The organism is Aliiroseovarius crassostreae (genome assembly GCF_001307765.1).
GTDB classification, from domain to species: Bacteria; Pseudomonadota; Alphaproteobacteria; order Rhodobacterales; family Rhodobacteraceae; genus Aliiroseovarius; species Aliiroseovarius crassostreae.
On sequence record NZ_LKBA01000001.1, the window covers coordinates 56454 to 112166 of the forward strand.

Genomic DNA, 55713 nt, shown 5'->3' on the forward strand with positions numbered 1-55713 from the left:
CTGCTGCGGTCTGAAGCCCTGGCGGATCACCAACCCCTGACAGATGCCCTTATGAAGCGTCTTGAGCTTGAGGCTGCAGCCCTTGGGGCGCAGCTTGTGACCACTGAAAAGGACGCAGTGCGGCTGCCGCCTTCGTTCCGGCGGCGCGTCCTGACGGTGCCGGTTCGTCTTGAGCTTGCAGATTGGGCGCCGTTTGATGCCGCGTTCAAGTCCTGCGCAAGGTGATGTGGTCTGACCTCGAGACCGGAAAGCCGGTCAGCTGCCCATGAGCAGCGTCCACCAGATCTTGCCGCCTGGCTCCTGGTGCCAGGCAAAACCCAGATTTTGCGCGGCAGGTGCCAGAATGACGTCCCGTGTCCCCGGTTCATCCATCCAGGCGGACAGGGTTTCCAGCTCGGTTTCATAGGTTTCCGAAATGGCTTCACCCAGCATCAGCCCCGGATACCCGGTGCGTGCCACCCGATCAATCGGAGAGGAGCCGTCAGATCCGAAATGCCACGGGCGGTTCTGGACCGACATGTCTCGGGAATGGGTGGCGGCCGCTGCGTTCAGCTGGGCATTCAGGGTCACAGGGCCGAGGCCAGCCGCCTGACGCAATGTGTTGACAGAATCCAGCATGCCGTACTGGATCTTCGAATGCTGCTTTTCGCTGATTCGATAGATCTTGGCGATGGCTCCGTCCGCGCGCGAATAGGTGCCATCCGTTGTCGAGCAAGCTGCCACTAGAAGGGTGAGGGCCAAGCTTATGAAAATCCGAGGTGTCATGCGGTTCTTCCGAAATCGTGAATAGTCCCCCTGTATATAGGAATGTTGCCGGGATCAAACGCTACCGGGGGAATTGTGCGGGATAACGCCTGTTTGATTTGCGACTGCGGCTTAAGCGCCATATATAAGGCCAGAACTGCTTGCATGTGTTGGAGATTGATGATGGCTGACTGGATGAAAAATGGGTTCAGCAGGCGTGCGTTTCTTGGGTCGTCCGTGGCTGCTGCCTCTGCCGTGGCTATGCCTGCTTTTGCGCAGACCGGGGAAGAGACCACCGAGGTGGAAGCGGATATCAGCACGCGCGTGCGACGCAACATCTCGTCCTTCCGGTCGCTGGACTGGCGCCCCTATTTTTCGAATACGAAAAACGGTGTGATCCTTGTCGATATCACGTCGCGCGCGCTGCATTACTGGTCTGAGGATCAGTCGGAATACAAGCTCTACCCCTCGTCCGTGCCGCTGACCGAGGATCTGACCCGCAAAGGCCGCACCAAGATTGTGCGCAAGGTCGAAGGCCCCAGCTGGCGCCCGACCCCGTCGATGAAATTGCGCAACCCCGAATGGCCCGATTACATTGGCCCTGGTCCGGAAAATCCGCTGGGCACACATGCGCTTTATCTGAGCTGGACCTATTACCGCATTCACGGCACCCACGATACGCGCAAGATCGGTCGCCGTTCGTCCAATGGCTGTATTGGGCTTTACAATGAACATATTGCCGACCTGTTTGCACGCGCCAAGGTCGGCGCGCAGGTCTTGATTATCTGACGGATCAGACCACGACATGTTGAAGGCCCCGCCGGTTTCGGCGGGGTTTTTTGTTTGGAAAATCGGACATTTCACAGCGAAACAAACCGTATTTTGCTTAACAATTGTCAAGATTCCGTGAGGTCTGCCCGACTATTTTGATCAGGAGAAGCTGAGTTTGGAGACTAAAATGCGGGAAGTCATGACAAAGACCATGGCGCGCAATGTGTTCTATGGCGGCTCTCTGTTCTTTATCGCCGTGTTCTTGATCCTGTCGGCCCAGTCCGTCAGCTATATCAAGAACAAGTCGACCGTTCATTCGGAGCTGACAGAGAGTGTAGCCAAGGGCAAGCGTGTCTGGGAAGAAAACGCGTGCATCAACTGTCATACGTTGATGGGCGAAGGGGCGTATTTCGCGCCAGAACTGCAAAATGTGATGGCACGTTGGGGCGTCGAAGACGATCCTGAAGGTGCGTTCGACACGCTGCAGGGTTGGATGGAAGCGATGCCGACAGGCATCGAAGGCCGTCGCCAGATGCCACAGTTCAACCTGACCGAAGAACAGATTCGCGACCTTGCGAATTTCTTCCTCTGGGTGAACAAGATCGATGCCCAGGGCTGGCCGCCCAATGAGGCAGGCTGAGGCACGGAGGAAAGATCATGAAATATCAAACACAGAAAATTGCCTACTGGTATTTCCTGGCTGCGATGATTCTCTTCGCAGTACAGGTGTCCGGCGGGCTTATCGCCGGTTGGATTTACGTCCAGCCGAATTTCCTTTCGGAAATCCTGCCATTCAACATTATCCGGATGCTGCACACCAACTCGTTGATCGTGTGGCTCTTGCTTGGGTTCTTCGGGGCAGCCTACTTCTTGGTTCCGGAGGAGGCTGAGCGCGAGATCCATTCGCCGATGATTGCTTATCTGCAGCTGATCCTGCTGCTGGTGGGGACGCTGGGCGTGGTTGTGACCTATGTGTTCAACCTGTTCCACGGCAACTGGTTCCTGGGTATGGAAGGCCGCGAGTTCATTGAACAGCCGGTCTGGGTCAAGCTGGGCATTGTCGTTGCGGCGCTGATGTTCCTTTACAACATCACCATGACGGTTCTGAAAGGTCGTAAGACTGCGATCACGAACGTGCTGCTTCTGGGCCTCTGGGGTCTGGCGCTGCTGTTCCTGTTCTCCTTCTACAACCCGACCAACCTGGCGCTGGACAAAATGTTCTGGTGGTACATCGTACACCTGTGGGTGGAAGGCACCTGGGAACTGGTGATGGCCTCGATCTTGGCCTACCTGATGCTGAAAATGACCGGTGTTGACCGTGAGATCATTGAAAAATGGCTCTATATCATCGTGGCCACCGCCCTGTTCTCGGGTATCCTTGGCACGGGTCACCACTACTACTGGATCGGGACCCCCGGTTACTGGCAGTGGATCGGTTCGATCTTCTCGTCGCTCGAAGTCATTCCGTTCTTTGCAATGATGGCGTTCAGCTTCGTGATGGTCTGGAAAGGCAAGCGTGATCACCCGAACAAAGCAGCTCTGCTTTGGGCGCTGGGCGCTTCGACCGTGGCCTTCTTCGGTGCTGGTGTGTGGGGCTTCCTGCATACGCTGCACGGGGTGAACTACTATACCCACGGGACCCAGATCACCGCAGCCCACGGCCACCTGGCCTTCTACGGTGCCTATGTTTCGATGAACCTGGCCATCTTCACCTATGCGATGCCGATCCTGCGTGGTCGTGACCCGTATAACCAGGTGCTGAATATGGTGAGCTTCTGGCTGATGACCGGTGGCATGGCATTCATGACCTTCGTCCTGACCTTTGCTGGTACGATTCAAACCCACCTGCAACGTGTCATGGGTGAAAACTTCATGGACGTGCAAGAAAGTCTGGGCCTGTTCTACCTCATGCGCTGGGGATCTGGTGTGGCTGTGGTGCTGGGTGCGCTCCTGTTCATCTATGCCCAACTGGCCCCGCGCCGCGAGGTGATTGAGAAAGGCACGACTGAAGAAGCCTAAGAAATCGGCTCGGCCCTTTCCCTCGACAGGAGGGGGCCGACCCTTACGAAAGCTGAAAAGCTCCAAGCGTTGTAGGATGAACAAGTTCAAGAATATCCCGAAACTTGCCCTGACACGCTTATATCTGCAAAGGACTTAGATATGTCTTCCGTTCCACAAGAAAAAACGGAAGGGGCTGACGTCCCTTTCTATGCCCCGGTCGGCTCCGAATGTGAGCTGTTCGAAACCGCATTCAAAAACGATCTTCCGGTTTTGCTGAAAGGCCCAACCGGCTGCGGTAAAACCCGATTTGTTGCCCATATGGCCGCCCGTCTGGGGCGCCCGCTTTATACTGTTGCCTGCCATGATGACCTGTCGGCCGCGGACCTTGTTGGCCGCTTCCTTCTGAAAGGCGGGGAAACGGTTTGGGTTGACGGCCCCCTGACGCGCGCCGTGCGCGAAGGGGCCATCTGTTACCTTGATGAGGTGGTCGAAGCCCGCAAGGACGTGACCGTTGTCCTGCACCCACTCACGGATGACCGCCGTATTCTGCCGCTGGACAAGACCGGAGAAGAGATCGAAGCCCCCCCCGGCTTCATGCTCGTGGCAAGCTACAACCCCGGCTACCAGAACATCCTGAAGACGCTGAAACCGTCGACCCGGCAACGTTTCCTCTCGCTTGATTTCGACTTCCCGCTGCCTGAGCGTGAAGTGGATATCGTGATGCGCGAGAGTGGCCTTGACGCGGATCGCACCAAAAACCTCGTGCGTCTGGCTGGCAAGCTGCGTGGCCTCAAGGGGCAGGATCTGGAAGAGGGCGTCTCAACCCGTCTGATCATCTATTGTGCCACGCTGATCATGGCAGGCACACCGATTGAACAGGCGATTGAAGCGGCCATGATTGAACCTCTGTCCGATGATCAGGACGTAAAGCAAGGCTTGCTCGACCTGGTCACGGCAATTTTTGGATAATGGCCCATGTCAAAATCGGGGCCTCACCCAGAAATCGATCTGTTCGAACCGGAAGAAACAATCGGCAAAATCTGGCATGCCTATGCCAGCCGGTTGCAGGAACCTGAGACACATGACGCTGCCGCGGTCACGCTGGCCGAGGTCGAAAACCGTCTGGGGGTCTTTTTCCGTGGTCTTGGCGGCGGGCTCGCCGTCGAGATCAAAACCGCAAGCCCCATGGCCTCGGATCACCGCCTGTCGGTGAAACGGGCGCTGGGCACCTGGCGCGAGCGTGTTGCCCGCCCCAGTTTTGATGGCGAGGCGCTGCGCCTGCCGGAGAAAATCAACGACTTCCCGGCACGTGAGGCAAATGCCGCACTTTATTTCTGGCTTGCGGCCTCGGTGGCCCATGCGCCGGAACCTGTGCACGAAGAGGATGCGCTGCGGATGGATATCCTGATGCTGCGCGCCTCGGTCGATATGACCCGCGAAACCCTGCGCGACTGTCCCGGCCTCAAGGGGTTTTATGAAACCCTGATTGATGCCTGCCGGACGATGCGCCCCTCTGTCACGCTTCCGCGTTACGAAGAGGCGTTGGAGCAGGTGATTTTGCATCTTCTGGGGGGACCGGAGCCGAAAAGCAAAACCGGACGGGACCTTCTGACCCGAGTGCGTCAGCCCGATGCAGATCTGTCCGATCTTGCGGCCCCGCATGGATATCGCCCCTACCGCCCGGTGCCGCTCTGGCCTGACCTGCGCCCGCTGGCGCAACGTGGGACATCTGAGCGTCTTCCCGAAGCGGAAGAGCAGGGCAGCGGTTCGGATGCAAGCCAGGGCATGAAAAAGGCCCGCCGGTCCGAGAGTGACCTGGCCGAGCGCAAAGACAGCCTGATTCTGCATAAGTTCGAGGCCATCTTCTCATGGGTTGAGAACATGAACATGAACCGTCGCATTGAAGACGACGAGGATGACAATGCGAAACGCGCCGCCGATGATCAGGATGAACTGGCGTTGGGGCAGGTGTCGAAGAAAACCGCCACGCGGTTGAAGTTTCACCTCGACCTGTCGCCGGAAGATGCCGATCGTGAGCGGATCTCGGGTGAGCATATGTATCACGAATGGGATCACCGCAAATGCTGCTATCTGCCCGATCATTGCCGGGTTCTGTCCAGCCAGGCGGATATCAGTGAGGAACCTGCCGAGTTTTCGACCGATCCCGCAGCCCAGCGTCGTATCCGCGCGGTGAAACGCCAGTTTGAGGCGCTGCGCCCAAAACGCGTGATCTTGCCGCGCCAACTGGAAGGGGATGAGCTGGATCTGGAAGCTGCGATTGCCGCGCAGGTAGAGCTGCGCGCGACTGGTCATGCCTCGGATCGGGTGTATCGTGCGGCCCGCACGCAGGACCGGGATCTGGCGATTTCGGTGCTGATTGACGTGTCGCGTTCAACCGAGGCCGCAATTGGCGACCGGTCGGTGATCGAGGTGGAGCGAGAGGCGCTTGCCGCCCTTGCCTGGGGTCTGGATGCCTGCGGTGATGATTTTGCGATCCACACCTTCTCGTCGCTGAAACGTGGCCGGGTCTATGTGCAAAGCTGTAAAGACTTTGACGACAAAATGGGCACGGTGGTGGAGCAACGCATTGCGGGGGTAAACCCGGCCTTCTACACCCGCCTTGGGGCTGCGATGCGCCATGCGTCAAAAGGGTTGGATGCACGTCCGAACAGCCGCAAACTTCTGTTGGTCATCACCGATGGCAAGCCCAATGACCTTGATCATTACGAAGGGCGTCACGGGATTGAAGACAGCCGGATGGCGGTGCGCGAGGCGCGTCGCCTGGGGCAGGCTGTGCACGGGGTTGTGGTGGACCAGAAAGGCCAGGCTTGGGTGAACCGGATCTTTGGCTCCAACGGGTTTTCGATCGTGCCGGATGCCAATCGCCTGACCGCCGCCCTGCCCGAGATCTATCGGCAGATCACCGGGGGTGTGGCATGAGCCAAAACCCTGCTTCGACGCCAGTGGGGGTGGAAATCGAACATCCGCTTGAGAAACTGCCGGGGGATCTGATGATCTGGGTCCTGATCGTCAGCGAGCTTCTGGTGTTCGGGGCCGGGCTGTTGGCCTTTCTGGGCGTGCGGATCATGGATCCCGTGGGTTTTGCACAGGATCAGGATAACCTGAACCGGGTCGCAGGAGCGGTGAACACAATCGTGCTGATCAGCAGCGGGTTTTGTGCAGCACGCGCGGTGGCCAGCCCCGATCGAATGCGCCTCTGGCTCTCTGGGGCCATGCTGCTTGGTGTGGTGTTCCTGGTGGTCAAATATCTGGAATATTCAGCAAAGGCGGCCTTGGGTATTGGTATTGAAACCAGCCAGTTCTTTACGTTTTACTACCTGCTGACCGGGTTTCACGCGATGCATGTGGTGGCGGGGCTGGTGATCTTTGCCCTTGTGATGCGCTGGCCGCATCCCCGCAACCTGGAAGGGGCCGCCATGTTCTGGCACATGGTGGATCTGGTCTGGGTGCTGTTGTTCCCGATCATTTATCTGGTGAGGTGACATGACCCATTCCGCATTGAACCGCGCTTATCTGATCTTGCTGGGCCTATCGGCTCTCACCGTGTTGCTGACCGAAATCCGCCCGCAGGCGGGGATGGGGTTTGTGGCAATGGTTCTGTCACTGTCCGGGCTGAAAGCGCGGATCATTCTGCTGGATTACCTTGGCCTTCGCGGTGCAGGAAGCTGGCAACGCGGGTTCAACGCGTTTTTGATCCTGTTCCTGCTGGTGGCGTTCGGGCTTTACCTGGCCGCATAAAGTGGTCCGTCAGGCGCGACGCCCCCGGACCGGCATGTCTTCGTCGTCTGATACGAAGGTCTTGAGCTGCATGATCTCGTTCACGCGAACCGCTTCGCGTTGCACCTCGACCCCGTGGGCACGCAGGTTTGCAAAGGACCGGGACAGGCTTTCCGGTTTCATGCCCAACCGCTTGGCAATCAGGATCTTGTCGTAAGGCAGGACAAAGGAACACGGCCCCTCGTCCACCGGGGCCAGAGAGATCAGGAAGGTGGCCAGACGCTGCGCACCGGTCAGCGCCTTCAGGTTCTCAATCTCCATCACCAGTTCGTGCAGGTGGCTGAAGGTCGAGCTGAGCATGGCGACCGCCAGTTCGGGTTCGGTGCGCAGGGTTTCAAATACGATGCGGGTCTCGACCTGCAACAGAACACTGTCCTGAACCGCCTCGACCGTGACCGGGTATTTTCCACCTTTCAGCGCGATGGCTTCGCCAAAACTGTTGCCTTCGGGATAAACCGCCACGACAACTTCGTCCCCACCCGGGGTGATCCGGGTCAGTTTCACACACCCTTTCAGAACCACATACATGTAGTTGGCCGGGTCGCCCTGCACAAACAGTGTGTTGCCGCGCGGACAGGATGTCTTGTGGCACTTCTTCAAAAGGCCCTGCAACATATCGTCCGGCACATTCGCGAACAGCACGGATCGCTTGGTCATTTTGAGTTCGGCTTGGCTGAGCAAAAACTTGCCTCCTGGCGGGTTGGGTCAAAACGTCTCACCTGACGCTCACTACAACTTAGCTTATTTTCTCCGCTTTGACGAAGATCAAGCCGTATTTTTCGGTCGTTGGGTAAACTGCAGGGAAAGTATGACGGAGGAAAGTCATGAAATTCGCGCGAATACCCCTTGTTTTTTTGGCCCTTTCTGGACCAGCAATGGCGCACCATGATAAAACCCCCCTGCGTGAAGCGGTGATTGATGGTCACTCGCATGCTGTGGGCGGGGCAACCATTTGGCTTGCGGTGGCGGCTGTGGCCATGATCGTGTCGCTCTTCGCTGTGCAGAAAGTGGTTTTCCGCAAGCGCAAGGAGTGATCATGGAGAGCTCTGGAAACGGAGACGGTCGCTGGCCGGTCTGGCTGCTGTCGCTGGTCAGCTATCCGTTCATGGTCGGGGCCGTGGCAACCAATGTCTTTTTTGCCAGCCTGATCGGTCAATCCGCAGGCTGGGAAACCGTTATTGCACCAATCCCGTCGATCCTGATTTCACTTGTGCTGGGCATCCCTGCGGCTTGGATCACGGGCCGCTGGTTCCGCGAGAAAATTGACGAGGCCGAAGGCTATTCCGACGACGAGGGCTGACCCATAAGCATCGCCAAGAAAGCGCGGGCTCAAAGCCTGAATGAGTTGCGTAAAACCTTCGGAGATCAAGAGGTTGCGGAAGAGGGGCGGCGCGATGCGGTGACCTCTCTTTTTGATCGAATCGCCCCGCGATACGATCTGATGAATGACCTGATGAGCTTTGGCACCCATCGGATGTGGAAAGCTGTGATGGTGCGCGTGGTGCTGCGCAAACTTGCCGGGACAAGCGGGCCCTTGGTCGATTTGGCGGGGGGCACCGGGGATATTGCAATCGCGGTCAAAAACGCCTCGCCCGATCGCGAAGTGATCGTGGCCGATGCCAGTTCCGGAATGCTCGAACAGGCCCGTGCGCGGGCTGCGGACCGGCTGGGATATCTGCATGCGCCAGCCGAGAACCTGCCATTCGAAGATCATTCCATAGCAGGCATCACCCTGGCGTTCGGGTTGCGCAACATGACCCATCCCCGTCAGGCTCTGGAAGAATGCGCCCGCGTGTTACAGCCGGGTGGCAGTCTGGTGTTGCTGGAGTTTTCCAAACCGGCAGGATGGTTCGCCCCGCTTTATGGCATCCATTCCCGTTACGTCATTCCCGCCCTTGGCAGTCTGGTGGCGCGCGACAAAGGTGCGTATTCCTATCTTGTTGAATCGATCCGCCGCTTTCCGGAAGGGGGGGCGATCACCCGCGAGTTGCAGGCGGCAGGTTTTGCGGTTACCGAATTGCGCTCGTTCATGTTTGGCGTGGCGCGCATGCATGTGGCAGAGGTGAGATGAGCAGCGTTTCCCCCATTGCAGACCCAGTTGTCGCGCGGCTTCAGACCCTGCCGCGCCCGCTGTTATGGGTCATCGCTGCGCGGGTGAAAACCCTGAGCCTGTCTTTGGTGCCGGTCTTGGCCGGTAGCTGGATGGCGGCCGGTTCCGGGGCCTGGCGCCCGGATGTGGCGCTGGCTGCCGGTGGGGCGTCCGCGGCGATCCAGATTGGAACCAACCTGTGGAATGATGCGGCCGATGCGGCAAGCGGTGTGGATGGGCCCAATCGTCTGGGGCCGCCGAGATTGACGTCGATGGGTCTGCTGGAGGCCGTGCAGGTGCGCCGGGCTGCGGCCGGAGCTTTCGGGATCGCGGGGCTGCTGGGGCTTTACCTCGCGCTATTAGGGGGCTGGCCGATTGTGGTGATCGGTGTGATGTCGCTTGCGCTGGGCTTTTTCTACTCGATGGGCCCGCGCCCCTTGTCCGGCACCCCGCTGGGAGAGCTGTTGGTGGTGGCCTTCTTTGGCGTTGTTGCTGTGGCTGGGACCACCTATCTGCATGGTCAGCCGGTCACGGGGGACGTGCTGTTTCTGGGGGCGGTGGTTGGGCTTCCCGCTGCGGCGATCTTGCTGATCAATAATCATCGGGATCGCGAAACAGATTACCTTGCCGGACGGCGGACGCTGGCGATTCTGATCGGACCGGCCCTGTCGCGTGCGACTTATGTGGTGCTCTTGGCGTTGACCGTGCTTGGTGCCTTTGCCTTTGCCCCCTGCGCGATTGCGCTTGTGCCGGTGGTGGTGTTGGCCGGGATCTTGTCATTTCTGATGATGAAAACGCCGGTGTCTTCGGCTTTGAACCGGTTGATTCCCGGCACCGCCCTGTTTCAGCTTCTGGTGCTGCTGGCGGTTGTCGCGGGGCGGGTATTTTGCGGATAATCCCGCCCGCGTGTGGTGTTCAGAGAACTGCTCCGGTCACTGTGCCATCATGGTGCGGGACCTTTGATCGGCAGTTTGCCCACGACATCCCCAGCCGTTTCGAAGCTCGGGGTCGCTTCCAGCATCTCGCCTTCCACCAGTTGACCGTTCAGGTCGATACACATCAGGTGAAAGCTGCCCGGTTCAAGCTTGACCGACCCGCCGGCGGGCACGTCGATTGCTTCGACCTAACGCATACGCATGACGCCATTGTCGTGAATACCGGCCGCCCTTGCCGACAATGCGGTGCGGCATAGTCTGAATGCTTCGCCGCATCCGAGGTCCGCGCCGAAGCCCATCTTACGTTTTCGTCAGGGTGCAACAAATGTCCGGCCTGCAGATCGATCATTGTCCGAAGCGTTCGGCGCGTTGATCAACGCGACCCCGGCTATTGCCGGGCAAAGTCCGGCCACGCCCGGCAAAGTGAACGTCTCCCCGAGGAGCACGATGCCCAGATCGCCGCACCGGCATAAAGCGCAGCTCCGATGAGGCAGGTGACCTGCTCGGCGACCTGATCGCCCAGACCGCGCAAGATATCCACACCGACGATCAACGCCCCCCCAACAGTCCGAGAATCGCCCCGGCCAATTTTTGGCCGTTGAGCGCTTCGTGGCGCGGGTGCATTGAGCGGCGCAGGCATATACCTCACATGCCCACAAAGGGTTCCGCGTAGGTTTGGGGCGGGGTGTTGTCCCTGTTGACCTGAGCCCCTGAAACTCCTCCAGTTTTGTGTAGAGTCCGCCCAACTTAAAGCGTTTCGGGATTGACTTGAGACACAAGTTGATTTCGAAACGCCCGCAACATCAGTAGGTTTCGAGCGTTTCGCCTCATCATTGTGTCTCAATAGTAAGTCGAAACACTTTCGGGCCGGACAAATGAAGACGGGTTTCACTTACGAACAGATCATTCAGACGCTCAAGGAGCAGGAAACTGGCGAGCGGAAGGTGGTGGCGCATCTGGTGGAGGTCCATCAGGTGAGCCAGCGTCGGGCATGTTCTGCGCTGAATGTGGATCGCTCGACGGGGCGATACCAGTCTTGTCGGGCCCATGATGGTGAGCTACGCGATGCCATGAAAGCGGTCGCCAAGGAACGTCGCCGGTTTGGTTATCGGCGGCTTCAGGTGATGATCGAACGACAAGGCAGGCCAAGTGAACCACAAGAAGTTTCGGCGGATTTATCGCGAGGAGAAGCTTCAGCTGCGCCGCAGGGGTGATCGGAAACGGGCCCTGGGCACGCGAAGGCCAATGGTCGCCGCTTCCGCATCTTGACCGTTGTTGACGACACCACCCAAAGACCACACTCGGCGCTCGGAAACATGACGCCGAGGGAATTTGCAGAGAAAATGAACATGGACAAACTGGCCGCGTAACCCCATCAAACCAAAACCAAGCTCTCTCCGTGAAATGGTGGAAACTTGGGGCTCAGGTCAGAAGGATCGACGTGATGCGCTTTGCAAGATTGGCTTGCCCCAAGCCTGAGAGTAACAGGTTAAACAGCTTTGGCGGGAGTAAGTTGGTCTTTTTTCATCATGAGCAGAGGCATGTCTATAGCGAGTCATTGGAGAACTTGAGAAAAATCAAGTCCTGTGAAATTTTTCGGTGCTAATAAAGCACAAATGAAACGTTCTGCCGCCATATTTTTCAGCTGGCTATTAGCTGTGAGCCTTACTTTGTATGGCCCAATAGGTGTGGCCGCCGCGAGCGAATTGGGTATATCGTTTTCTATGGAAATCTGCGCAGATGGTGTTTCAAAAACCATCTTTGTTGACTCCGAAGGCACGCCTGTAGAGCCATTACACGATTGCTACGACTGCCTCCAATGCAGCCACGCAATGACAGCCACACTCGATTTCAAAAGCGGGTTAAACTTCACCTACATCCCGCTTGTTTCGGTAGTTGCGCTGACAGATTTCGACACACCTTGCATTCACATCAACAACATACGTCCGATGCCACGTGCCCCCCCTGTAGGGCACAGAGTAGTGGGGACCATGTCACAGCTGATCTGTGCTGATCAGCTTCGCCATGGCCACAAAACACATGACGATGGGCGACCACTTTTGAGGGGTGCCAGCGCATGAGACTTCTCCGTTTCTTCCCGAAAACCATCGTCTTTGCCGCGACGTTTCTCCTTTGCGGGCTTCCTGCAGCAGCAGAGACTGTGCTTTCCAAGCTCCTGCCCGACGTTGTCGTCAGTGAGCTTGTAGACGGGGCCGATGCGTTTGGCCCGGTTGATGAAACCATACCAGCAGTTCAGATCCTCAAAGGCGGTAAGCGCATAGGCTGGGCCTTTGTAACCTCCGACTTCGTTTCGACTACCGGCTATTCGGGCAAGCCCATTCACACTATGGTTGCGGTTGACGATGCGGCTAAGGTTATCGGTGTTAATCTGGTTAAACACTCCGAACCGATTGTTCTGATCGGTATTCCGGACTCCAAAATCAAAGCTCTGGTCGCGGGCTACACCGGACTTGATTTGGTTGCCGAAGCCGAATCTGGCGGCACAGCGCATGACCTCGATATTATTTCAGGCGCGACCGTAACGATCATGGTGATCGACGATTCTATCATTCGCGCCAGCCTCAAAGTTGCCCGTCAGCTTGGGCTTGGCGGGCTTGCCGTCGAAGAAAAAAGCACCGGGCCGCAGCTCGAGATTAACCCCGAGGCAGAAGCCGCCAGTGACTGGATGACACTGGAAGGCGATGGCACACTTCGCCGTCTGTCGCTTGACGTTGGACAAGTCAACGCAGCCTTCGCGGCGATGGGCGACGAGCGCACTGCCAAACGTGCCCTGGCGCAAGCCCCTGAAACCACATTCATCGAGATGCAGGTATCCCTTGTCTCGCACCCAGCAATTGCCAAGGCGTTGCTGGGGGATGCGGTGGCGCAAAACCTTGAGGACTGGCTGGACGAAGGTGACCAGGCCCTGGCCATTGTTGGTCGCGGGCTTTATTCCTTTAAGGGATCTGGCTATGTGCGTGGCGGTATTTTCGATCGGATCGTCTTGATCCAAAATGATGTTTCTGTGCGATTTCGGGATCGGATGCACAAACGCATCAACACCATCATTGCCGAGGGGGCGCCGGCCTTTGCCGAGGCTGACCTGTTCAAAATCCCTGCCGACAGCGGCTTTGATCCAACACAGCCCTTCCGTATCCAGCTCTTGGTTCATCGTGATGTCGGCGCGATCGAAAAGGTTTTCACCACCTTTGATTTGGGCTATCAGCTGCCAGCGAAATATATCCGCGCAATTACGCCTGCGGTTTCCGCTGGGGTTCCAGCGGCCATCGAGCAAGTCGCAAGCCAATCCGAGTCGGACGCACAGCAAGCGCTTTGGAAACGTATCTGGGAGGGGAAAACCACCGAGATCATCGTGCTTGGTGTGATGCTGACAGTTCTGACAGCCGTGTTCTTTTTCCAGACGTTTGCGACCCGGAACGAACGTAGGTTCTTCTGGTTCCGCATGGCGTTCCTTACCGTGACGCTGGTTTACCTCGGGTGGTATGCCAACGCGCAGCTTTCTGTCGTCAATCTGATGGCGCTGTTCGACTCGTTTGTGTCGGGCTTTAGCTGGCATGCCTTCTTGCTTGATCCGCTGACCTTTATCCTTTGGTTCTCTGTTGCCGCTGCGCTGTTGTTCTGGGGCCGTGGGGCTTACTGTGGCTGGCTCTGTCCGTTTGGCGCGCTTCAAGAGCTGACCAACCGCATCGGTCGCGCGCTACATATCCCACAATGGACACTGCCCTGGGGTCTGCACGAGCGTCTCTGGCCGCTGAAATACATGATATTTCTTGGCCTCTTTGGTGTCTCTTTAACCAGCATTGAACAGGCCGAGCGTCTGGCCGAGATCGAGCCGTTCAAGACCGCGATTGTCCTCAACTTTGTGCGTGCATGGCCGTTCATCGCCTATGTTGCGGCGTTGTTGATCGCTGGTCTGTTCGTCGAGCGCTTCTTTTGCCGCTATATGTGTCCGCTTGGGGCCGCGCTGGCCATTCCGGCCCGGTTGCGGATGTTTGACTGGCTCAAGCGTTATCACGAGTGCGGCAACCCTTGCCAAACTTGCGCCCACCAATGCCCCGTTCAGGCGATTCACCCGACAGGTGAAATCAACCCGAACGAATGCATCAACTGCCTGCATTGTCAGGTGCTCTACCAATCCGAAACGACCTGCCCGGTTGTGATCAAAAAGCTGAAGCGCCGTGCAAAGGATGCCTCCGGCCCTGATCTTTCACGCTTTGTCGGGCACCCAAACCAAAAACAAACACCACCAAACCTTAGAAAGGGATGAAAATGTCTGAAGGTAAAAAACTTCCGATTTCTCGGAGAAGCCTGCTAGGTGCTACCGGAGGTGCTGCACTTGCTGGCGCATTCGGAAGCCGCGCGATGCTGGCGGGATCAGTTGCAGCCGGTGCGGCAACCCTTGCCAGCACAACAAGCGCACGCGCTGCTGCGGGTGCCGAAGTTGGCCCAGGCCAGCTTGACGAGTACTATGGCTTCTGGTCCTCGGGTCAGGCCGGTGAAATGCGTATTCTTGGCGTGCCCTCGATGCGCGAGCTGATGCGCGTTCCGGTGTTCAACATTTGCTCGGCAACTGGCTGGGGGATCACCAATGAATCCAAGAAGATCCTCACCGAGGGTCTGACTGAAAAGACCAAGGCGCAATTGGCTGCCAACGGTCATGAATTCCCGCCGAACGGTGATTTGCACCACCCACATATGTCCTTCACCGAAGGCACCTATGACGGCCGTTACCTGTTCATGAACGACAAGGCCAACACCCGCGTTGCGCGTGTGCGTTGCGATGTGATGAAATGCGACAAGATCATCGAGATCCCCAATGCCAAGGCGATCCACGGTCTGCGCCCGCAAAAGTGGCCACGCACCAACTATGTCTTCTGCAACGGTGAAGACGAAGTGCCGATGATCAACGACGGCAAGATCCTCGACGAGCCTGAGAAGTATGTAAACTTCTACACCGCTGTAAACGCTGATGAAATGACAGTGGCTTGGCAGGTGATGGTCTCGGGCAACCTTGACAATACCGACTGTGACTATGACGGCAAATACGCCTTCTCGACGTCGTATAACTCGGAAATGGGCATGACGCTTAGCGAAATGACAGCATCCGACATGGACCACGTTGTTGTCTTCAACATCAAAGAGATCGAAGCTGGCATCGCGGCGGGTGACTTTATCGAACTCAACGGTGTGAAGGTTCTGGATGGACGTAAAGGGCAAAATAAGAAATACACCCGCTACATTCCGATCCCCAACAACCCGCATGGCTGTAACATGGCGCCAGACAAGATTCACCTCTGCATTGCGGGCAAGCTCTCGCCGACTGTTTCGGTGATCGATGTGCGCAAGCTTGATGCTTTGTTTGAAGAGGATGCTGATCCGCGCAGTGCAGTTGTTGCTGAGCCTGAATTGGGCCTTGGGCCGCTTCACACAGCGTTTGACGGCAAGGGCAACGGCTACACCACACTCTTCCTTGATAGCCAGGTTGTTAAGTGGAACATCGAAGATGCGATCAAGCTTTACAACGGCGAAGATGTTGATCCGATCCGCGTTAAGAAAGACGTGCACTACCAGCCGGGTCACAACTCCACTGTTATGGGGGAAACGCTTGAGGCAACCGACAGATACTATCTGACGATGAATAAATTCTCGAAAGACCGGTTCCTTAATGTTGGCCCACTGAAGCCCGAGAACGAGCAGCTCTTTGCCATTGATGGTGACGACCTGACGCTGATCCACGATGGCCCGACGTTTGCCGAGCCACACGACAGTATCATCGTTGATCCAAGCAAGGTGAACCCAAACTCTATCTGGGATCGTAACGACCCGATGTGGGCAGATGCGCGCGCGCAGGCCGAAGCTGATGGCGTTGATCTTGATGACTGGCAGGACACGATTATTCGCGATGGCAACAAAGTTCGCGTTTACATGTCAAGCCAGGCGCCAAACTTTGCGCTCGAAAGCTTCACTGTGAAGCAGGGTGACGAAGTGACTGTCTATGTGACCAACCTTGATGACATCGACGATCTGACGCACGGCTTCACCATGAGCAATCACGGTGTCGCAATGGAGATCGGCCCGCAGGCGACATCATCGGTCACGTTTGTGGCGGCAACACCAGGCGTGTTCTGGTATTACTGCCAGTGGTTCTGCCACGCGCTGCACATGGAAATGCGCGGCCGGATGTTCGTTGAACCGAAGGACGCCTAAACATGCTTCGCGCCCTGGCATACTTGCTGGCTTTCACCGTAACTCTGCCCCTTTGGGCGGCAGAGTTACGTGTGCCGCCAACGTCAGGGAGCCTCGCTCAAGCCATCGCCGGGGCCACCCCCGGCGATGTGCTCATTCTTGAGGCTGGCAGACACGCTGGCCCCATCGTTATTGACCGCCCCCTGACACTGACTGGCGTACATGACGCCATCATTGATGGCTTGGGGCAAGGTACCGTTGTGACTATCGACGCCCCTGATGTGACGGTCAAAGGCCTCACCATCACTGGTTCGGGTCTGAGCGGCCAAGATCTGGACGCTGGCGTCAAGATCCTCAAGAAAGCCGACCGGGCGCTTGTTGAAGGCAACCGCATTTTGGGCAACTTGCACGGCGTTGATGTGCATGGCGGGCTGGACGCCGTGGTGCGCGGCAACACCATCGAGGGCACGCGCAACCCGCGGATGAATGACCGTGGCAATGGCATTTATGTCTGGAACTCGCCGGGTGCGATTATCGAGGGCAACTCGGTTCGCTGGGGCCGCGACGGCATTTTCTCGAACGCCTCGCGCCAGGGCATCTACCGCAACAACCTGTTTCGCGACCTGCGCTTTGCGGTGCACTACATGTATACCAACAATTCCGAAGTATCCGGCAATGTTTCGATCGGCAACCACCTTGGCTATGCGATCATGTTCTCCAACCGGATCATTCTGAAAGACAATCTCAGCCTGTCTGACCGGAACCATGGCATCATGCTCAACTTCGCCAACAACGCTGACGTGTCAGGCAACCTTGTGCGTGGCGGGCCTGATCGCTGCACCTTTATTTACAATGCCCACAAGAACATCATCACCGGAAACCGCTTTGAAGGCTGCAACATCGGCATTCATTTCACCGCAGGTTCCGAGCGCAATGTGCTGATGGGTAACGCTTTTATCGGCAACCGCACGCAGGTGAAATATGTCGGCACGCGCGACATCGAATGGAGCTATGAGGGCCGTGGCAATTACTGGTCTGATCACCCGGGGTTTGATTTAGGCGGTGACGGCATCGCCGACAGCCCGTTTCGCCCCAATGATCTGATGGATCAGATCCTCTGGTCGCAACCCGCCGCCTCCCTGCTCACAGGTGCGCCTGCGGTGCAACTTATCCGATGGGCGCAATCCAGCTTCCCTGCAACGCTCCCCGGCGGCGTTGTTGACAGTGCCCCGCTTATGGTCCCCCCTGTCATACCGGTCCCGCAAGACTACGCCACATTGGAGGCCCAGTCTGCGGCCGACCGCAATGAAAGACGAATAGATGACTTCGACATTAACGATCTCTCATCTCACTAAGGCGTTTGGCGGTGTTAAAGCCCTGACAGACGTTTCGCTAAGTGTCGCCCCCGGCGAGCGGGTGGCTTTGCTGGGTCACAACGGCGCGGGCAAGTCGACGCTGATGAAGGTCATCCTTGGCCTGATCCCAGCGGATAGTGGCGAAGTTTCCGTCTGTGGCACGGCGCCGGGCGGGGTTGCTGCGCGCGAGCATGTGGCATACCTGCCTGAAAATGCGGCCTTTCACTCTGCCCTCACAGGACTTGAGCAGATCAGCTACTACATGAGGCTGCGCAACCAAGCTGTGTCTGGCGCGATGGGCTTGCTTGACCGCGTCGGCCTCGCCCATGCCGCCAAGCGCCGCATTGGCACTTACTCGAAAGGCATGCGTCAGCGCGTTGGCCTCGCGCAGGCTCTCATCGGGCAACCTCGCCTTTTGGTGCTTGACGAGCCAACCAGCGGGCTTGATCCTGTATCGCGTCGCGACTTTTATGAACTGCTCGACGGTCTTGCTGCAGACGGGGCCGCGATCCTGTTGTCGAGCCACGCCTTGACCGAAGTAGAGGCGCGCACAGACAAGCTGTTGATCCTGTCTGGCGGCAAGATGGTTGCGGAAGGCACATTGCCCGAGTTGCGCCGCGAAGCCGCGCTGCCTGTGTCGATGCAGCTTCACGCGCTTAACGGTTATGATGCTGACATCATGGCGGCCTTCCCACAAGCGATCCGCGTCAATGATGCGCTGCACCTCACCTGCTCGCAAGACGAAAAGCTGGCCACGCTGGCCCGCATCTCGGCGCTTGAGGGCAAGCTTGCAGACGTTGAAGTGATCCCCCCGAGCCTTGAAAATATCTACAGTCATTTCAGCCGGAGGGACGGTCAATGATCGCGCGCATCCTCGCCACTGCCACTACAGAAATTCACATCGCGCGGCGCAACCGTTGGGTGCTGATCTCCGTGCTGCTCATGATGATATTTTCGCTGGTGTTGTCGGCAGCGGGATCAGCCCCGACAGGCGCGCTCGGCGCTGACCGCCTGTCAATTGTCGTAGCTTCGCTGACGTCGCTGTCGGTTTATCTCGTGCCTCTGGTCGCTTTGCTGATGTCGTTTGACGCCGTCGCAGGCGAGGTCGAGCGCGGCACTTTACCCTTGCTGCTCACCTATCCGGTGGCCCGGTGGGAAGTTCTGGCTGGCAAGCTTGTCGCACATACGGGCATTATGATCCTTGCAATCGTGGCGGGCTACGGCACTGCTGCTATCGTCACAATATTCGCTGACCCTACGGCCACATCAGGCCTGACCGCGCTCTGGCGGCTAACGTGGACATCCGTTCTCTTGGGCGCAACGTTTCTGGGGATAGGCTACACGCTATCCTCATGCATGCGCCGTGTTTCGGGTGCGGCAGGCTTGGCGATCGGGCTTTGGCTCGGCCTCGTCGTGCTCTATGACTTGGGGTTGCTGGCCGCGGTTGTGGCCGACGATGGCGGCGCATTCACCATGAAGATCTTCCCGCTGGCCCTGCTGGCCAACCCTGCTGATGCTTTCCGCCTGTTCAACCTGACGGCGTCACAAGCCGCTCAGGCTGCATCGGGCGTCGGCGGCGCTGCGAACGCCATTCCACAATGGCAATCACTGCTTTCTGTCACTGTCTGGCCGCTCGTATCGCTCACCTTAGCTGCGTTGGCTTTCCGCAAGGTCGAACCATGAAGCATCAGTTGCTCATATGCGCGCTTCTGGCGCTGGCGGCCTGCAAGGAAGAGGTCGTGCAGGATACGTCGCCGGTGCTGCTCAATGCCGATGCTGTCGGGCACTACTGCCAGATGAACCTGCTTGAACATGATGGCCCCAAAGCGCAGGCCCATCTGGCTGGCCTGCCCGCTGCGCCGTTGTTCTTCAGTCAGGTGCGCGATGCCATCGCCTATATGCGGATGCCCGAACAAAGCCACGCGATCCTGGCCGTCTGGGTCAACGACATGGGGGCCGCCGGTGCAACGTGGAATGCGCCTGGCGCAGACAACTGGATCACCGCCGAAGAGGCTATTTATGTTGTCGGTGCACGTGTCGTTGGTGGCATGGGCGCACCAGAGGTTGTCCCCTTCTCCAACGTGGCAAAAGCGACCGATTTTGCCACGAAAAATGGCGGCACTGTAATGCGCCTCGCAGATATACCAGATAGCGCTGTGCTGGCCCCGGTGGTCTTGGACGGGGAAGAAACAGATAGCGATTTTGAAGATCGCCTGCGCGCTCTTTCGCGCGGTAATGGAGAGTGAGACCATGATCAACAGACGCCGTTTTCTAGCAATAAGCGCCGCTGCCATCGCCATTCCCAAGGCCTCACATGCCAACGCTATCTATATCTGGCAAGGCACGGCCCTTGGCGCGCGCGCAACGCTGCGGCTGGCACATCCTGACGCCAAGGCCATCAGTGCCCGGGTCGCTGCTGAAATCTCGCGACTGGAAGACATTTTCAGCCTTTATCGGCCAGACAGCGCTTTGTCGCAGCTTAATCAAGCGGCCACATTGCAGGCCCCACCATTCGAGCTTTTGGAATGCCTTTCTCTGGCCAGCGCGGTTTACTCCGCCAGCGAAGGGCGGTTTGATCCGACTATTCAGCCACTTTGGGCCGCCTATGCGGAGGCATCCGCGATGGCCAAATTGCCAAGCGAGAGCACATTGAAAGAGGCTATGGCGTTGACGGGTTGGGAAGATGTCACATTCGATACATCAAACATCTCGATGCGCTCGGGGATGGCGCTTACGTTGAACGGCGTCGCACAGGGTTACATTGCTGACCGCGTGGCCGAGATGCTTGAAGCCGCAGGCCTCACGAACATACTTATCGATACCGGTGAATTCCGCGCACTTGGAACGCAACCGAACGGCGAAGCATGGCCTATCAAGCTCGCAGCAGGCGGCGAAATGTCCTTGGCCACACGTGCGCTTGCCACATCTGCCCCTCTGGGCACAACGTTTGATGAAGCTTCAAAGCTGGGCCATATTCTGGATCCGCGCTCAGGCTTGCCGTCCCACACGAACTGGAGGGAAATTACGGTTTCGGCAAATTCAGCGGCCCTCGCCGATGCACTGTCCACGTCTGCATGTTTGTTTGAGACACGTGATGAGATATTGGCTTGCCTGTCCCATTTCCAAGCCGCGCGACTTGAAGCAAGCCACAGTGTGTAGACCGCATCTGAACGGTAAATTGGGGACTGTTGCATTAGGCGGCGTCTGCATTTAGCCGATCCACGTCATTGCGCATGCGAGATCGACGAAGGCTTTGAATGAGCTGACGGTTTTCTCGCAACGCAGGGCGATGCGGCGTAAGCGTTTGATTCTATTAAAGAAACACTCAACGAGATGGCGTTCCTTGTAGAGTACCCAATCAATGAATCGCTCTTCCCGGCGTGTTGGATTTCGTTTGATATGCGCAGTTGCGCCCAGATCATCGGCGATGAAAGCGCGCAGGTGGTCGGCGTCGTAGGCGGCATCCATGATGACGTGTTGCGCGTCTGTCATCCCTTCGATCAGCCCAGGCGCTTGCGGGCTGCCCCCCCCATTGAGCGGGGGTGATGATGGTTCGGATTGGCAGTCCGAGGGCGTCGACCGCCGCATGGGTTTTCGTGGTCAGGCCACCTTTGGAACGGCCAATACCGGCAGCTTCAAGCCCCCTTTTTGAGAGGTCGCATCGGCATGTGTCTTGCAGATTGTCGCATCTACCAGCACATATTCAAAGTCGGGGTCTGCACTTAACGCTTTGAAAAGACTCTCCCAAACACCAGCAAGCGTCCACCTCCTGAACCGAGAATGCACCGTGCGCCAGTTGCCCAACTCGGGCGGTAGATCACGCCACGGCGACGCACCGCGCGCCAGCCAACGTATGGCATCCAGAAACAGTCGATTGTCCGTGCCAGTCCGGCCCCGATCTCCCTCCTTGCCCGGAACCAAAGGTGCGATGATGGCCCATTGCCGGTCTGTCAAAATACGCCTGCTCAAGGTCGCCTCCCGTGGTTTTGATCTTGAAAAAACAACCGGCGATTTGGGAACCCCCTAAATGCAGACGCCGCCTGGGATTAGTTGAAAATTTGTAGAAAAAAGCTACTTATTGGATAAAGCTACTAGCTTTTTGTGCTGGCTGAGTGGTTTTGGAGGATGAAGTTTGAATAATTCCTTAGAAAACTGGACATACTTAACAGGCTGCTGAAATAGTCCTGCCTCGACAGCGGTTTGAGAACATGATTCACCATCCGGGATGGTTACGGCGGGGGGGTATGATGCGCGGAACGGACGAGACGAGCGGGTCGCTGTTCAGCTATGTCGATCTTGAGGAGCGCATCCCGCCGCGACACCCGCTGCGCAAGATCCGGCAGGTGGTGAATGACGCGCTTGCCAGCCTCGATGGCGAATTCGAAGTGCTTTACACGGATTTCGGCCGCCCCTCGATCCCGCCGGAACGGCTGATCCGGGCGAGCTTGCTCCAGATCCTGTTCTCGATCCGCTCCGAACGGCAGTTGATGGAACAGATGGATTACAACCTGATGTTTCGCTGGTTTGTGGGCCTCGGGATCGACGATCCGGTATGGGTCCCCACGGTATTCACCAAGAACCGCGACCGGCTTCTGACCACGGAAATGTCGCGCAAGGTAATGGCGGCGATCCTGGCGCACCGCGAGGTCGCGCCGCTGCTGTCGGACGAACATTTCTCGGTCGATGGAACGCTCATCAAGGCTTGGGCATCGATGAAAAGTTTCCAGCCCAAGGCTGAAGCCGCTCCGCCTGACGATGAAGGACCCGATGATCCGCCCGCGCCTGTTGGCCCCCTTGAGACCGCGCCTTCCGAGACCCCAGCCGAGACAGACCCGATGCCCCGCAACAAACGCCACCACCGCAATGCCGAGGTCGACTTCAAGGGCGAGAAGCGCTCGAACGCGACGCATGCCTCGACCACCGATCCGGATGCGCGCCTTTACAAGAAATCCCCCGGCACGGGTGCCATGCTGTGCTTCATGGGGCATACTCTGATGGAGAACCGCAACGGGCTGGTCGTGCAGGGTGATCTGACCCAGGCCCCTCTCGGCAGATTGCTGCGCAATCGCCTGCCGGGCAATGGACGGTCATGCCGAGCGCAAGGCGGCACTGGACATGATCCATCGACATTCCCCCGGATCGACGCGGCAGCTGACGCTGGGTGCCGACAAGGGATATGACGCGGCCGGGTTCGTGTCCGACCTGCGCCAAGCCTGCGTCACGCCCCATGTCGCCCAGAAAACGAGATTTTCAGCAATCGATGGCCGAACCACCCGGCACGAGGGCTACGCTCTATCCCAGCAGCACCGAAAGAAGATCGAAGAGCCGTTCGGATGGGCCAAAACCGTCGGCGACATGGCGCAGACCATGTATCGGGGCGTCGAACGCATCCGATCCCGCTTCATCCTGACCATGGCCGCCAACAACCTTGCCCGGCTGCCGAGGTTGCTGGCGGTATGAAGGGAAAGATGGCCCCAGAAGCGAGCCGTGGGCGCGCCGACAGACATGACACTTCAGTCGAACCGGACCTGACGACGGGAAAGCGTTCCGGCTCAGCGACTATTTCAGCGACCTGCTAATGTTGTAGAGTTGTTGCAGAGCCTGCCAAAAACGACGAAGGCCGCCTTGATGGGCGGCCTTCCAACGTCTTGATCTCTTTCAAGTGTCGGGTGACAGCAAAGTTGTCCATTGGGAGTTTGGTAAGTCATTGAAAACCCTACATAGGGGCCTTCTCCAGTGACACCGTTTTGTCCATCGGTGACAATAGTTCTGTCCTTTCGGACCGACTGAGTTGGCGGAAAGCAAAAAAGGCACCGCCGGTGAAGCGGTGCCAGTCTGTTCTTTAAACCTGATGTGCTCGGACTACTGAGCGGAAAAAACTGGTAACGCCAACAGCGCAACAATGGCCCATAGCTGAAAGGCGAAAACAATCGAGATGAGTAGCATTGCCATTCCAAGTATGACACTTACCAACGCTCTTGACGCCCGGCCCTTCAGAGTCACACCGGGGATTAGCTTTCCAAAAATCCAACTTGCCAGGGCGACCAAACCAATTGTGGTAATAGCGACGCCAAAAATTAGGGCTTGGATGGAACCGGTGACGTCATAGGCCCGAAAGCCAAGTATTCCGATGCCAAACCAACGCCAGATCTTCCAAAGCTCATCGATAAAGTTCCGAGTTAACTGCGCGCCATTTTCCAAGGCTTTCCAGAATCTTTCACTCATCACCAAACATCCTCTGTGTGATTTCATTTGTCGGGAGGCGGTGGCGATGGCCTTCCAACATGATCAGCTGGCTGCACCATCTCCCGCAGGAAAACCTTGTTGAGATTTTGTGGGAAATCAATCGGAATGATCCCCTTTCGTTCCAACCGACGGGCGACATGATTGGCTTGGATACGCGCCTCGGCGGCAAGAGCGCCGAGGGAAACATACCGATCAGAAAATACGGCAAGATCCGCCTCTGCAATCAACCTGCTGTGCCGCCGTTGTCGCTGATTCCAGTGCGGCCGTGTTGGTAAATGCCCCTGGCGCATGAACCAGGCGATTGTCTCGGTGTTTAAGTGGAGCGCGACGCGCGACTGCTCTATGGTCAGCCAGCCCTTGGGTGGCCAAGCCGCGGGTCCGTAGACGAGATCACGAAGCTCTTCACGATTCACGTATAGATCGCAGATCCTGTGCGCGCCTTGTTCCCGCCCCACGAAACTGAGCTGTTTTTCCACGATCATCGAGATGATCTCCTCGGCTTTGATTGAGGCGGCGCTGGCCACTGCCGCGATCCGAGAACAACCCGGTGGTGGCCCTTGGACCAGAACCGTCTGACCAAGGACCGCGTTTCTCAGATCGTCAATATCGTGCTGGGAGTAGAGGTCTGCGACATTTTCAGTGCTGAACACGGGACGTACCAAACCAACAGATTTGAACCGGTCGAACATATCGGGTGTCACGCCAAGTCGCTTGGCCGCCTTCACCCGTGGTAGATGAGACGCAATCTTCGAGAGCAGTGGCTCCACCTCGTCCACCGACAAAATCCTGCCCTTCTCCGTCATCTTCTTGAGCAATCGAACGGTTCGAGACGTGTTCAAACCGAACGTTGCCGCGGCGCTGTTCACCGAATGATATCTGCGCTCCTTGCACTCTTGCCCCAGCAGAAATGTACCGGCAGGGATCGGTTGATGGTCAAAGACAAACTCTGCAACCTCCGACACAAGCGGTTCATAGCGCTGATCAGATTGTACTGTGACGAGCCAACGCCAGAGGTTACCGAAGCCGGAATAATAGCCGCCCCGCGAAGACGGGCAATTTTTCCATATTTCGCAGAGGAGCGGTTGGAACCCATCCACGGAAGAGATCAGACGCTCAAAGGCTTCCCCTGTCGCTGCCGCAAGCTGGTCTGCCTTCAACTGCCCCGGGGAAGCCTGTGCTCCGAAGCAAAGCGCTACCCCCGCCTTTTCACAGAACTGGGCAACGACACTTATCTCAAGGCGGTCGAACCAATGGCCTGGCTTCTGCCCTTCGAGGCGGGTCAGCAGCCAGGCCTCGAATTGGCTTGTTCGAAAAGTATCATTGTCAGCCTCCTGCCGGACGAATTCAAATTTGTTGTCAACGATTTGGGCAAAGTCCATCGCGTAGCGCTGCGACTTGGCGTGCGGCAGCGTGATGATCGGCGATCCATGAACCGGACAGGTTCGAAACTGGGAGAGCTGCCAGTGCGCTCTGCTGTGCCGTTCCAGTCGCCCACCTCGACCATCGTCACCCACAACGCATCGCGGACACAGGCGTACCGCGCGACGGTGGGCCATGGGGCGGTCCAGGAGGTGGCCGCGAAAACTGAAACGTCCTTCTGGTCGTGGCTGGAAACTTTCCCGCGCGAGCAGCCCAGAATCTGCGCCAACGATATCGGCAAACTCTTCTATGGCAGACTGCCGACCATTTTGGAAATGTGGCCAGCTCACGCCGAGATCACTCACGCAATCCGCGACGTGGGTGATGCCGTGTTTCATGGCGATACGGGAGGCTAGACCGATGGCTGGTTCACCCGAAAAGGCGGGCAGTGTCAGATGCAGGGTGGTCATTTGCGCCTCCGTTTCGCCCCGAGTTCAGCGACATTTTCCTCCGGCGTTCGGCCAGCCAAGAGCAGACGAGCGTTGATGCCCGTGTAGTCTTCCCGAAGAAATGGATTGAAATCCGCCGCGCAGCCGGAGCGGCGCGCAAAGGCGTGCGCGAAACAGGAAGCGTTCAGTTCGGATGCCCCTTCTCGCATCGCAATTTCTATGGCGTCGAGAAGCAGTTCGACCGTCAGCCCGAACTCTCCGGCAGCAGCATGGATCAACCGCCTGCCGAATGACTTTTCCTGCACATTAGTGTTCATCGCGAGTTGGGCCGCTTGGGCGTAGCTCGCGACCATTTTCAACACGGGTTGGGTGTCTTGGGCCGCATCGAGCTTTTCAAACTGGACCGGCGAGAAGCGCCGGGCCAGTTGCGGGTCTTCATTTATGAGCGCCGTCAGTTGCGGCATCCCGCTCAGGATAACGCTGACGGGCCAGACCGGGTGGTTCATTAACGCTTTCAATGTGTTGATCATCGCCTGCATCTCGCGCGCGTTCTGGTTGATGCAGAGATCCTGCGCCTCGTCAAAATGAAGCACTAAAGTCTGTCGCAGGCGCAGGTTGCTGTGAACCAGATCCCAAATGATCGCCGATGTTCGGTCGCGGCGGAGCGGGTATCCAAGCACGTTCAGGCAGGCAAGGCCGACAAACTTGACGCTTGCCGGGGAGGGGATGCTCATGCTGACCGCTTCAGCCATTTCGACGCCGGGTTCCTGTGTCTGGAGATCAGGATAGGTGGTGAATAGCCGCCGGACCGCCGTGGTTTTGCCCGAGCCGGAATCGCCGATCACGGCGATACCGTGCGCTTCTTTTTGACCACCAAGTTCCAGATCTGCCCGTCGACGCTTGATGAGCCGGGTGAACGCGCTTTGCAGCTCGTGATAGTTCCGGTGGGTGAAAAACCGGGTCCGGAGGCTGGCAAGTGTTCTGTCGATATCATCCAGACCACCTGATGCCTTTGTGAAGGTTTGATCATTCATCGTCGAATCCCCAGTCATTTCCGCCGGTTTCATCGGGGCTGAATTGTTCCTTTTCTGTCCCCGTGGGGGCTGGTATTGGCGTTGTGTCCTGAGGCAGCTCGAAATGTTCCTCTGGCAGGGTGATCCGTTGCCCGAAGAAATCATCAGCGGGTGTTTCAAGTATCGCGGGACCGGTTCTGAAGCTGGTGCCGTTGAACAGATTGGCCTGAATGGCTTGGATTTGCTTGTGAGATGGCTCCCCAGGAAGAACGCCTGCCCGGATGCGCGCGGCCTTGTCGATGGCGAAGATTTCTTCGACCGCTCGCGTTCGGATCGGCTCCGACAGTTCCGCCTCATGAGCATGGCGTTGTTTGATCGCCCGGAACTTTTCGGTCCATTCGCTCAGCGAAACTCCATACAGCGGCTTGGCGGAAACAGCCTCCGCTGTCTCCCATTTCCCATCGATCTCGATTGAGATTGCCCCGATGTCCGCTGGGTCGGCTTTGACACGAAGTGCTGCTTTGCGGCCTTTAGCCCAAAGATGACGCAATGCTTCGCAGGAATAGTGGTGCGAAAACAGTTCGATCCCCTTTTTCGAGGGGATGCGAGAGAATTCCACACCCAGGGCTGCGCGAAGGGTGTGAATGTCGGCTGGTTCACTTACTGCAAATTGCTCTTCCAGCTCGCGCCAGCGGCTGGCAGGCGTTTGGCCATTGAGGCTGCGGTGAGGGCGGTTGTGATAATAGTCAATGACATAGAGCGAAAGAACTCGGGTCAGATCTTCATCGTCCAGAGCTGTGCGTTCCTCGGTCGGATAGTCGCCGCGCGCGACCGGATTGTGAAAAGTGCGCCCGCTTAGGTGGGGCATCAGGTTTTGGCTCAAATTCCCGAAAAAGCGTTCGTTGTGCGCTCTCATCTCCGGAATCTTGACTGGCGGATGCAGCAGCGTTCCGTGTAGGCTATTCACGGCGCAACTAAAGTCAGTCGAGACAAACGCAGCGCCTGTGTCTGCGCAAACTATTGAGAAGCCTGCGCAAAAGGACCATAAGGACTGCGCACCAATGGCGCGTGCATAGTCGGTTTTGTCGACCGACGCCATCCGCAATGCCCGCATGGCCGCTTCTGCGCTTGGCCGATCAACCACCAGGAGCGCTAGAATACAGCGGGTTGCGCAGTCGATGATCGCATACAGCCAGCGTCGGCCCTGCGGAACCTGATCGCGCAACTCGCGCGGTAGCTTTCGCAAAAGACCAATCCGCGAAAAGTACGTCCGAAGATCGACCTCCCATTCGTCGATCTCTATGCGTTCTCCGGGAAACTGTGTCATTTCCTGAATGCCAAGCCCACTTGATGCGAATTTTTTCCGGGCGGCATCAATACCCTCGCGCAGCGCTGTCATTTCAAAGGGATCGAGCTTGGCAATGCGGCGCTCGATGGTTCGAAGGCTGGGAATAGTCAGCGCCGGAAGCCCGTTTGCCTCTCGCGCAGCGTTGGTCTTCTTGATCATACCTCTGGTGTTGGTCGCGACGGTGCGAGCGTCGCTTCCGCCCTGCTTGCCGAACTCGCGGATGCCCTCCTGAATGAGCTCCTCGACTTCTGGATCGAAATAGCGCGTGCAGCATTCAAACTGCCGTTTTCGCGCGAGAACACGAAGGTCCAATCCAGATCGAACGAATTTTCGATAGTGCCGCCTGATGGATCTTGTGGAGGGGGGCTGCGGACAGACGACATGATCGCCGAACCTTGGATGACGACCGGGGAACTGCTGATTTGCAATTCCTTTTGTAAGTTTTGGAACAATTTCGCCCAGAGCCTTGGCCAGTCCCGCATCCGTCAATGTGACCCTGCCTTGGCATTCAAGATCATGGATCGCAGTCAGGATGCGCCCCATGAAGGCAATCCGACTCCGCTCGGAGGGCGCCAAGAGAGTGAGGTCGATGCTGGTTGCAGCCGGTGTGTTGTTGTGTGCAGGTGGCGGCGTGTATCGCCACCGCCCGTTTGCGCGGAGCAAAGCAATGTCCTCCCATGTGAAATATTCAACCACCGTGGGTTCGTCGAGCCTGCGTAGCGTGGTTCCGCTGTGGTCGGATGCTTCCGCCGCATATGAGGTTGAGCCGATTGTCACCGTGGACCCAGGACGAAGCGCCCGCACAATGGGACGAGTTTTTGGAAGCGGGAAAATTGTCATGCCGCCCTCGCTTTCACGAGGCTGTGCTCGCCGATCAGGCCTTCGCTCAAGACCTGAATTTTCCCTTGAAATGCGGCTCGAAATGCCGCGCGATAACCGCGCCCGGCAAGCCCCGCCAGAGTGGCAAGGTCGCCCATGCTCACTATCCCCTTGCGCTTCTCCAGCGCGGCTGTGAGGGCCTGATCTGCCACCGGGTCAGCATGTTTCGAGAACTCGAAATATCGAAGCGCATTTAGCGCTTGCGCGCGGGTGAAGTTCTGGTCAGTGACGAGGATCAGGTCATCGGCTAGTTCGCGAGGCAGATGCCGCTTTATGGCCCCAAGCTCTTCGCGAAGTTCGTTCGTAACTTTAGCCGCAGGTTTCACAGCGACTGCCAGCCTGCGTCCGTCCGTCAGAACGACCAAGAGGTCGATATGGTGGTGGCCTTTCTTGCCCGATGCGTCGATGAACGAAACTTCGAACGGTTGTTCGATCAGATCGGCGAAATTCGGGCGGGTTGCCGCCATGTGGATCGTCAAGAGTTCGAGCAGGCTCTCGAACTGGACCCGGAAGCGGTGACCGTCATGCGTTCTGGCTACCGTTGTCCAACCGCGACAGCTGAACCTAGACCGCATTGCGACGTTACGCGTGGCTCGCGACATGAAGGGAAGGGTGACGCCGGAGGTGTTCTCCGCGCCTTGAATGACACTCATCGGTGTTTTCCTTAGATATGTGAAACGGGTCGCGGGCAGTTGCCTGCACGCGTTTTTTCTTGACATTCGCTCGGGAAAAGACGACCAATGGCCTAGATTAAGAGGGTCATTGATCTTCACAAAGGGCTCGGAAGTTTCCACCTTCCGGGCCTTTGCCTTTTCTGGGTATCTGCTGATTTTTCTAGGTCATGATTGCCTACCTTCCTGAAGTGGCACTCCGGCCTCGCCCCAGATTTCGTCGATGTCTTTGCCGAGATGAGCCGCGATTGCAGTTTCAATTCGCTTTGAGACGTGCCGTCTCTTTGCGGCGTGCGTAACGGCAGAACGCCCGACGCCCAGTTCACGTGCAATCTTTGAGAAAGATGAGCCGCGTTCCCGCAGCGCAGCCTTCATTCGATTATGGTAGTCGTCGGTCATCGACATAAAGCACCTCAACAACGAATCACCTATCGAATCGCATCTAGCGAGTCGGAAATCAACAATTCAATTCGTTGAAAATAAAAGGTTTTGTTTATCAGGTGTCGCTGTCTGTTTTTTTGTGAGCGGCAAAATAAAACAGACAATGATAGTAGACATTTTCTACCTGGAGCGCAGGATAAATTCCCTAGGCTGACCGAGAAATCACTCTTGATTGAATAAGTCTGAAGGAGGCACGTTCAATGCCTCCGCAATCCGAAGGATCGTCTTGAGGCCAGGATTGCGCTCTCCACGTTCGATGCCACCGATGTAGGTTCGGTCAAGCTCCACGGTCAGCGCAAATCCTTCCTGCGAATAGCCCTGTGCCTTGCGCAGTTCGCGCAAGCGCTTCCCGAAATCCTCGACTGTAAACGTGCGCTCCATACCGCTGTAGCGCAAAAAAGGTGTTTAATCGTCCACGGACTAATCGTATCACTTTGGATGACAGAGGAGATTTCGATGACTTTGGTACGATTTGCCCACCAGTTGTTTATGGTTTCGCTGATTTCTTGCATCGCTGTTGCCGCCCAGGCCCAAGACAGCCTGACCGAAACGCTGACGCCGGAGCCGCGCCCTTACCCCTATGCGATCCTCGACATTCAGCCGGGAGCGGAGGCGATGGAGGCGAGCAGCATGTTCGGGGAGCGGATGATGCTGATCCTCATGCCTGAGCAGGTCGCGCTGCGGGTCGAAAATGGCGAAGGGCGCGCCTTCGCGCTGACCTTCGACCAGAAGCTGGTGACGCAAGGGGTGGGGTTGCACACCCGCATGGGCCGCGATCCCTATGCCGAGATCAACGCCACGCTGGCGACCGAGGCCATGGGCGGGCGGGTGCTGCAAATCCGGCGCACGATCCGCGAGCCGAACGAGAACCTGCCAGAGCCAGCAGCGCTAATCGCGCGATTGGAAGAGCGTTATGGTCCGCCCTCAAAGCGCGACGGGAGCAGCGCAACATGGGCTTGGGGCGAAGAGGGTTTCATCCCCGATCTCGACGGCCAGCCGCTGCATGAGATCACCGCCGTCAGCCAATTCGGGTCGCGCAAGACGATCCAGTACCGGCCTTGTTCGACTGGCTTTAGTGCCGAAGCCGAGTACCGTTTCCGCCAGCACCGCGAAACGCCGATCATGCCCGGTTGCACGGCACTTTTCACGGTGGGGGTTAGCGGCGGCGCGCAGCTCTCGACGGTCAGCTTTTCGCTGACCGATTTCGACCTGATCCGCCAGCATGTGGCCGAGGTGGATCGTCAGATACTCGAAGCCTTGACCAGCGACGCGCCGGGCGCGCCCGCCGATATGGACCTGTGACACCATGACCGGCACAGCGGAAACGCAGACCTGCCCGTTCTGCTACTCCGAGCTGGACGCCCGCGCGACCGTCTGCGGGCAATGTGGCGCTGTCAAAGACCTCACCCCCGCATGGATGAGCCGCCTGAAGTTCTATGGCTTGAGTATGGGCCTTGTTTTGGTTGGGCTGTTCCTCGCCGTCGTCGACGGCAAGGGGATTAATTGGTGGGCGGTGCCTTTCGTCGTGATCGGAGCCGCCTTTCTAGCGATGGGCCGCAAGGTCGACCTGTCTGACCAGCTTTGGCATCGAAAGGAATGAATGATTTTATTGAACGAGCGCACTTATCTAGACGCGGTCAAGCACCAATTTGGCCGCACGGAGTCGACAAGCCTCAGCGAGCGCGCCTGCAAACTTACAGACGGCGTGAGGCGCGCAGTGCGGGGGGCGCGAGGGGGCAGGATTCAAACAAGTCGCAAGGACTCTTTGATTAGCGCACGATCGACAGCTGGTAAAAGCGACCTAAATCGGCTACGAGGCCCACATGATCAAAGTACGCGCACATATCACCCTGATTTAGCGCCCGCAGAATGGCGGGCGGCTTTGAGCTGTTCGCCGACAGATGTTCCCCATCACTGCAACGCCTCTGACGCCGCCGCAGCCATCTGGTATGACGGAGGCAAGGACATGACCAACTGGTATACGGCAGACACCCATTTCGGGCATGAGAACGTCATCGCGCTGTGCGGACGGCCCTTTCGCAATGCCGGTCACATGGACACTGTGCTGATCGAGAACCTGTGGACCAAGGTCCGCCCCGAGGATGATCTCTGGATCATCGGTGACTTTGCCTTCGGGCCGAAGGCCAAAGAGGCCAGCTACCTGGAAACCCTTTTCGGGCAGCTACCGGGCGCGCGCAAACATCTGGTCGTTGGAAATCATGATCTGGAACCGACACTGGCCTTGCCTTGGGACAGCATTTCGCACCTAGCGGAGGTCAAGGATGGCCCGGACGACCAGGCGCATACCCTGTGCCACTATCCCATGATTACGTGGAACCGTGCCCGACGCGGTGCGCTTCAAATCTTCGGTCACGTCCACAACAATTGGAAAGGGTCGCGCAACAGCGTCAACGTGGGCGTCGATGTCTGGGATTTCATGCCGGTTCGGTTTGAGGATATTGCCCGACGCGCCAAAACCCTGCCCGTGAACAGGCACTGGACGGATGTCGAGCACAAGGCGAAGGAATTCTGAGATGTCCCGCTCCTACCGGAAAACCCCGATCTGCGGGATGACCACCGCCGCGAGCGACAAGGTCTTCAAGAAAGCCGAGCACAAACGCGCCCGCCGCGCCGTGAACGCGCGAGACCTGACGCTGGATGATGCCCCGATGGGCAAAGCTTTTGGCAACCCATGGGGCGCACCCAAAGACGGGAAGCAATGGATCGACGCCAGTCGCTTCCCCGAGATCATGAGAAAGTAAACGCTATGGCTCGATTTCTGGTCTGGAGCGACCTGCATGATGAATTCTGGGACGGCTTCGACCTGCCCGACCTGTCCGCGCCAGTGGACGGGGTGCTGATTGCGGGCGACACGCATACCATGGGTCGCCATCTGGATATCCCAGCACGGGCGGCGCGCAAGTATGGCTGCCCAGTCGTGGTGATCTGGGGCAACCACGAACCCTACGGCTCGATCTGGTCGGAGCTTCTGACCGATGAGGAACGCCAACTTACCGAGCTGCGCGCCAATGGACTCGATATTCGCGTGCTGCACGGCGCGGCCACCGAGATCGCAGGGGTGCGCATTATTGGCGCGCCGCTGTGGACCGATCTGCAACTTTATCCCGAGTTCGACTATCTTGCCGAAATCATGGTCTCCAGCCAGATGATGGATTATCGCGCGATCCGAACTGCGCCGAAGGCCAAGTTTACGCTCGATCACATGCGAAGGCAGCACGCAAAAGACAAGAAGGCCATACTTGCTGAGCTGAGCAAGCCCCATGATGGCAAAACGGTCGTCATGACCCATCATATGCCCGTCCGTGAGTTGATCGCCCCGTGGCGAACTGTCGGCAGCAACATAAACCGCGCGCTGAACAACGCCTTTGCCAGCGATCTCTGGGATGAAATCCGAGGCTTCGACATCCACACGTGGGTTTGGGGCCATAGCCATGAGGGGGAGGCCTGGACCGGCGAGGGAGACCTTGGCCCGATCCGCTTTGTCACGAACCAGCGGGGGTATCCGGGGGAAGGGACTGAGTTCGACCCGGCCTGTGTGCTGGAGGTCTGATACGCCTAAGGACGCAACAGTGTGGAAACTGTTGGAAGCGTTTACTTCGCCCAGCCACATATACCCCCTAGAACGCGTTGCAGCGTCGGGTACAAACACAGAAATCAGCTCCTGCATTGTGCCTATCGGGAACGGCTAGATGCGGTACGGGCCATCTAAACAGCTGCTCAAGCACCAAACACCCCATAGACTTCCAGCCTGACTTCCACTAACTTCCATTCAGGAGGTGCCTATGGCAAACGAACTGACCTTTGAAGCGATCCGAGGTGTGCAGTCTCGCACTGCCTACTACACCGTCATGGTTCCGATGAAAATGGTTCCTCGCCTTTTCATCTTCGACGGAGACGATCTGCCGCCTGATCTACGCGCACAACGTGTATTGTCGAAAGCGAGGGTGCCGCAAATTGCGAACTATCTGGCGGAAAATTGGGACAATTATATTCTGTCCTCACTTTGCGCTTCTGTCGATGGAGATCTCACATTCACGCCCGCCAGCAGTGACGGTGCACTAAAAAATGTCGGGACTCTCAGTTTTGCTATGGATGCACGTATTATCCTAAACGACGGTCAGCATCGCCGGGCGGCTATCGAAGATGCCTTGAAGACACGGCCTGCTTTAGAGAACGAAACAATATCGGTCGTTATATTTGCGGATCGCGGCTTGGAACGAAGCCAGCAAATGTTTGCCGATTTAAATATGAACGCGGTGCGTCCCTCGAATTCACTCAACATTCTTTACGACAAGCGCGATCCGCTTGCAGGTCTCTCCGTTGAAGTGTTTCGCCAAGTCCCATTCTTTAACCGCTTTCTCGAGCTCGAAAAAAAATCTCTCTCAAACCGAACAACGAAACTCTACACCCTTTCAAGTTTGCAGCAAGCGCATGAGTGGATGGTCGGCCCTGCAGGTGATCGCTTTGGCACTTCTACGCTCGATAAGGTCGTGCGGTTCTGGAATTCGCTCTATGACATTATGGATGATTGGCAAAGGCTGGACGGCGGTAGCCTGAATGCACATGACCTTCGGCAGAATACAGTGCACTCCCATGGTGTTTTGCTGCAGTCCTTCGGTGTTCTCGGTGGGGCGCTGATCGATGCCTTTCCTGAAACATGGGCCGAGAAGCTACAATCTCTGTCATCCTTAGACTGGTCACGGCGCAATGCGGCCCTTTGGGAGGGTAAGGTAATGAACGACGCGCGTATGAATGGGCAACGCAGAAGCGTTCTACTTGGCGCCGCCGTCTTGTTTGAAACAGTCGGTTTGCCATTGGAGCCCAGAATGAAAGCTGCAATCGATGCACAGGGCCAGGTTGCCGCATGAGCCAAGGCAAAAACACCAATATGATTAACACCCCACTCACCTTCGACGCACTAGAGGAACGGATCAGAGTCGCCTATTGCAACGATAATCGACCCTGGGTCATTGGATATAGTGGCGGAAAAGACTCGACCTGCGCACTGCAGATGATCTGGCGGGCGTTACAAGCGCTACCAGCACCGGAGCGGCAGAAGCCGATTTACGTATTGAGCTCGGACACATTGGTGGAAACACCGGTGATTGTGGATTATATCGACGAGGCGCTCGCGAGGATAAATAGCTCCGCCAAGGCACAAGGAATGCCAATTACGGCACATAAGGTCCTACCAGATGTTGGCGATAGCTTTTGGGTCAATCTCATAGGACGTGGCTATCCCGCGCCCTCGCGGCGGTTTCGATGGTGTACTGAACGTCTGAAAATTGACCCCGCGAATGCCTTTATCAAGCAACGCGTCGCCGAGTTTGGCGAAGTTGTCATGGTCCTCGGCGTGCGAAGCGCAGAAAGCGCAACACGCGCGCAAGTCATTGCACTTCATAAATTGGAGGGGAGCCTGTTTTCAAGACACTCCTCGCTTCTTGGCGCTTTTGTTTTCACACCAATCGAAGCACTCTCGGTCGACGATGTGTGGGACTATATTCTCCAAACCCCTTCTCCTTGGGGTGCGGACAACCGCCAACTTCTGAAAATGTACCGCAACGCTCAAGCAGGCGAATGCCCGCTCGTGGTCGATAAAAATACAGAAAGTTGCGGCAATTCGCGATTTGGATGCTGGGTATGCACCGTCGTAACAAAAGATAAAGCTATGGAAGCGATGGTTGACAACGGCGAAGAGTGGCTTGAACCGCTGTTGGAAGTCCGCGACTTTCTGGCTGAAACGCTTGACCCGGAACGGAAGAAAGTTGTCCGTGATTATAGAAGGCGAACAGGACGGGTCACACTCAATCGTTCTGGCGATGGCTTAATACCAGGCCCGTACAAGTTTGAGTTCCGTCAGGAAGTTTTAAAGCGACTGCTGGAAGCCCAGAAAGAAGCCGCCAACCTAGTTGTGGACGAACCTGCGCCGACACTTATCCATGAAGTCGAAATCCATGAAATCCAACGCATTTGGCGCAGAGAATTGGGAGATTGGGGCAACACCGCATATCGGATCGTGAAGGAGAAACTAGGCAAAGATCTTTTCGCTCATAAAGTGGATGACTTTGAGTTTTCGTCGCGAGACGGTGACATCCTGCGGCAGGTTTGCGATGAGCACGAAATTCCATTGCAGCTACTGAGTGAGTTACTTGATGCTGAACGATCGGTTCAAGGGATGCGCCGCCGCACGTCGATCCACAGCAGGATCGCCAACATCCTCGAGAAAGAATGGCGCCCAGAAGAAGAAGTGCTCGCTGATTTGGCGATCGACACAGAAGAGGACGAACCTTCGGAAGAAGGACTAGTTTGATGAAGTTCAGCGAAATAACTCTCGAAAATATTGGCCTCTACGTCGGGAAGCATAGTTTCAATCTCGAGACCACGCCCGCAGACGGATCTAATGTCGTTGCTATTCTTGGGCACAATGGCGGCGGCAAGACCACCTTTCTGGACGCAATCCGGTTGGCTCTCTACGGCCGTAGAGCGCTCGGACCAAGGACCGCTCAGTCGACTTACGAAGATCATCTTCTAAGGAAAATCAGCGCAACAGCCTCTTCCCGTGACGCTGCGATCACGCTTTCATTTGAGAGAGTGGAGAATGGGCAGGACGTTTCTTACTCGGTCACCAGAGCATGGTCAGCCAGAGGCAGGTCGATTGTCGAAAGTCTGGACCTTGTGAGGGAAGGTCAACCAATCTTGGATTTGGACCGCACTGAATATGCTCAGTACGTCGAAGAACTGGTGCCCTTTGGTCTCTCCCAACTGTTCTTCTTCGACGGGGAGAAGATCCAGGAGATTGCGGACGAGGACGGCAGCGTCGGCCTGCGAGATGCCATTCGCTCTCTCCTCGGGTTGGACATTATCGATCAATTGCATACTGACTTGACGGTCTATACTAGCCGCCGAGCTGACCAAGACACATCAGGGAACATCGAGCGTTTGCTCGCGGAGCGTGAAACTCTACAAAAAGAGCTCGCGGCTCAACAAGATCTTCGCGCCGAACTACAGAGCAAGTGCGATCAAGCGGCCAGGCGCGTAGAGCGAGCAGAAGCCGCATTTCGTAGCGAAGGCGGCCGTCATGCACGTTCGCGCGAAGAAGTGCTTGCGAGACTTCGTTCAGCTGAAGAGGATCAGGCCGAGTTGAGCGCGCAGCTGAAGCGCGGAGCAAATGAGCTCTTGCCGCTGAGCCTGGCCCCAGTGTTGGTGCAAAAGCTACATCGTAAAGCCAGCGAGGTGCGACGGGTAAATTACTCGCACGCCATCAAGGATTTCATCGACGCGTTCGAAAAACACTGCCGCACCGGCCGTCCAACAATGGGCCTTTGGTCTGACGATCACTTTGACGACCTTCGATCAGATGTCAGCACAGAAGGTGGGGGGCGGAATGTGCACCTCTGGGCCGAGCCGGATTGGATTCTTCAACGACTTAGTCAGCTCAGTGATGGCCGCCAAGACCTAATGGCACAGCTTGCGGTTAAGCTCGACCGGAATCGAGAACTCAAAGCGAAGCTAAAGAGGGAGCTGGATGGTTTCGACACGGGACAAGCAGAACAGGCACTTGCAGAGCTAAAAGAGGCAGAGCGAACCCTCGGAGGGCTGGAGCGTGATCTGCATCTCCGTGATGAAGAAATCGAACGAAAGATGCGAGAACTGGACACGCTCGAGCGCCGTTTCACGCACGAGGAAACTGCGCTAAAGAAACTGGCGCAAGAAGAGAGAGGTTCCGATCTCGCTCTACGTGCTCAAGCCGCGCTTTCATCTTTCGGCAGTGCTTTGCTGAACGATCGGATCCACCGCCTGCAAACGGAATTCGTTGATTGTTTCAATCGCCTAATCCGCAAGAAGTCGTTGGTTTCCAACGTGGAAATCGACCCAAGCGACTTCAGCGTGATCCTGATCGGGGCTGACGGCGTTGCCATCGAGAAAAGCAGCCTGTCAGCAGGAGAACGTCAGATATATGCGATTTCCATGCTTTGGGCGCTAGGCAATACGAGCGGCCGTCAATTGCCGATCGTCATTGATACCCCCTTCTCGCGGCTCGACCAGACTCATCGGCTCTCCATTGTGAGAGACTATCTGCCGACGGCAAGTAGCCAAGTGATCTTGCTTTGCACCGATACAGAGATGACGCCATCTCTCGCCGAGTGCCTTACGCCACACATCGCCCGGACCTACAAACTTGAAGCGACTACGGAGGCCAGGAGAACCTCAATCTTCTCCGTCAGGGATCTGTATGAGGAGCTCGCCTGATGCATTTTACAAAACTCAAAGTGTCATCAGAAGCCACCGGTCGCCTAAGAATGTTGCGGCAACGCAGCGGCCTTACGCCAAACCTATTGTGCCGAATGGCGCTAACCTCATCGCTGGAGATGGGGCCTGTAGGCGAAATGGCTACGCCTGAGGAGAGCGGACAAGAATTCAACGCGTACACGTTGTTCGGATCTGATCAACCAATTTTCCTGTCCCTTCTCTCGCTTGTTGAGACAAGCGACGACGAAGAGCTAGACGACGAAGAGCTTTTACGCCGCCTGCGGTGCCACATAGACCGCGGCATAGGTTATATAGCCATACGCATCGACACACCTGCCGATGCAGCCAGGCTGCTATCCGGGGAGGCCGCATGACCCGAGCTCCAATCTATCTCGATCACAATGCCTCTACTCCCGTAGACGAAGAGGTCATCGCCAAGATCGTAGCGGCGATGCGCGAATTGCCAGCCAATCCATCTGCAGTGGATCATCGCGAAGGAGCTGCCGCCTCGGCTGCCGTTGAAAACGCCCGCGAGCGAGTAGCGAAGGGGATCAATGCGAGATCTGCCGACATCATCTTCGTGAGTGGCGCGACCGAGGCCAACAACCTGGCAATTGTCGGTGCGATGCAAGCCACGAACAAGACGGGCTGTAGCAAGATCGTGACCGTCGCAACAGAACATCCATCAGTACTCGAAGTAGCCAAACACGTTGGTGCCACTGACGAGATCGTCGTGCTCCCCGTTGACGAACAAGGACAGATCGACCTCGATTTACTTGAATCTGAGCTTAAAAGAGGCACAACGCTTGTTAGCTGCATGGCCGCGAATAATGAAACGGGAGTCTACCATCCCCTCTCGGAAATCGGGCAGCTTTGTGAAAAGTACGGCGCTCTCTTTCACTGCGACCTTACCCAACTGACTGCATACCACCCCATCGACGTCCAGTCGTCTAACATTCACCTCGCAAGTCTTTCCGGTCACAAAATGTATGGCCCCAAGGGAACGGGTGCACTCTATTGCCGTCGCCGGCGCCCTCATGTCGCGCTTGAACCAATCCTCCGAGGGGGTGGCCAAGAGCGCGGGCTGCGCTCTGGCACGCTCAATACGCCTGGGATCGTCGGGTTAGCGGCAGCTTTCGAGGTGAGAGAACCGCGGTTAAAAAATGCCGCCGGTATCGCTGATCTTCGCGACACCTTGGAGCGACGACTTGTCCAGGAAACAGGCGCCTTCGTAAATGGTGGCGAGTCTAATCGCCTACCCAATACCGTCAACCTATCCATTCCCGGCATTGAACCACTAGCGCTCATGAGGCGGCTAAGTAAGCAGATTACTTTCTCGAGCTCTAGCGCCTGTTCTACGCAGTCAGTACAAGACTCGCACGTTCTTGAAGCTATGTTCGGACCGAACACTGAGCGAACGAAATGCGCATTTCGCCTCGGTCTCGGCTTCGGAACGACGAAGGATCAAGTCGAGACTGCCGCTGAACTATTTATCGAAGCTGTTTCCGGCATTCGTCAGGGCCGCGTAGGGAGCGCCGCCTAGCTTCAGAAATGCAAATCGAAGATCCTCATTGCTTGCGCCGTCAAGGCCTCTTGGCGCGCGCTCGCTTGGTCGGCACCCCATTCCTCATTCTCGGCCAAGACTTGATTGATCTGCAGGCGGGACACCTGCAAAATCGCCCGCTTGTTATGGAAAGGTCTATTGCCCGCCCGGTTGTTTTCATCCTCGCTAAGCAATGTCAGATTTCCAATCTTGTGCAGATGAGGCAGCATCTCCACTCCCGCCTCTTCGGGATTTTGTGGGCTGACATGCTCCAAAGTCATGGCCCGAATGTCGATCGATACATTCGGGGCCATCACAGTTGGTCGGCCGTTTGCTTGGCCGTTGTACCAAGCCGACATGAACTCTGAAATGGCCAGAAGGTACTTTAGCTCTTTCTTGTTCTTGTCGTAGTTCAATCCATCAAGTTGGCGCTCCAGCGCTTCAGTGGTCGCATAGCGATCCAAAAGATCTCGCAAGATTGCCTCCAGATCTGCGAGGCGATACTCGTTTGGAGTATCTCTAATCTTTGTAATCATCGGGCCAATTTTTCTATCGTATTCAGCGATCCTAGCGCGCGCCAACACCCCATAGCGAAACGCAAACCGCTCAAGGACACACATCAAACGTTCTTGATGGTCAGCACGCAGACTTTGGGCTGCGTAGACAAGTGGGAGTATCCAAAGTTGCTTCAAATCACGAAGCGTATAAGCGAGCCGGTCTGACATAACCGGTGACAGATTCAACCCGCCACCGACGATGTTTCCTTCAGCGAGGGCGCTGATCTTCAGCATGTCCGTTTTGAGAGCTTCAACTCTCTGGACGAGAGCTCTGGCGTCTGCTGCCCCCAGCAGCTCACCGCTCGAGAGCTCCTCAAAGTGCATTGCCTCGAATTCAGTGGATGTGCGGGCGATATTGAATCGCCGCCCCGTCCGCGCTTGATAGGCAAGCACAAGGTATGCATCGGGATTAGGAGCGATGCCACCTATTTCTTTCCATGCAGCAGCCAGCTGGTCTCTCTCCGCCGCTTCCAGCCTTTGACCGGCCCGCTCCATTGTGGTTGCACGAAGAAGGTCACAGTCACTAACAGGCAAGCCTCTGTTGTTCAGAACCCTAAATATCAGACTCGCGTGTTCGGGGGCATTTGCCTCGATGTGCACCACCTCCCAGTCTTCTAGGGCACTCGCGTAGAACTGGTTCAGCGCATTGAACTCACGCTCAGGCGAACCCGTGGCATCCCGCCGTTCCTGAAGCATAGCGAAACATGCTTCATATGCTGCTTCAAGTCGCCTATGCGACGGAGCTGCTGCTTGCACATCGTCTCCTCTCAAAAGCCCTTTGAAAACAGCATCATCAGTATCATTCAAGGTTAACGGATAGACATCTTTGGTTTCCATGAACTCTAGGTCTTTGTTCATGATGAAGCGCGAAAAGAGTGTTTCCGCCATCGTCGACAACGCTGATGCGAGCTCCGGAGAGCCCTCGCGAAATAATTCAGAAGCCGAGAGGCAATGTTGGCGCAAGGACGCGACAAACAGCAGGAAGGTGGCAAAGCGCTGCTGTCCATCAATGACTTCTCTTCTGGGGCGGACCAAGCCGCCAGGGTCTTTTGGTGAAGTGACGACTGAGCCGAAGAAATGCCGTTCACGCTCGCCATTTATTCGTCGCTGCCAACAACGCCGCACATCGTCAATGAACGCATCGATTTGCTCATTTTCCCATTCGTAGGCCCGCTGGTAGGCGGGTACGCGAAAGAGTGTCATACCACCAAAAAGGGCGGACACCGTGGTCGGCGTGGCGCGCTGGCACAGCAGATCTGAAACTTTTTCCATTTTAATCGACGTTACCCAATTTCACTTCTAAGTATGTCCTGATAGCGGATCAGAAAATTCGATGGGTCCGATGGCTTTGGTCCCATCCTGCTTCGGAGCAGTTCAAATCCGCCGGCGGCATACAGATTCAAAATGTGCATGCCCTCCGCCGATAAACGCGTAGGGGAGGCAACCTGAAGAAGCTTCGCGATCGACCTCTCAAGCTGCTGTTCAGAATAGTCTTCAGAATGAAGGGCCGTTACTTCCGCATCTACCAACAATCCTGCGATATACTCACGGTATGGTTCGTACTCATTTGGATAACTCGCAAGGAAGTTTGCTCCGTCGAGCATTTCACTTGTGCCCGTCTTTCTGCAAGAAAGACCAAGCATTAGCCCCGCGTAATATGCGTCAAAAAGGATGAGTGACCCTCGAGCCGCATCTGATGACTTTGTTCGGCCAAACATTCGCTGGTCGACATAGTCGAAATATATGCGGGCCTCTTTGTGGAGCACAAATCCGCGCGCCCGAGCATTTTGATCAAGTGTCATGCCGATGTTCTCCCGCTTTGGAATTGGAAGAATGCGTTCTTGCTGTCATCTATCTTTACGGATCCGTCCGATTGATCGATTGAAGCTGTTATAAATTGGGTGTCCGCCCGCCCTTCGAAAGAATCGGCAAAACCCTCACGCTCACTCGAAATGACGAAAATGATAAGTTGGTCAAAGATCTTCGGGATCAATGCCCCAACGTTCTGCCGCAAAACCAGGTCTAAGGAGACTGCCGGAGAGTCGACAATAAAGGGAAGCCGTGCTGGCGCTTCCGCCAAGAGGGCGGTCAAGAAGGCATAACAAACCGCGAGCTTTTGCCCTTCACTCGCACTATCTTTCGGGAGATTTTCTTCGTTAACAAGATGAAGACGACCGTCGATCCTGGACACACGAATGACCTCATTGTCCAGAATTTTTTCCAGCTGAACGTTTGTTCGATCCTTGACGAACACCTGAAGTCGTTCTTTTGAGAGTTTCCGCGCGCGTCTCGCTGCAAGGATCAGCTTGTCCGCAGCTGTAAAGTAGCGATTATTCTCGCTGGCTGTTTCGTACGCCTTCCTCCGCTCCCTTTCCATTTCTCGGCAAGCGGGAAGGTTTCGCTTCCAGTCGGCCTCATCAAGCGAAATAGGTACATCCGTCAGAAAGCGGAGAGCCTGATCTTTTCTGGCCTTTTCCGCCGAAAGCTCCCCTTTTTCAGATGTGAGCCTCTCTACTTCCTCCATGCCAGCTTGCGCTTTCTCGATATCCAGGCGCGCTCGCTCTTGTCCGACCGAGGTCAGCCGATCTTCGGCATCGCTCAGGTCTTCGATCACCTCGGAGAAGGAGCGCCGATCGACACTGTCCGTAAGCTTGTAACGGATATCATTGATGACGCTTACTTGCTCGTCACCTAGATGGTCGTCAGCATGCGAAAGAATATGGCTCCGTTTCTCGTCATCCAATTCAACGCCGCAAACGCACCTATCCTGTACTGCAAGATCTTCGAAAAAGGATCTAGAGGATCTCGGCAACCTTTTTTCTTTTAACGTTTCACTTAAGGTGTTTAGTCTCGCGGCAACAAAAGTATGGAGACTTAGTGGGGACCGAAAGCTCGAAATCGCACTGCTGGAATATTTTGCGATATCACTACTCGCGGCTCGACTTCGATCATCAATATCCTTCTGCCTCTCCTGAAACTCCTCGTTTTCGTAACCCAACTCGCGGCAGCGGTCGTCGATTTCGTTTAATCTTCCGTCAATTCTTTCGAGAGCACGATCAAGCGACACCTTTTCCTGATTGAGCTTAGCAAGAACCTCCTTCGCCTCGGTGTACTCTCGTTCCAGTCGATTTACAGCCGCTTGTTCAGAAGCCGTGGTTACATCCCTGTTTCGCTTCTTTCGATTACCTTTAAGGGTCTCTATTCGGCCAACAAGATCGTCAAAAGAATCAGTTCTATATAGTGCCTCGATCGCCTTGTCCGCAGCAGCGGCGCCGTCTTTGAGCATATCTTGTGCAAGTTCACCATCAAAGACGAACAGATCAATACTTCGGCTCAAAGCTGAGGCTAACGCAGGGTCAATCGAGTTTAGAAGGTGTCCAGATTGCTTACCGCTCTGGACAGTCGTGGTGTAGAAATAGTGACGCCCCATCTCAAAATCGAAATCAATCCGAAACGTCAACCTTTCTCCGGAAACGATGAGAACGAGCTCGAAATACCCTTCCTTAGTCGTTCGGTCAGCCTGCAATGCTGCAATCGAAAGTGATTGATCCAAACGGCCCGTTAGAGCCGACCGCAGAAGCGCCATCGTCGTGGTTTTACCCGTTCCGTTTGGCATTTGCAGAAGGACGTGACTGTATTTATCTGGATCAAGAGTGACACTGGCATCGCGCAGATAGCCGCGCAGCCCCTTTGCGTTCCAACCTAGAACAAGAACGTTATTACTTGTCACGTTGAGCATCCTCTTCGAGGATAAGTTCTATTGTATCCTCAATCCTATGTGGTGGAGGCAAAGCTTCTAACGTCGCCTTCAGCAATCGCTCCGTGGACTGCTGAACCGAAGTGTTGTGAGAAACTTTCTTGGAAGCCTCTGCGATCGCAGCTGCAATTTCTTGTGCAGCCGTGGTCTGATCCTGACCATTCATAGTTCTTCCCTCCGCGTCCCGCTCAGCTCAGCAAGCCACTCATAACGTCTAAGGTCAGTCGTGTCGCTGTCATCTTCATCGCCGAAATCGATAAAATCCAATACATGCGCTCTTTTATTGACGTTGCAAGGATCGGTACGCAAGCAACGACCAAGTCGCTGGATGGTTTCGAGCTTGGCCCGCGCAGATGAAAACAGAACAATATTCCTGACAGATTTAATGTCGATGCCTTCAGATAGGCGATGGCAACTCACCAAACAATCGAGCTTCCCCTGGGCAAAATCCAACAATCGCTGCGGCTCATCTCCTTCATAATAGGTGCCAAAGACAATGCCCGCTTCCAAAAGATACCTCTGGACCAGTTCGCCGTATTTTCGCGTTTCTACGAAGATCAGGGATCTCTCATAGAGCTCAGGGTTTGCCGTTAAGTGGTCCTTGAAGGGCTCCAACTTCTCAGTCGTAACCTTTCGAACACGTGACAGCTCGCGATAGAGCGCTTCATCACTTACAACTTCACCCGCCGCTTTTTTTCCGTGATGTCGTTTGATCAAGTTTCGAATTTCTACCCGATCTTCATCCGATAATTCGTACTCCAGGGCGGTGTAGTCGAACTCACACAAGATGCCCCTACGAATTGCATCTTCAATTTCAAACTTAAAGATGACTGGGCCGATTTCCGTTTCGATGAAACCGTTACCAATTTCATCATACTCTCTCTCTGGTGTTGCACTCAGCCCCAATCGATATCCAATCGGAGAAACCCATCCGGTCAGGGAGCTGACTTGCGCGGGAGAACCAAAGCCATGCACCTCATCGCAAATTATGAGTGTCCTTTCTAACGCACCATCAACGCTGGAAAGGAAATCTGACAAGTAGCTTTGAGAAACAAGCAACAGTCTCTTTCCGCGACCGGCGACAAATCGCGGCCCTTCCCGGTTTTGACCGAAATGGCGATAGATCCGGTAGGCGCTGTCCGTCACCATTGCTTGGAACCATTGTTCTAGCAGGTCATTTCCTCGCATCGTTACAATGACTGTATCCACCAAGTTTAGAGATGTGAGCTTTTCGATGATGCGAAGTGCGGTTCGGGTCTTTCCAGTTCCGGTAGCCATCTCAAGCACACCGTTCTTTTTGGACAAGAAGCACTCAATCGCGTCGTCTTGGTGGCGCCACCTGCTATCCGCTTTGAGTTGGCGTTCGGAACTACGGCTCGGTCGGTAGAACTGCGCTAGGTTTCCGCGGATGGCTTCGGGAATATCGAAGCATCGGACATTCGGGTCGCTGTTAGTCCAGAGCCGCTCAAAACGCTTGCGATGCGACTCAACCCGTGAGGCATCTCGTGGGTCTGCCCAGCTCAGAAAAACGTCAAGGCTTTCAAAATTTCTGCGCCCTTGCTCGGTCTCGTTTTGGGAACCGTGGAACACAACACTATCACCGGTATGATCTCTAAAAATTCCGAGCTTAGGATGATAGTCACCACTTAGCTTGCCGGTTGGGATGGCCAACCGGACAGTCAGAAGCCTCTCAGCAATCATGTAGGAGAGTGTTTGGACGGGTTTGGAACTCGCGCTTTGAGCGAGTTCGTCCACCTCTTCTCTCAGCGCTTGGAGGAGCACCTCGTCGTCGATCGCATCCGAGCCTTGTTTGATCGCTGCCCAGTCTTCAGGCTTAAGCCTAGGACTAGTCAGTAGTCTCATTGTTCCGCCGTTTTGCGCGAAACCTGCGATCCCAGTCGCCACCCGTTGTAGCCAACCTGAAGTGAAATAACCCACACCCCGGTCATAGGACACGGAATGAGCAAGGCACGGATTCATCAGCACCTGATCGATGTCATCCTTTGAGGTGTCAACGTCAGATGGAAAGGTTAGAGATCTCAAGGATTTGTTCATGGGACAATCCTGCATCACACAGGAGGGATTTGGAAGGTTGAAATGTGCAACGACGTGCTACCCGGGGGCTGATGCAGTGACCGCCCTTCCGATGAGATCAATGGGTCCTGAGCCCAGAACAAACAACCCGGTTTTGCCGAGGTTCCAGTCGCGATCGAAGAGACGGAGAGCAAGCGTCGGGCTGCGGTAGCGTCCCTCGCATGATGCTCAAGGCTTGCCTCGGCGTGCAGGCCAATATCATCAGTCCAATAGGTCTCAATGCTCAGTTGCAACATTATCGCCGCGTTTCGAGGACCGCTTTGTCCGCATTGCTACCGCGATGAAGCGAATACGTCTCCGATGCCGGTTGAACGACAGTGTATGAGAGGGCGTGGCTGCACAGCAACTGCTCGGCTTGACGGCTGGCACGGGCCGTTGATCGGCGCCGCGTTGCCTAAGCCCAAGCCCCTATGATGACTGACCGCCGGGACGGCGCAGAATCGAAAGCTTGATCGAATTAATGCCATGCCCACAGGGTAAATTGCCTTCAATGGACAAAAACTCTGTCACGAATGGACAGAAACCTGTCACAAATGGCCAAGTCAGGTGTCACCCGACAGACATCAAGAACCAGTGGTGAGCCGTGAAGGATTCGAACCTTCGACCCACTGATTAAAAGTCAGTTGCTCTACCAACTGAGCTAACGGCCCACTCTGTGAGGGCGGGTTCTAGTGTTGTGTGCTGGGGGGGTCAACCCAAAAAACGCAGAAATTTTGCGTTCTCTGGCAAAAGTTCTTCGAAAGGTCTATATCGCGCCTCATGGAACATGTTTCGACACCTGAGAATCTGAGCTTCATGAAATGGCATGGGGCGGGAAATGACTTCGTGATGATTGATTCACGAGGGCGCGAAGCTGTTGTGACACGGGACCTTGCAGCGAAACTGGGGGATCGCAACCGGGGGGTCGGGTTTGATCAGCTGGCTGAGATTCGCAGCTCGGATGTGGCCGATATTGATCTGGATTTCTGGAACAGTGACGGATCGCGTGCCGGGGCCTGTGGCAATGCCACGCGCTGTGTGGCGCGTTACATGATGGATCAGACCGGCAAAACCGCGCTGACCATTCGAACCGCACGCGGTGTGCTTGAGGCCCGCGAAGACGGGGATCAGGTGGCGGTGAATATGGGGCAGCCGCAAACCAGCTGGGCCGAGGTGCCGCTGGCGCGTGACGTAGACACCGCGCATCTGCCGATTGAGGGCGATCCGGCGGCGATTGGCATGGGCAACCCCCATTGTGTGTTCTTCGTGGATGACGCCGATCTGGTGGATGTGGCGGGGGTTGGACCCGAGTTTGAAACCCACGACCTGTTTCCGGAACATACCAATGTGGAATTTGCCTCGGTCCGCGCCAAGGACGAGATCCGTATGCGGGTCTGGGAACGCGGCACCGGCATTACGCTTGCGTGCGGGTCCGGTGCCTGCGCCACTGCGGTTGCGGCGTATCAGCGGGGCCTGACCGGGCCCAAAGTGCGGATGGAGCTGGACGGGGGGTGGCTGACGCTGGACATTCGTGATGATGGCGTCTGGATGACCGGCCCCACGGCGTTTGTCTTTGCGGGGGAACTGACCCCTGCCTTTCTGAAAGACCTTTGACATGACTGCGAAACCGCCCGTCTTTGCGACCATGGGCTGTCGCCTGAACGCCTATGAAACCGAGGCCATGAAACGGCTTGCGGCAGACGCAGGCGTGGAAGGGGCCGTGGTGATCAACACCTGTGCGGTGACTGCGGAAGCGGTGCGCAAAGCGCGGCAGGAGATCCGAAAGCTGCGCCGTGACAACCCGGATGCCAAGCTGATCGTGACCGGATGTGCGGCCCAGACCGAGCCTGAGACGTTTGCCGCCATGGGTGAGGTGGACGCGGTCATTGGCAATAGCGAAAAGATGTCGCCCGAAACCTGGGCCGGGCTGGCCCCGGACCTGATCGGCCAGACAGAGCGGGTGCAGGTCAATGACATCATGTCTGTCACCGAAACCGCAAGCCACCTGATCGACGGTTTCGGCACGCGGAGCCGCGCCTATGTTCAGGTGCAGAACGGTTGCGATCACCGCTGCACCTTCTGCATCATCCCCTATGGTCGGGGCAATTCGCGCTCGGTGCCTGCGGGTGTGGTGGTTGATCAGATCAAGCGTCTTGTGGACAAGGGCTTCAATGAGGTTGTGCTGACCGGGGTGGACCTGACCAGCTGGGGTGACGACTTGCCTGCCAAGCCGCGTTTGGGGGATCTGGTGATGCGGATCCTGAAACTGGTGCCGGACCTGCCGCGCCTGCGGATCTCTTCGATCGATTCCATCGAGGCGGATGACAACCTGATGCAGGCGATCGCGACCGAGAAACGCCTGATGCCGCATCTGCATCTGTCGTTGCAGCACGGGGATGACCTGATTCTCAAACGGATGAAGCGCCGCCATTTGCGGGATGATGCCATTGCCTTCACCGAAGAGGCACAGCGATTGCGTCCCGACATCACCTTTGGGGCGGATATTATCGCAGGCTTCCCGACCGAGACCGAAGCCCATTTCGAGAACTCGTTGAAACTGATCAAGGAGTGCAGCCTGACCTGGCTGCATGTCTTCCCCTATTCGAAACGCGAAGGCACACCTGCGGCGAAAATCCCGGATCAGGTCAACGGCAATGTGATCAAGGAACGCGCGGCCCGTCTGCGGGCCGCCGGGGATGCGGCGGCAAAGGCCTACCTCGCGGCGCAGGTGGGGCAAACCCATAACATCCTTATGGAAAATCCGACCATGGGTCGGACAGAGCATTTTGCCGAAGTCACTTTCCGCAATCCACAGGTCGAAGGGAAAATCGTGATTGCCCAGCCGACGAATTACCTAGACGGGCAACTGCTGGTCTGATTTTCTGTCACTGGTTGTAGTCAATTTATGATTCTGGTCACGAGGTCACGATGCATCCCAACCCAGCTTTTCGTCAGGTCGAAGACCTGATCAGTCTCGATTTTGTCCGTAAGCGCGGGTTTGGCGTGCTGGGGGTGAATGGCTCGGTCGGGCCGGTCATGGTGCATCTGCCCTTCATTCTGAGCGATGACGGGCGCTATGCCGAGTTTCATCTGATGCGCTCGAATGAAGTTGCACGGCTGCTTGATCAGCCCATTCCGGCCACGCTGTCGGTGAGCGGCCCGGATGGCTATATCTCACCCGATTGGTATGGGGTCGATGATCAGGTGCCGACCTGGAACTATGTCGCGGTGCATCTGCGCGGCCATGTTGAGGCCATGCCAGAGGAGGGTCTTGAAGATCTTCTGCACCGGCAAGTTGCTGCTTTTGAAGAAAGAATTGAAAGCAAGCCGGCGTGGTCCATGGAGAAGATGGCGACTGAGACGCGTGCGCGCATGATGCGGCAGATCCGTCCCGTCCGCCTGCAGGTCGAGCGGTTGGAAAGCACGTTCAAACTGGGCCAGAACAAAAGTGATGCGGCCCGTCTCGCCGCGGCAGATCAGTTGGAAACCAGCTTGGGGCAGGACGTGCAATCCCTTGCCGATCTGATGCGCAACCTGCCCGGCTAAGTGGACTTTTCGCCCTTTATTTCCTATATTTGAACGCAAGTGGATCAGACCGGAGCTTCCCATGGCGTTGCCCCTTGCCCCGATTGCGGTTGTTGCCCTGCGTTACGGCGCCGTGGCCGTGGCCTCCTATGCCGTTGCCCGATCGGTTGAGCGGGGGCGCCGGGATCAACGCGCAGAGGATGCGCTGGATGATGTGCCGGAGGGGCTGACCTTGCGGCGCGGTCTGGGGCCGGAGCGGGGGCCGGAGTGCGATCAGGTCAATGCCACCGGTCGCCTGCGCCGGGTGTTTCGCCTTGGGGAAAATGGTCCGGGTATTGAGATTGACGCGGTGTCGCTCACCCGGCTTCGCTTTCGTAAAGTTTAAACTTTGGCGTGGGGTGAATCCCCGAAGTTTAAACTTTTCACCGTCCAAAATCGCAAACTTTAAAGTTATTGAAGGTATATCATGACTGGCCTGAAGCTGATTTCTTCCCCGCCCTCTCCCTTCGCGCGCAAAGCCAAGGTGCTGCTGATCGAAACCGGTCAGGAGGATGTTGAGGTGGTTGAGGTCATGTCCTCACCAACCGCCCCAAACCCGGAACTGACCGCGGCCAATCCCCTGTCGAAAATTCCCGCGCTGGTGCGCCCCGATGGGTGCACGCTTTACGACAGCCGGGTGGTGACGCGGTTTCTGGATGCGCGGGTGCAGGGGGGGCTTTATCCGCAGACCCACCTGTGGGAGGTGCTGACGCTTGAGGCCACCGGCGATGCGATCATGGATGCGGGTGTGCTGATGGTGTATGAGAACCGCTGCCGCCCGGAGGACATGCAATTCGGCGGCTGGCTGGATGCGCAATGGGGCAAGATCGAAGGCGCGCTGGATGCGCTGAATGCCCGCTGGATGAGCCATCTTGCCGGACCGGTTGACATGGGCCAGATCGCCGTGGGCTGTGCGCTGGGCTATCTCGATTTCCGCCATGGTGACCGGGAATGGCGCAAGGGGCGTGATGCGCTGGATGACTGGTTTGCCGTCTTTTCCCAGCGTGAGAGCTTCCGGGCGACCAAACCGGTCTGAGCCAGCCTCAGGCCTTTCGTAGGCTGCGAAAGGCAAACATCAGGATTGCCATCAGAAAGAACAGGCCAAAGAAATCGCCGATCAGATAGGCGAGGTAATCATGTGTCGTGCTGCCAAAGGCGAGGTTGGTGAGGCTTGCGGTGAGCACCGAGATCACCACCCCGGTCAGGACGATGCACCCCCAGCACGGCCGTGCCTCTTCTTTCGGGCGCAGATCCCAGCCCACCAGGCGAAAGGCGTGGAATACGGCGGCGGGCAGGATCACCGCGATCGCAAGGGCAAACAGGCGGCTGGGCGTGAACATGCCCGCCCCTGCCAGCCACCAGAAGGCAAGGATCACCCCCGGTGTCAGGGCAATGACGGATCGCCAGCCCAGGAGCCACGCGGACAGGACCCGCACCCCATGGGGCAGGAAGAGCAGGCTGGCATGGCTTTGAAACTCGGGGAAAAAGCTGTTCTGCACCGGTATCAGGAGCTTGAAGGTCACAAAAAACGCAAGTGTATAGGCCAGGCTGACCGCAAAGGTTTCTTTTGCCAGGGATGAAAGACCGCTCAGGAACTGCAAGCCGGCCGCTCCTATTCGGGGCTCTTGACTTCGTAATGCCCCTTGCCGACAGATTCGAGCTGTCGGAGGTAACCCTTGTTTACCAGCGATTTGAGCGCCCGGAAAAAGGTGGGCCGTGAGATATTTGCAACGAGGCTGTGGGATTGCAGGTTGGTGGTTTTCACGCCGCGCTGGGTAAGGGACAGATCTGATGCTGCGTAGAACAGATCGCGCTCCGTGGCGGATAAATCCTGAATGCCTATGGCTTTTTCCATTTCGAGAAGCAGTTTTCGCAATTCGGCCAGTTTGGAAATTTCCGACATATCAAGCCATCCTGTTCAAATATCTTGTGGCAGCAGCCTGCCGTCCAATTGATAAGGTGCAACAGGATTAAGGTAGTCTCATGTTGACACTATGTGAAATTACCTTAATCTCTGTTGCTGTCGAGCCGCTATTTTGATTGTGAGTGGTGGCGGCTGGCGACAATTGACCAAAAAACATTTTTCAGGCGCGGCATCAGTTTGGTGCCGCGTCATGTTGTTGATAATCGGTTTTGCGCTGTCGGGCAATTCCCTCTTTGCATTTTGCAATCCCTGAGCGAGTAATTGCTGCTCCAATCCAACTCAGAGGACGGTGGTATCAACGTGCGTCCCAAAGGGCGTACCGGAATGGGCGACTCACGTGACGGATCGTCGCGTCCCACTTGAGTGATGTCATGGCGCAGGCGCCGGAAATTTTACAGAATCAGGGTGAATCTTTACATGTTCGCGCCAACAGTGCGAATTGGGTGCGGTTTCCGGGCGTCATTCCCTTGAAAAGCCGTGCCTGCGCCCTAATGACTTCTGGACTGGCGCGCCATCCTTGGCTAAACAGCCGCGAAGCAGGCCGCATTTTTGCGGTCTCATGTCGTGTTGGTCGCACGAATTGCGGCCCAGCTAAGGAGATGCGCACGTGTCACACGCCGACGACCAAGGAGGAACCCGCCGGGATTTCCTTTACTACGCTACCGGTGGCGCCGCAGCCGTAACGGCCGGTGCAGCGGTTTGGCCCCTCGTCAACCAAATGAACCCCTCTGCCGATGTTCGGGCGCTGAGCTCGATCCGCGTCGATATTGCTGACGTGGCTGTTGGCAGCCAGATCACGGTGAAATGGCTGGGTAAGCCGGTTTTCATTCGTCGCCGCACAGCGGAAGAGATTGAACAGGCCCGCGCCGACAATGACGCGGACAACCTGATTGACGCTTTTGCCCGCAACGACAACCTTGACCCAAGCCTGTCCGCCGCCGACCAGAACCGTGCGATGGACGAAGCTGGCGAATGGCTGGTGATGATGGGTGTGTGTACCCACCTGGGCTGTGTGCCTCTGGGTAACGGTGCTGGCGATTTCGGTGGCTGGTATTGCCCGTGCCACGGGTCGCATTACGACACGTCTGGCCGTATCCGCAAAGGACCGGCCCCTGAAAACCTTCCGGTTCCGCCTGCGGAATTCATTGAAGAAACCGTTATTAAGCTCGGCTAAGGAGGCGTAAATGTCCGGTATTCCTCACGACCATTACGAACCCAAGTCGGGTTTTGAAAAATGGATGCACAAGCGCCTGCCGATCATCGGTCTGGCCTATGACACCCTGATGATCCCCACCCCCAAGAACCTGAACTGGTGGTGGATCTGGGGTATTGTTCTGACGTTCTGCCTTGTTCTGCAGATTGTCACCGGCATCATCCTGGTGATGCACTACACCCCGCATGTTGACCTGGCATTCGCCAGCGTTGAGCACATCATGCGCAACGTGAATGGCGGCTATATGCTGCGTTATATCCACGCCAACGGCGCGTCGCTGTTCTTCGTGGCCGTTTACATCCACATCTTCCGTGGACTGTTCTACGGGTCCTACAAGGCGCCGCGCGAAATCACATGGATCATCGGCATGTTGATCTATCTGATGATGATGGGCACCGCGTTCATGGGCTATGTTCTGCCCTGGGGTCAGATGTCCTTCTGGGGCGCGACCGTGATCACCGGCCTGTTTGGCGCGATCCCGGTGGTGGGTGAGCCGATCCAGACGCTGCTTCTGGGTGGTCCGGCCGTGGACAATGCCACGCTGAACCGCTTCTTCTCGCTGCACTATCTGCTGCCCTTCGTGATTGCGGCCCTGGTTGGCCTGCACATCTGGGCGTTCCACAACACCGGCAACAACAACCCGACCGGCGTTGACGTGCGCACCGGGTCGAAAGAAGAAGCCGAAAAAGACACCCTGCCGTTCTGGCCCTATTTCGTGATCAAGGATCTCGTGGGTCTGGGCATGGTTCTGATCGTCTTCTTCATGGTTGTTGGCTTTATGCCCAACTATCTGGGTCACCCCGACAACTACATCGAGGCGAACCCGCTGGCGACGCCTGCGTTTATCGTGCCCGAATGGTACTTCCTGCCGTTCTATGCGATCCTGCGTGCCTTCACCTCTGAAGTCTGGGCCGTGCAATTCGTCAGCTTCATCACCGGGGGCATCGTGGATGCGAAATTCTTCGGTGTGCTGGCCATGTTCGGCGCCATCGCTGTGATGGCCCTGGCCCCGTGGCTCGACACTTCGTCGGTCCGTTCGGGTCAGTATCGCCCCGCCTTCAAATGGTGGTACCGCCTGCTGCTGGTGGACTTCGTCGTTCTGATGTGGGTTGGCGCCCGTGACACGAACTTCCCGCATGACTGGATTTCGCTGATCGGTGCGACCTACTGGTTCGCCTACTTCCTGGTCATCCTGCCGCTGCTGGGTCTGTTCGAGAAACCGAGCACGCCGCCGGCAACGATCGAGGAAGACTTCAATGCCCATTATCCCGGCGCAGCCGAGTGAGAGGATCGAGAACAATGATCAAACAACTCACAGCAACCGCTATCATCGTATTGGGTCTGGCCGCAGGCCCGGCGCAGGCCGCTGGCTCGGGCGGAGAAGTCAATGACGTGCAGTTTTCGTTCGAAGGGCTGTTCGGTACCTATGACAAGGAACAGCTGCGTCGTGGCCTGAAAGTCTACACCGAGGTCTGCTCGGCCTGCCACGGTCTGCGCTACGTTCCGTTGCGCACCCTGGCAGATCCCGGCGGGCCCGAATATACCGAAGATGAAGTGCGCGCCTATGCTGCCAACAACTTCACCATCTATGACCCGGAACTGGAAGATGACCGCCCGCGCAGGCCAGCTGATTTCTTCCCGACCGTGTCGGGTGAGGGCATGGGGCCGGACCTTAGCCTGATGGCAAAAGCCCGCGCCGGCTTCCACGGTCCTGCTGGTACCGGCATCAACCAGTTGGTCAAAGGCATCGGTGGCGCAGAATACATCGCCGCTTTCCTGACCGGCTTTAACGGTAAGGAACAGGAAGTCGCGGGTCAGTACCTGAACGGCAACGACGTGTTCCCGGGGGGCTGGACCGCGATGCCGCCGCAACTGGAAGACGGTTCGGTGGAATTTGACGATGGTTACAACAACTCGGCCAAACAGCTGTCCAAAGATGTTGCCGCTTTCCTGATGTGGGCTGCCGAGCCGAAGATGCATGACCGCAAACAGGTCGGGTTCATTGCCGTTCTGATGCTGGTTCTGCTGACCTCGCTGCTCTACCTGACCAACAAGAAACTCTGGGCCCCGCACAAAGGCAAGAAATTCGACGCATAAGCGTTCGGGTTTGATCGAATAAAAAGGGCGCCGAAAGGCGCCCTTTTTTTACCGAAATAGCAAAATCACCATGAGAAGAGTTCAATACTAACTCTGCAACCCACTGACATTCTCAGGCGTTATCCCATTCGAATTTTTTCCATTCCGTTAGTGGATGATTTTGAAGCCAACTGATGAATTCATGTCGTATGATCTCTTCGATATTGGTCCGGTTGGCATCAGGCCAATAGTACTGAATTTCATCTATCGCTAGATCAACCGCCGCGAAGTGGAGTAGATAGAAGTCATATATTTCGTTTGCGTACCGCTCTGCGATGCAGAGTTCTGACAAATAGAACAATGTTGAAGCGCTGTCAGCTTTGCCAGCAATGAACCTTCTGCCATATGCTGTAGCAATGATCTCCAAAG

57 protein-coding genes, 1 tRNA gene and 2 pseudogenes (2 of these 60 running past the window's edge) are annotated in these 55713 nt (G+C 56.5%); 39 read left to right on the plus strand and 21 right to left on the minus strand.

The features are described from left to right. Positions 1 to 225: the 3' portion of a tetraacyldisaccharide 4'-kinase gene (gene lpxK, locus AKJ29_RS00375; protein ID WP_055187214.1), read on the plus strand. It extends 765 nt beyond the left edge of the window; only the last 225 of its 990 coding nucleotides appear in the window; its start codon lies beyond the left edge, outside the window; the stop codon is at positions 223 to 225. 30 nt (positions 226 to 255) lie between these two features. Here the strand turns inward: lpxK and dalA are convergent, their stop codons facing one another. Continuing rightward, a complete protein-coding gene (dalA, locus tag AKJ29_RS00380; protein WP_055187215.1) occupies positions 256 to 765 on the minus strand; it encodes a divisome-associated lipoprotein DalA in 510 nt (169 codons plus the stop codon). A gap of 162 nt (positions 766 to 927) precedes the next feature. On the opposite strand from dalA, the gene AKJ29_RS00385 reads away from it, so the two are divergent. From AKJ29_RS00385 to AKJ29_RS00415, 7 genes are all read left to right on the plus strand, one after another. Then, entirely contained in the window at positions 928 to 1533 is a 606-nt protein-coding gene (locus AKJ29_RS00385; RefSeq protein WP_055187216.1) for a L,D-transpeptidase, read from the plus strand. Between the two features lie 169 nt (positions 1534 to 1702). Continuing rightward, the gene (locus tag AKJ29_RS00390) at positions 1703 to 2155 is read left to right on the plus strand and encodes a c-type cytochrome (protein ID WP_055187217.1); all 453 of its coding nucleotides are present in this window, start codon (positions 1703 to 1705) and stop codon (positions 2153 to 2155) included. 17 nt (positions 2156 to 2172) lie between these two features. Beyond that, positions 2173 to 3534, plus strand: a complete 1362-nt coding sequence (locus tag AKJ29_RS00395) for a cbb3-type cytochrome c oxidase subunit I (RefSeq protein ID WP_055187218.1) — start codon at positions 2173 to 2175, stop codon at positions 3532 to 3534. Positions 3535 to 3675: 141 nt separating this feature from the next. Beyond that, positions 3676 to 4485, plus strand: a complete 810-nt coding sequence (locus AKJ29_RS00400) for a CbbQ/NirQ/NorQ/GpvN family protein (protein ID WP_055187219.1) — start codon at positions 3676 to 3678, stop codon at positions 4483 to 4485. Between the two features lie 6 nt (positions 4486 to 4491). Beyond that, a complete protein-coding gene (locus AKJ29_RS00405; RefSeq protein WP_055187220.1) occupies positions 4492 to 6456 on the plus strand; it encodes a nitric oxide reductase activation protein NorD in 1965 nt (654 codons plus the stop codon). Beyond that, on the plus strand, positions 6453 to 7019 hold the full coding sequence (locus AKJ29_RS00410) for a cytochrome c oxidase subunit 3 family protein (protein WP_055187221.1): 567 nt from the start codon (positions 6453 to 6455) through the stop codon (positions 7017 to 7019). The genes AKJ29_RS00405 and AKJ29_RS00410 overlap by 4 nt, the downstream gene beginning before the upstream one ends. Position 7020: 1 nt before the next feature. After that, positions 7021 to 7275 (plus strand): cytochrome C oxidase subunit IV family protein, encoded by a 255-nt coding sequence (locus AKJ29_RS00415; RefSeq protein ID WP_055187222.1) that lies wholly within the window; start codon positions 7021 to 7023, stop codon positions 7273 to 7275. Between the two features lie 9 nt (positions 7276 to 7284). On the opposite strand, the gene AKJ29_RS00420 is transcribed toward AKJ29_RS00415, so the two are convergent. Then, on the minus strand, positions 7285 to 7971 hold the full coding sequence (locus AKJ29_RS00420) for a Crp/Fnr family transcriptional regulator (RefSeq protein ID WP_055187223.1): 687 nt from the start codon (positions 7969 to 7971) through the stop codon (positions 7285 to 7287). A 218-nt stretch (positions 7972 to 8189) separates the two neighbouring features. On the opposite strand from AKJ29_RS00420, the gene AKJ29_RS19565 reads away from it, so the two are divergent. From AKJ29_RS19565 to menA, 4 genes are read left to right on the plus strand one after another with little or no spacing between them, the layout of a single operon-like run. Next, positions 8190 to 8348 carry a hypothetical protein gene (locus tag AKJ29_RS19565; protein ID WP_161805350.1) on the plus strand — a complete coding sequence of 53 codons (159 nt, stop codon included), beginning with the start codon at positions 8190 to 8192 and terminating at the stop codon, positions 8346 to 8348. Positions 8349 to 8350: 2 nt separating this feature from the next. After that, positions 8351 to 8614, plus strand: coding sequence for a hypothetical protein (locus AKJ29_RS00430; protein ID WP_055187225.1), 264 nt, complete (start codon positions 8351 to 8353; stop codon positions 8612 to 8614). A 45-nt stretch (positions 8615 to 8659) separates the two neighbouring features. Beyond that, on the plus strand, positions 8660 to 9385 hold the full coding sequence (locus AKJ29_RS00435) for a ubiquinone/menaquinone biosynthesis methyltransferase (RefSeq protein ID WP_161805351.1): 726 nt from the start codon (positions 8660 to 8662) through the stop codon (positions 9383 to 9385). After that, positions 9382 to 10299 (plus strand): 1,4-dihydroxy-2-naphthoate octaprenyltransferase, encoded by a 918-nt coding sequence (menA, locus tag AKJ29_RS00440; protein WP_055187227.1) that lies wholly within the window; start codon positions 9382 to 9384, stop codon positions 10297 to 10299. Before AKJ29_RS00435 ends, menA begins: the two co-directional genes overlap by 4 nt. 47 nt (positions 10300 to 10346) lie before the next feature. Here menA and AKJ29_RS18505 read toward each other — a convergent pair whose 3' ends face one another. After that, positions 10347 to 10517: a copper chaperone PCu(A)C domain-containing protein gene (locus AKJ29_RS18505; protein WP_082392464.1), complete on the minus strand. Its 171-nt coding sequence runs from the start codon at positions 10515 to 10517 to the stop codon at positions 10347 to 10349. Positions 10518 to 11213: 696 nt separating this feature from the next. Here AKJ29_RS18505 and AKJ29_RS00445 point away from each other — a divergent pair. Beyond that, a complete protein-coding gene (locus AKJ29_RS00445) occupies positions 11214 to 11552 on the plus strand; it encodes a hypothetical protein (protein WP_074963743.1) in 339 nt (112 codons plus the stop codon). Positions 11553 to 11893: 341 nt separating this feature from the next. On the opposite strand, the gene AKJ29_RS19090 is transcribed toward AKJ29_RS00445, so the two are convergent. Further along, positions 11894 to 12097, minus strand: a complete 204-nt coding sequence (locus AKJ29_RS19090; protein ID WP_139231424.1) for a hypothetical protein — start codon at positions 12095 to 12097, stop codon at positions 11894 to 11896. 318 nt (positions 12098 to 12415) lie between these two features. Here AKJ29_RS19090 and AKJ29_RS00450 point away from each other — a divergent pair, with 318 nt between their 5' ends. The 7 genes from AKJ29_RS00450 to AKJ29_RS00480 are packed head-to-tail and all read left to right on the plus strand — an operon-like array spanning position 12416 to position 21059. Further along, positions 12416 to 14626: a NosR/NirI family protein gene (locus tag AKJ29_RS00450; protein WP_055187228.1), complete on the plus strand. Its 2211-nt coding sequence runs from the start codon at positions 12416 to 12418 to the stop codon at positions 14624 to 14626. Positions 14627 to 14628: 2 nt separating this feature from the next. Next, positions 14629 to 16566 carry a TAT-dependent nitrous-oxide reductase gene (gene nosZ, locus AKJ29_RS00455; protein WP_055187478.1) on the plus strand — a complete coding sequence of 646 codons (1938 nt, stop codon included), beginning with the start codon at positions 14629 to 14631 and terminating at the stop codon, positions 16564 to 16566. A 2-nt stretch (positions 16567 to 16568) separates the two neighbouring features. After that, positions 16569 to 17900 (plus strand): nitrous oxide reductase family maturation protein NosD, encoded by a 1332-nt coding sequence (locus AKJ29_RS00460; protein WP_055187229.1) that lies wholly within the window; start codon positions 16569 to 16571, stop codon positions 17898 to 17900. After that, a complete protein-coding gene (locus tag AKJ29_RS00465) occupies positions 17866 to 18762 on the plus strand; it encodes an ABC transporter ATP-binding protein (protein ID WP_055187230.1) in 897 nt (298 codons plus the stop codon). Before AKJ29_RS00460 ends, AKJ29_RS00465 begins: the two co-directional genes overlap by 35 nt. Continuing rightward, positions 18759 to 19583, plus strand: a complete 825-nt coding sequence (locus tag AKJ29_RS00470) for an ABC transporter permease (RefSeq protein WP_055187231.1) — start codon at positions 18759 to 18761, stop codon at positions 19581 to 19583. Before AKJ29_RS00465 ends, AKJ29_RS00470 begins: the two co-directional genes overlap by 4 nt. Beyond that, positions 19580 to 20146, plus strand: a complete 567-nt coding sequence (locus tag AKJ29_RS00475) for a nitrous oxide reductase accessory protein NosL (protein WP_055187232.1) — start codon at positions 19580 to 19582, stop codon at positions 20144 to 20146. The genes AKJ29_RS00470 and AKJ29_RS00475 overlap by 4 nt, the downstream gene beginning before the upstream one ends. A gap of 4 nt (positions 20147 to 20150) precedes the next feature. Then, entirely contained in the window at positions 20151 to 21059 is a 909-nt protein-coding gene (locus AKJ29_RS00480) for an FAD:protein FMN transferase (protein ID WP_082392479.1), read from the plus strand. Positions 21060 to 21110: 51 nt separating this feature from the next. Here the strand turns inward: AKJ29_RS00480 and AKJ29_RS19095 are convergent. Continuing rightward, a pseudogene (locus tag AKJ29_RS19095) lies at positions 21111 to 21869 on the minus strand (IS5 family transposase). 278 nt (positions 21870 to 22147) lie between these two features. Here AKJ29_RS19095 and AKJ29_RS00495 point away from each other — a divergent pair. Then, a pseudogene (locus tag AKJ29_RS00495) lies at positions 22148 to 23360 on the plus strand (IS5 family transposase). 402 nt (positions 23361 to 23762) lie between these two features. On the opposite strand, the gene AKJ29_RS00500 reads toward AKJ29_RS00495, so the two are convergent. The 7 genes from AKJ29_RS00500 to AKJ29_RS00535 form a co-directional block, all read right to left on the minus strand. After that, positions 23763 to 24125, minus strand: a complete 363-nt coding sequence (locus AKJ29_RS00500) for a hypothetical protein (protein WP_055187234.1) — start codon at positions 24123 to 24125, stop codon at positions 23763 to 23765. Between the two features lie 23 nt (positions 24126 to 24148). After that, complete coding sequence (locus AKJ29_RS00505) at positions 24149 to 25975, minus strand: TniQ family protein (RefSeq protein ID WP_074963749.1); 1827 nt, start codon at positions 25973 to 25975, stop codon at positions 24149 to 24151. Beyond that, a complete protein-coding gene (locus tag AKJ29_RS00515) occupies positions 25972 to 26988 on the minus strand; it encodes a TniB family NTP-binding protein (RefSeq protein WP_055187237.1) in 1017 nt (338 codons plus the stop codon). Before AKJ29_RS00515 ends, AKJ29_RS00505 begins: the two co-directional genes overlap by 4 nt. After that, positions 26981 to 28858, minus strand: a complete 1878-nt coding sequence (locus AKJ29_RS19570) for a transposase family protein (protein ID WP_161805353.1) — start codon at positions 28856 to 28858, stop codon at positions 26981 to 26983. Before AKJ29_RS19570 ends, AKJ29_RS00515 begins: the two co-directional genes overlap by 8 nt. A 293-nt stretch (positions 28859 to 29151) precedes the next feature. After that, positions 29152 to 29847 carry a hypothetical protein gene (locus AKJ29_RS00525; protein ID WP_055187239.1) on the minus strand — a complete coding sequence of 232 codons (696 nt, stop codon included), beginning with the start codon at positions 29845 to 29847 and terminating at the stop codon, positions 29152 to 29154. 186 nt (positions 29848 to 30033) lie between these two features. Beyond that, entirely contained in the window at positions 30034 to 30264 is a 231-nt protein-coding gene (locus AKJ29_RS00530) for a helix-turn-helix domain-containing protein (protein ID WP_161805354.1), read from the minus strand. Positions 30265 to 30468: 204 nt separating this feature from the next. Beyond that, positions 30469 to 30687: a helix-turn-helix domain-containing protein gene (locus AKJ29_RS00535; protein ID WP_055187241.1), complete on the minus strand. Its 219-nt coding sequence runs from the start codon at positions 30685 to 30687 to the stop codon at positions 30469 to 30471. Between the two features lie 75 nt (positions 30688 to 30762). Here AKJ29_RS00535 and AKJ29_RS00540 point away from each other — a divergent pair, with 75 nt between their 5' ends. The 10 genes from AKJ29_RS00540 to AKJ29_RS00585 all read left to right on the plus strand — a co-directional run bounded on the left by AKJ29_RS00540 (position 30763) and on the right by AKJ29_RS00585 (position 40120). Then, positions 30763 to 31608 carry a hypothetical protein gene (locus AKJ29_RS00540; RefSeq protein WP_055187242.1) on the plus strand — a complete coding sequence of 282 codons (846 nt, stop codon included), beginning with the start codon at positions 30763 to 30765 and terminating at the stop codon, positions 31606 to 31608. A 4-nt stretch (positions 31609 to 31612) separates the two neighbouring features. Beyond that, on the plus strand, positions 31613 to 31906 hold the full coding sequence (locus AKJ29_RS00545; protein WP_055187243.1) for a hypothetical protein: 294 nt from the start codon (positions 31613 to 31615) through the stop codon (positions 31904 to 31906). A 366-nt stretch (positions 31907 to 32272) separates the two neighbouring features. Next, positions 32273 to 32839: a hypothetical protein gene (locus tag AKJ29_RS00550; protein ID WP_055187480.1), complete on the plus strand. Its 567-nt coding sequence runs from the start codon at positions 32273 to 32275 to the stop codon at positions 32837 to 32839. Position 32840: 1 nt separating this feature from the next. Next, a complete protein-coding gene (locus tag AKJ29_RS00555) occupies positions 32841 to 33068 on the plus strand; it encodes a hypothetical protein (protein ID WP_055187244.1) in 228 nt (75 codons plus the stop codon). A gap of 5 nt (positions 33069 to 33073) precedes the next feature. Next, positions 33074 to 33877 (plus strand): metallophosphoesterase, encoded by an 804-nt coding sequence (locus AKJ29_RS00560; protein ID WP_055187245.1) that lies wholly within the window; start codon positions 33074 to 33076, stop codon positions 33875 to 33877. 232 nt (positions 33878 to 34109) lie between these two features. After that, entirely contained in the window at positions 34110 to 35195 is a 1086-nt protein-coding gene (gene dndB, locus AKJ29_RS00565) for a DNA sulfur modification protein DndB (RefSeq protein ID WP_055187246.1), read from the plus strand. Then, positions 35192 to 36637, plus strand: a complete 1446-nt coding sequence (gene dndC, locus AKJ29_RS00570) for a DNA phosphorothioation system sulfurtransferase DndC (protein WP_055187247.1) — start codon at positions 35192 to 35194, stop codon at positions 36635 to 36637. The genes dndB and dndC overlap by 4 nt, the downstream gene beginning before the upstream one ends. Then, a complete protein-coding gene (gene dndD, locus AKJ29_RS00575) occupies positions 36637 to 38577 on the plus strand; it encodes a DNA sulfur modification protein DndD (protein ID WP_055187248.1) in 1941 nt (646 codons plus the stop codon). The genes dndC and dndD overlap by 1 nt, the downstream gene beginning before the upstream one ends. Then, complete coding sequence (gene dndE / locus AKJ29_RS00580; protein ID WP_055187249.1) at positions 38577 to 38951, plus strand: DNA sulfur modification protein DndE; 375 nt, start codon at positions 38577 to 38579, stop codon at positions 38949 to 38951. The genes dndD and dndE overlap by 1 nt, the downstream gene beginning before the upstream one ends. Beyond that, a complete protein-coding gene (locus AKJ29_RS00585) occupies positions 38948 to 40120 on the plus strand; it encodes a cysteine desulfurase family protein (RefSeq protein WP_055187250.1) in 1173 nt (390 codons plus the stop codon). The genes dndE and AKJ29_RS00585 overlap by 4 nt, the downstream gene beginning before the upstream one ends. A 2-nt stretch (positions 40121 to 40122) precedes the next feature. Here the strand turns inward: AKJ29_RS00585 and AKJ29_RS00590 are convergent, their stop codons facing one another. The 6 genes from AKJ29_RS00590 to AKJ29_RS00615 all read right to left on the minus strand — a co-directional run bounded on the left by AKJ29_RS00590 (position 40123) and on the right by AKJ29_RS00615 (position 47178). Continuing rightward, positions 40123 to 41949 carry a DUF262 domain-containing protein gene (locus AKJ29_RS00590; RefSeq protein WP_055187251.1) on the minus strand — a complete coding sequence of 609 codons (1827 nt, stop codon included), beginning with the start codon at positions 41947 to 41949 and terminating at the stop codon, positions 40123 to 40125. Positions 41950 to 41960: 11 nt separating this feature from the next. Next, positions 41961 to 42479 (minus strand): hypothetical protein, encoded by a 519-nt coding sequence (locus tag AKJ29_RS00595; protein WP_055187252.1) that lies wholly within the window; start codon positions 42477 to 42479, stop codon positions 41961 to 41963. Beyond that, the gene (locus tag AKJ29_RS00600; RefSeq protein ID WP_161805355.1) at positions 42476 to 44407 is read right to left on the minus strand and encodes an AAA family ATPase; all 1932 of its coding nucleotides are present in this window, start codon (positions 44405 to 44407) and stop codon (positions 42476 to 42478) included. Before AKJ29_RS00600 ends, AKJ29_RS00595 begins: the two co-directional genes overlap by 4 nt. After that, positions 44397 to 44600, minus strand: coding sequence for a hypothetical protein (locus AKJ29_RS00605; RefSeq protein ID WP_055187254.1), 204 nt, complete (start codon positions 44598 to 44600; stop codon positions 44397 to 44399). The genes AKJ29_RS00600 and AKJ29_RS00605 overlap by 11 nt, the downstream gene beginning before the upstream one ends. Beyond that, positions 44597 to 46489, minus strand: coding sequence for a DEAD/DEAH box helicase family protein (locus AKJ29_RS00610; protein WP_161805356.1), 1893 nt, complete (start codon positions 46487 to 46489; stop codon positions 44597 to 44599). Before AKJ29_RS00610 ends, AKJ29_RS00605 begins: the two co-directional genes overlap by 4 nt. 613 nt (positions 46490 to 47102) lie before the next feature. Then, a tRNA-Lys gene (locus tag AKJ29_RS00615) sits at positions 47103 to 47178 on the minus strand. A gap of 109 nt (positions 47179 to 47287) precedes the next feature. Between AKJ29_RS00615 and dapF the strand changes: the two genes are divergently transcribed. From dapF to AKJ29_RS00640, 5 genes are all read left to right on the plus strand, one after another. Continuing rightward, positions 47288 to 48121: a diaminopimelate epimerase gene (gene dapF / locus AKJ29_RS00620; protein WP_055187256.1), complete on the plus strand. Its 834-nt coding sequence runs from the start codon at positions 47288 to 47290 to the stop codon at positions 48119 to 48121. Position 48122: 1 nt separating this feature from the next. Continuing rightward, on the plus strand, positions 48123 to 49385 hold the full coding sequence (gene mtaB, locus AKJ29_RS00625; RefSeq protein ID WP_055187257.1) for a tRNA (N(6)-L-threonylcarbamoyladenosine(37)-C(2))-methylthiotransferase MtaB: 1263 nt from the start codon (positions 48123 to 48125) through the stop codon (positions 49383 to 49385). A gap of 50 nt (positions 49386 to 49435) precedes the next feature. Then, the gene (locus AKJ29_RS00630; protein ID WP_055187258.1) at positions 49436 to 50053 is read left to right on the plus strand and encodes an FMN-binding negative transcriptional regulator; all 618 of its coding nucleotides are present in this window, start codon (positions 49436 to 49438) and stop codon (positions 50051 to 50053) included. Between the two features lie 61 nt (positions 50054 to 50114). Continuing rightward, positions 50115 to 50417 (plus strand): hypothetical protein, encoded by a 303-nt coding sequence (locus AKJ29_RS00635; protein ID WP_055187259.1) that lies wholly within the window; start codon positions 50115 to 50117, stop codon positions 50415 to 50417. A 90-nt stretch (positions 50418 to 50507) separates the two neighbouring features. Then, positions 50508 to 51107: a glutathione S-transferase family protein gene (locus AKJ29_RS00640; RefSeq protein ID WP_055187481.1), complete on the plus strand. Its 600-nt coding sequence runs from the start codon at positions 50508 to 50510 to the stop codon at positions 51105 to 51107. A gap of 7 nt (positions 51108 to 51114) precedes the next feature. Here AKJ29_RS00640 and AKJ29_RS00645 read toward each other — a convergent pair whose 3' ends face one another. Further along, on the minus strand, positions 51115 to 51672 hold the full coding sequence (locus tag AKJ29_RS00645) for a hypothetical protein (RefSeq protein WP_235477216.1): 558 nt from the start codon (positions 51670 to 51672) through the stop codon (positions 51115 to 51117). Positions 51673 to 51683: 11 nt separating this feature from the next. Further along, on the minus strand, positions 51684 to 51974 hold the full coding sequence (locus AKJ29_RS00650; RefSeq protein ID WP_055187260.1) for a hypothetical protein: 291 nt from the start codon (positions 51972 to 51974) through the stop codon (positions 51684 to 51686). Between the two features lie 628 nt (positions 51975 to 52602). Here AKJ29_RS00650 and petA point away from each other — a divergent pair. From petA to AKJ29_RS00665, 3 genes are read left to right on the plus strand one after another with little or no spacing between them, the layout of a single operon-like run. Next, complete coding sequence (petA, locus tag AKJ29_RS00655; protein ID WP_055187261.1) at positions 52603 to 53169, plus strand: ubiquinol-cytochrome c reductase iron-sulfur subunit; 567 nt, start codon at positions 52603 to 52605, stop codon at positions 53167 to 53169. 10 nt (positions 53170 to 53179) lie between these two features. Further along, positions 53180 to 54493 (plus strand): cytochrome b, encoded by a 1314-nt coding sequence (gene petB / locus AKJ29_RS00660; RefSeq protein WP_055187262.1) that lies wholly within the window; start codon positions 53180 to 53182, stop codon positions 54491 to 54493. Positions 54494 to 54507: 14 nt separating this feature from the next. Continuing rightward, a complete protein-coding gene (locus AKJ29_RS00665) occupies positions 54508 to 55305 on the plus strand; it encodes a cytochrome c1 (protein ID WP_055187263.1) in 798 nt (265 codons plus the stop codon). Between the two features lie 112 nt (positions 55306 to 55417). Here the strand turns inward: AKJ29_RS00665 and AKJ29_RS00670 are convergent, their stop codons facing one another. Continuing rightward, positions 55418 to 55713, minus strand: partial view of a hypothetical protein gene (locus tag AKJ29_RS00670; RefSeq protein ID WP_139231433.1) — the 3' portion only. 241 nt of this gene lie beyond the right edge of the window; 296 of the gene's 537 nt are visible here — the last part of the coding sequence; its start codon lies beyond the right edge, outside the window; its stop codon occupies positions 55418 to 55420.

What these genes read in the sequence shown, in the direction of transcription:
- dalA (WP_055187215.1), bottom strand. Translation starts at nt 765, where the DNA reads ATGACACCTCGGATTTTCATAAGCTTGGCCCTCACCCTTCTAGTGGCA.
- AKJ29_RS00385 (WP_055187216.1), top strand. Translation starts at nt 928, where the DNA reads ATGGCTGACTGGATGAAAAATGGGTTCAGCAGGCGTGCGTTTCTTGGG.
- AKJ29_RS00390 (WP_055187217.1), top strand. Translation starts at nt 1,703, where the DNA reads ATGCGGGAAGTCATGACAAAGACCATGGCGCGCAATGTGTTCTATGGC.
- AKJ29_RS00395 (WP_055187218.1), top strand. Translation starts at nt 2,173, where the DNA reads ATGAAATATCAAACACAGAAAATTGCCTACTGGTATTTCCTGGCTGCG.
- AKJ29_RS00400 (WP_055187219.1), top strand. Translation starts at nt 3,676, where the DNA reads ATGTCTTCCGTTCCACAAGAAAAAACGGAAGGGGCTGACGTCCCTTTC.
- AKJ29_RS00405 (WP_055187220.1), top strand. Translation starts at nt 4,492, where the DNA reads ATGTCAAAATCGGGGCCTCACCCAGAAATCGATCTGTTCGAACCGGAA.
- AKJ29_RS00410 (WP_055187221.1), top strand. Translation starts at nt 6,453, where the DNA reads ATGAGCCAAAACCCTGCTTCGACGCCAGTGGGGGTGGAAATCGAACAT.
- AKJ29_RS00415 (WP_055187222.1), top strand. Translation starts at nt 7,021, where the DNA reads ATGACCCATTCCGCATTGAACCGCGCTTATCTGATCTTGCTGGGCCTA.
- AKJ29_RS00420 (WP_055187223.1), bottom strand. Translation starts at nt 7,971, where the DNA reads ATGACCAAGCGATCCGTGCTGTTCGCGAATGTGCCGGACGATATGTTG.
- AKJ29_RS19565 (WP_161805350.1), top strand. Translation starts at nt 8,190, where the DNA reads ATGGCGCACCATGATAAAACCCCCCTGCGTGAAGCGGTGATTGATGGT.
- AKJ29_RS00430 (WP_055187225.1), top strand. Translation starts at nt 8,351, where the DNA reads ATGGAGAGCTCTGGAAACGGAGACGGTCGCTGGCCGGTCTGGCTGCTG.
- menA (WP_055187227.1), top strand. Translation starts at nt 9,382, where the DNA reads ATGAGCAGCGTTTCCCCCATTGCAGACCCAGTTGTCGCGCGGCTTCAG.
- AKJ29_RS00445 (WP_074963743.1), top strand. Translation starts at nt 11,214, where the DNA reads ATGAAGACGGGTTTCACTTACGAACAGATCATTCAGACGCTCAAGGAG.
- AKJ29_RS19090 (WP_139231424.1), bottom strand. Translation starts at nt 12,097, where the DNA reads ATGGTTTTTGAAACACCATCTGCGCAGATTTCCATAGAAAACGATATA.
- AKJ29_RS00450 (WP_055187228.1), top strand. Translation starts at nt 12,416, where the DNA reads ATGAGACTTCTCCGTTTCTTCCCGAAAACCATCGTCTTTGCCGCGACG.
- nosZ (WP_055187478.1), top strand. Translation starts at nt 14,629, where the DNA reads ATGTCTGAAGGTAAAAAACTTCCGATTTCTCGGAGAAGCCTGCTAGGT.
- AKJ29_RS00460 (WP_055187229.1), top strand. Translation starts at nt 16,569, where the DNA reads ATGCTTCGCGCCCTGGCATACTTGCTGGCTTTCACCGTAACTCTGCCC.
- AKJ29_RS00465 (WP_055187230.1), top strand. Translation starts at nt 17,866, where the DNA reads ATGACTTCGACATTAACGATCTCTCATCTCACTAAGGCGTTTGGCGGT.
- AKJ29_RS00470 (WP_055187231.1), top strand. Translation starts at nt 18,759, where the DNA reads ATGATCGCGCGCATCCTCGCCACTGCCACTACAGAAATTCACATCGCG.
- AKJ29_RS00475 (WP_055187232.1), top strand. Translation starts at nt 19,580, where the DNA reads ATGAAGCATCAGTTGCTCATATGCGCGCTTCTGGCGCTGGCGGCCTGC.
- AKJ29_RS00480 (WP_082392479.1), top strand. Translation starts at nt 20,151, where the DNA reads ATGATCAACAGACGCCGTTTTCTAGCAATAAGCGCCGCTGCCATCGCC.
- AKJ29_RS00500 (WP_055187234.1), bottom strand. Translation starts at nt 24,125, where the DNA reads ATGAGTGAAAGATTCTGGAAAGCCTTGGAAAATGGCGCGCAGTTAACT.
- AKJ29_RS00505 (WP_074963749.1), bottom strand. Translation starts at nt 25,975, where the DNA reads ATGACCACCCTGCATCTGACACTGCCCGCCTTTTCGGGTGAACCAGCC.
- AKJ29_RS00515 (WP_055187237.1), bottom strand. Translation starts at nt 26,988, where the DNA reads ATGAATGATCAAACCTTCACAAAGGCATCAGGTGGTCTGGATGATATC.
- AKJ29_RS19570 (WP_161805353.1), bottom strand. Translation starts at nt 28,858, where the DNA reads ATGGGGCGCATCCTGACTGCGATCCATGATCTTGAATGCCAAGGCAGG.
- AKJ29_RS00525 (WP_055187239.1), bottom strand. Translation starts at nt 29,847, where the DNA reads ATGAGTGTCATTCAAGGCGCGGAGAACACCTCCGGCGTCACCCTTCCC.
- AKJ29_RS00530 (WP_161805354.1), bottom strand. Translation starts at nt 30,264, where the DNA reads ATGACCGACGACTACCATAATCGAATGAAGGCTGCGCTGCGGGAACGC.
- AKJ29_RS00535 (WP_055187241.1), bottom strand. Translation starts at nt 30,687, where the DNA reads ATGGAGCGCACGTTTACAGTCGAGGATTTCGGGAAGCGCTTGCGCGAA.
- AKJ29_RS00540 (WP_055187242.1), top strand. Translation starts at nt 30,763, where the DNA reads ATGACTTTGGTACGATTTGCCCACCAGTTGTTTATGGTTTCGCTGATT.
- AKJ29_RS00545 (WP_055187243.1), top strand. Translation starts at nt 31,613, where the DNA reads ATGACCGGCACAGCGGAAACGCAGACCTGCCCGTTCTGCTACTCCGAG.
- AKJ29_RS00550 (WP_055187480.1), top strand. Translation starts at nt 32,273, where the DNA reads ATGACCAACTGGTATACGGCAGACACCCATTTCGGGCATGAGAACGTC.
- AKJ29_RS00555 (WP_055187244.1), top strand. Translation starts at nt 32,841, where the DNA reads ATGTCCCGCTCCTACCGGAAAACCCCGATCTGCGGGATGACCACCGCC.
- AKJ29_RS00560 (WP_055187245.1), top strand. Translation starts at nt 33,074, where the DNA reads ATGGCTCGATTTCTGGTCTGGAGCGACCTGCATGATGAATTCTGGGAC.
- dndB (WP_055187246.1), top strand. Translation starts at nt 34,110, where the DNA reads ATGGCAAACGAACTGACCTTTGAAGCGATCCGAGGTGTGCAGTCTCGC.
- dndC (WP_055187247.1), top strand. Translation starts at nt 35,192, where the DNA reads ATGAGCCAAGGCAAAAACACCAATATGATTAACACCCCACTCACCTTC.
- dndD (WP_055187248.1), top strand. Translation starts at nt 36,637, where the DNA reads ATGAAGTTCAGCGAAATAACTCTCGAAAATATTGGCCTCTACGTCGGG.
- dndE (WP_055187249.1), top strand. Translation starts at nt 38,577, where the DNA reads ATGCATTTTACAAAACTCAAAGTGTCATCAGAAGCCACCGGTCGCCTA.
- AKJ29_RS00585 (WP_055187250.1), top strand. Translation starts at nt 38,948, where the DNA reads ATGACCCGAGCTCCAATCTATCTCGATCACAATGCCTCTACTCCCGTA.
- AKJ29_RS00590 (WP_055187251.1), bottom strand. Translation starts at nt 41,949, where the DNA reads ATGGAAAAAGTTTCAGATCTGCTGTGCCAGCGCGCCACGCCGACCACG.
- AKJ29_RS00595 (WP_055187252.1), bottom strand. Translation starts at nt 42,479, where the DNA reads ATGACACTTGATCAAAATGCTCGGGCGCGCGGATTTGTGCTCCACAAA.
- AKJ29_RS00605 (WP_055187254.1), bottom strand. Translation starts at nt 44,600, where the DNA reads ATGAATGGTCAGGATCAGACCACGGCTGCACAAGAAATTGCAGCTGCG.
- AKJ29_RS00610 (WP_161805356.1), bottom strand. Translation starts at nt 46,489, where the DNA reads ATGAACAAATCCTTGAGATCTCTAACCTTTCCATCTGACGTTGACACC.
- dapF (WP_055187256.1), top strand. Translation starts at nt 47,288, where the DNA reads ATGGAACATGTTTCGACACCTGAGAATCTGAGCTTCATGAAATGGCAT.
- mtaB (WP_055187257.1), top strand. Translation starts at nt 48,123, where the DNA reads ATGACTGCGAAACCGCCCGTCTTTGCGACCATGGGCTGTCGCCTGAAC.
- AKJ29_RS00630 (WP_055187258.1), top strand. Translation starts at nt 49,436, where the DNA reads ATGCATCCCAACCCAGCTTTTCGTCAGGTCGAAGACCTGATCAGTCTC.
- AKJ29_RS00635 (WP_055187259.1), top strand. Translation starts at nt 50,115, where the DNA reads ATGGCGTTGCCCCTTGCCCCGATTGCGGTTGTTGCCCTGCGTTACGGC.
- AKJ29_RS00650 (WP_055187260.1), bottom strand. Translation starts at nt 51,974, where the DNA reads ATGTCGGAAATTTCCAAACTGGCCGAATTGCGAAAACTGCTTCTCGAA.
- petB (WP_055187262.1), top strand. Translation starts at nt 53,180, where the DNA reads ATGTCCGGTATTCCTCACGACCATTACGAACCCAAGTCGGGTTTTGAA.
- AKJ29_RS00665 (WP_055187263.1), top strand. Translation starts at nt 54,508, where the DNA reads ATGATCAAACAACTCACAGCAACCGCTATCATCGTATTGGGTCTGGCC.